This is a genomic window from Hominisplanchenecus murintestinalis, assembly GCF_943193015.1.
GTDB classification, from domain to species: Bacteria; Bacillota; Clostridia; order Lachnospirales; family Lachnospiraceae; genus Hominisplanchenecus_A; species Hominisplanchenecus_A murintestinalis.
This window is the reverse complement of the sequence record NZ_CALPCM010000003.1, coordinates 1-57,671: the sequence shown is the minus strand read 5'-3', so window position 1 is coordinate 57,671 and position 57,671 is coordinate 1. Positions and strand designations below refer to the sequence as shown.

General features: G+C 46.6%; 47 protein-coding genes, 7 tRNA genes, 1 pseudogene, 2 riboswitches and 1 other annotated feature (1 of these 58 running past the window's edge). Of the genes and pseudogenes, 9 read left to right on the top strand and 46 right to left on the bottom strand.

The annotated features are described in order from the left end of the window. The 8 genes from NFR99_RS02145 to NFR99_RS02110 all read right to left on the bottom strand — a co-directional run. Window positions 1–696: the 5' end (the start) of a formate--tetrahydrofolate ligase gene (locus NFR99_RS02145; RefSeq protein ID WP_120482463.1), read on the bottom strand. It extends 990 nt beyond the left edge of the window; the window shows 696 of its 1,686 coding nt (coding positions 1–696); its start codon is at window positions 694–696; its stop codon lies beyond the left edge, outside the window. Window positions 697–801: 105 nt separating this feature from the next. Beyond that, window positions 802–892, bottom strand: a riboswitch (THF riboswitch). A 37-nt stretch (window positions 893–929) separates the two neighbouring features. After that, window positions 930–1,013, bottom strand: a riboswitch (ZMP/ZTP riboswitch). A 50-nt stretch (window positions 1,014–1,063) separates the two neighbouring features. Further along, the gene (locus NFR99_RS02140) at window positions 1,064–1,492 is read right to left on the bottom strand and encodes a flavodoxin (protein WP_120482465.1); all 429 of its coding nucleotides are present in this window, start codon (window positions 1,490–1,492) and stop codon (window positions 1,064–1,066) included. 119 nt (window positions 1,493–1,611) lie between these two features. Beyond that, a complete protein-coding gene (locus tag NFR99_RS02135; RefSeq protein WP_135974446.1) occupies window positions 1,612–2,163 on the bottom strand; it encodes a DUF3793 family protein in 552 nt (183 codons plus the stop codon). A gap of 58 nt (window positions 2,164–2,221) precedes the next feature. Continuing rightward, on the bottom strand, window positions 2,222–2,500 hold the full coding sequence (locus NFR99_RS02130; RefSeq protein WP_135974448.1) for a DUF2325 domain-containing protein: 279 nt from the start codon (window positions 2,498–2,500) through the stop codon (window positions 2,222–2,224). Window positions 2,501–2,644: 144 nt separating this feature from the next. Next, the gene (locus NFR99_RS02125; protein ID WP_120482471.1) at window positions 2,645–2,818 is read right to left on the bottom strand and encodes a FeoB-associated Cys-rich membrane protein; all 174 of its coding nucleotides are present in this window, start codon (window positions 2,816–2,818) and stop codon (window positions 2,645–2,647) included. A gap of 17 nt (window positions 2,819–2,835) precedes the next feature. Beyond that, on the bottom strand, window positions 2,836–5,247 hold the full coding sequence (gene feoB / locus NFR99_RS02120; protein ID WP_135974450.1) for a ferrous iron transporter B: 2,412 nt from the start codon (window positions 5,245–5,247) through the stop codon (window positions 2,836–2,838). Between the two features lie 109 nt (window positions 5,248–5,356). Beyond that, window positions 5,357–5,578 (bottom strand): FeoA family protein, encoded by a 222-nt coding sequence (locus NFR99_RS02115; RefSeq protein WP_135974452.1) that lies wholly within the window; start codon window positions 5,576–5,578, stop codon window positions 5,357–5,359. A gap of 37 nt (window positions 5,579–5,615) precedes the next feature. Further along, the gene (locus NFR99_RS02110; RefSeq protein ID WP_120482477.1) at window positions 5,616–5,828 is read right to left on the bottom strand and encodes a FeoA family protein; all 213 of its coding nucleotides are present in this window, start codon (window positions 5,826–5,828) and stop codon (window positions 5,616–5,618) included. Window positions 5,829–6,097: 269 nt separating this feature from the next. Here NFR99_RS02110 and NFR99_RS02105 point away from each other — a divergent pair, with 269 nt between their 5' ends. Then, entirely contained in the window at window positions 6,098–6,481 is a 384-nt protein-coding gene (locus NFR99_RS02105; RefSeq protein WP_120482480.1) for a metal-dependent transcriptional regulator, read from the top strand. Window positions 6,482–6,605: 124 nt separating this feature from the next. Here the strand turns inward: NFR99_RS02105 and NFR99_RS02100 are convergent. The 4 genes from NFR99_RS02100 to cysD all read right to left on the bottom strand — a co-directional run bounded on the left by NFR99_RS02100 (window position 6,606) and on the right by cysD (window position 10,943). Next, window positions 6,606–6,688, bottom strand: a tRNA-Leu gene (locus NFR99_RS02100). A 234-nt stretch (window positions 6,689–6,922) separates the two neighbouring features. Then, window positions 6,923–8,059, bottom strand: coding sequence for a hypothetical protein (locus tag NFR99_RS02095; RefSeq protein ID WP_120482482.1), 1,137 nt, complete (start codon window positions 8,057–8,059; stop codon window positions 6,923–6,925). A gap of 65 nt (window positions 8,060–8,124) precedes the next feature. Beyond that, complete coding sequence (cysC, locus tag NFR99_RS02090; protein WP_120482484.1) at window positions 8,125–9,960, bottom strand: adenylyl-sulfate kinase; 1,836 nt, start codon at window positions 9,958–9,960, stop codon at window positions 8,125–8,127. Window positions 9,961–9,962: 2 nt separating this feature from the next. Then, window positions 9,963–10,943: a sulfate adenylyltransferase subunit CysD gene (gene cysD / locus NFR99_RS02085; protein WP_120482487.1), complete on the bottom strand. Its 981-nt coding sequence runs from the start codon at window positions 10,941–10,943 to the stop codon at window positions 9,963–9,965. Window positions 10,944–11,166: 223 nt separating this feature from the next. On the opposite strand from cysD, the gene NFR99_RS02080 reads away from it, so the two are divergent. The 3 genes from NFR99_RS02080 to NFR99_RS02070 all read left to right on the top strand — a co-directional run bounded on the left by NFR99_RS02080 (window position 11,167) and on the right by NFR99_RS02070 (window position 12,980). Next, a complete protein-coding gene (locus tag NFR99_RS02080) occupies window positions 11,167–11,364 on the top strand; it encodes a hypothetical protein (RefSeq protein WP_120482489.1) in 198 nt (65 codons plus the stop codon). A 249-nt stretch (window positions 11,365–11,613) separates the two neighbouring features. Beyond that, window positions 11,614–12,279 carry a restriction endonuclease gene (locus NFR99_RS02075; protein ID WP_251352480.1) on the top strand — a complete coding sequence of 222 codons (666 nt, stop codon included), beginning with the start codon at window positions 11,614–11,616 and terminating at the stop codon, window positions 12,277–12,279. A 278-nt stretch (window positions 12,280–12,557) separates the two neighbouring features. Beyond that, the gene (locus NFR99_RS02070) at window positions 12,558–12,980 is read left to right on the top strand and encodes a hypothetical protein (RefSeq protein ID WP_251352478.1); all 423 of its coding nucleotides are present in this window, start codon (window positions 12,558–12,560) and stop codon (window positions 12,978–12,980) included. Window positions 12,981–13,060: 80 nt separating this feature from the next. Here the strand turns inward: NFR99_RS02070 and NFR99_RS02065 are convergent, their stop codons facing one another. Next, a complete protein-coding gene (locus NFR99_RS02065) occupies window positions 13,061–13,267 on the bottom strand; it encodes a hypothetical protein (RefSeq protein WP_251352476.1) in 207 nt (68 codons plus the stop codon). Between the two features lie 636 nt (window positions 13,268–13,903). Between NFR99_RS02065 and NFR99_RS02060 the strand changes: the two are divergent. Continuing rightward, a pseudogene (locus tag NFR99_RS02060) lies at window positions 13,904–15,003 on the top strand (DNA topoisomerase); the annotation flags it as partial. A gap of 62 nt (window positions 15,004–15,065) precedes the next feature. Next, window positions 15,066–15,314, top strand: a complete 249-nt coding sequence (locus NFR99_RS02055) for a site-specific integrase (RefSeq protein ID WP_251352474.1) — start codon at window positions 15,066–15,068, stop codon at window positions 15,312–15,314. 144 nt (window positions 15,315–15,458) lie between these two features. Here NFR99_RS02055 and NFR99_RS02050 read toward each other — a convergent pair. The 15 genes from NFR99_RS02050 to NFR99_RS01980 form a co-directional block, all read right to left on the bottom strand. Next, window positions 15,459–15,531: transfer RNA gene (locus NFR99_RS02050), tRNA-Lys, on the bottom strand. A gap of 82 nt (window positions 15,532–15,613) precedes the next feature. After that, window positions 15,614–15,685 (bottom strand) — tRNA-Gln (locus tag NFR99_RS02045). A 6-nt stretch (window positions 15,686–15,691) separates the two neighbouring features. Further along, a tRNA-His gene (locus NFR99_RS02040) sits at window positions 15,692–15,765 on the bottom strand. Between the two features lie 36 nt (window positions 15,766–15,801). Beyond that, window positions 15,802–15,875, bottom strand: a tRNA-Arg gene (locus NFR99_RS02035). Window positions 15,876–15,878: 3 nt separating this feature from the next. Then, window positions 15,879–15,949: transfer RNA gene (locus tag NFR99_RS02030), tRNA-Gly, on the bottom strand. A 44-nt stretch (window positions 15,950–15,993) separates the two neighbouring features. Continuing rightward, window positions 15,994–16,068, bottom strand: a tRNA-Pro gene (locus NFR99_RS02025). Between the two features lie 91 nt (window positions 16,069–16,159). Beyond that, a complete protein-coding gene (locus NFR99_RS02020) occupies window positions 16,160–16,639 on the bottom strand; it encodes a metallophosphoesterase family protein (protein ID WP_120486388.1) in 480 nt (159 codons plus the stop codon). Further along, on the bottom strand, window positions 16,636–17,250 hold the full coding sequence (locus NFR99_RS02015; RefSeq protein WP_251352472.1) for an XTP/dITP diphosphatase: 615 nt from the start codon (window positions 17,248–17,250) through the stop codon (window positions 16,636–16,638). The genes NFR99_RS02020 and NFR99_RS02015 overlap by 4 nt, the downstream gene beginning before the upstream one ends. A gap of 54 nt (window positions 17,251–17,304) precedes the next feature. After that, window positions 17,305–18,663, bottom strand: a complete 1,359-nt coding sequence (locus NFR99_RS02010; protein ID WP_251352470.1) for a lectin like domain-containing protein — start codon at window positions 18,661–18,663, stop codon at window positions 17,305–17,307. Continuing rightward, window positions 18,656–19,825 (bottom strand): THUMP domain-containing class I SAM-dependent RNA methyltransferase, encoded by a 1,170-nt coding sequence (locus NFR99_RS02005; RefSeq protein WP_251352541.1) that lies wholly within the window; start codon window positions 19,823–19,825, stop codon window positions 18,656–18,658. Before NFR99_RS02005 ends, NFR99_RS02010 begins: the two co-directional genes overlap by 8 nt. After that, on the bottom strand, window positions 19,825–20,367 hold the full coding sequence (yfcE, locus tag NFR99_RS02000) for a phosphodiesterase (RefSeq protein WP_120486391.1): 543 nt from the start codon (window positions 20,365–20,367) through the stop codon (window positions 19,825–19,827). Before yfcE ends, NFR99_RS02005 begins: the two co-directional genes overlap by 1 nt. Window positions 20,368–20,427: 60 nt before the next feature. Further along, window positions 20,428–20,724, bottom strand: a complete 297-nt coding sequence (locus NFR99_RS01995; protein WP_243126888.1) for a rhodanese-like domain-containing protein — start codon at window positions 20,722–20,724, stop codon at window positions 20,428–20,430. A gap of 139 nt (window positions 20,725–20,863) precedes the next feature. Next, window positions 20,864–21,037, bottom strand: coding sequence for a hypothetical protein (locus NFR99_RS01990; RefSeq protein WP_158605003.1), 174 nt, complete (start codon window positions 21,035–21,037; stop codon window positions 20,864–20,866). A 307-nt stretch (window positions 21,038–21,344) separates the two neighbouring features. Beyond that, window positions 21,345–21,986 (bottom strand): phosphoribosyltransferase, encoded by a 642-nt coding sequence (locus NFR99_RS01985; RefSeq protein ID WP_120486392.1) that lies wholly within the window; start codon window positions 21,984–21,986, stop codon window positions 21,345–21,347. A gap of 99 nt (window positions 21,987–22,085) precedes the next feature. Continuing rightward, a complete protein-coding gene (locus NFR99_RS01980; RefSeq protein WP_251352468.1) occupies window positions 22,086–24,965 on the bottom strand; it encodes a leucine-rich repeat domain-containing protein in 2,880 nt (959 codons plus the stop codon). Window positions 24,966–25,301: 336 nt separating this feature from the next. On the opposite strand from NFR99_RS01980, the gene NFR99_RS01975 reads away from it, so the two are divergent. Continuing rightward, entirely contained in the window at window positions 25,302–25,904 is a 603-nt protein-coding gene (locus tag NFR99_RS01975; protein ID WP_251352466.1) for a hypothetical protein, read from the top strand. Between the two features lie 82 nt (window positions 25,905–25,986). Here the strand turns inward: NFR99_RS01975 and rseP are convergent, their stop codons facing one another. From rseP to NFR99_RS01915, 12 genes are all read right to left on the bottom strand, one after another. Continuing rightward, window positions 25,987–27,018: an RIP metalloprotease RseP gene (gene rseP, locus NFR99_RS01970; protein ID WP_120486395.1), complete on the bottom strand. Its 1,032-nt coding sequence runs from the start codon at window positions 27,016–27,018 to the stop codon at window positions 25,987–25,989. Window position 27,019: 1 nt separating this feature from the next. Beyond that, window positions 27,020–28,162: a 1-deoxy-D-xylulose-5-phosphate reductoisomerase gene (locus NFR99_RS01965; protein WP_120486396.1), complete on the bottom strand. Its 1,143-nt coding sequence runs from the start codon at window positions 28,160–28,162 to the stop codon at window positions 27,020–27,022. A gap of 40 nt (window positions 28,163–28,202) precedes the next feature. After that, window positions 28,203–29,012, bottom strand: coding sequence for a phosphatidate cytidylyltransferase (locus NFR99_RS01960; RefSeq protein ID WP_120486397.1), 810 nt, complete (start codon window positions 29,010–29,012; stop codon window positions 28,203–28,205). After that, entirely contained in the window at window positions 29,005–29,721 is a 717-nt protein-coding gene (locus NFR99_RS01955) for an isoprenyl transferase (RefSeq protein ID WP_251352464.1), read from the bottom strand. Before NFR99_RS01955 ends, NFR99_RS01960 begins: the two co-directional genes overlap by 8 nt. A gap of 85 nt (window positions 29,722–29,806) precedes the next feature. Next, window positions 29,807–30,361, bottom strand: coding sequence for a ribosome recycling factor (frr, locus tag NFR99_RS01950; RefSeq protein ID WP_120486399.1), 555 nt, complete (start codon window positions 30,359–30,361; stop codon window positions 29,807–29,809). A 36-nt stretch (window positions 30,362–30,397) separates the two neighbouring features. Further along, the gene (gene pyrH / locus NFR99_RS01945; protein WP_120486400.1) at window positions 30,398–31,093 is read right to left on the bottom strand and encodes a UMP kinase; all 696 of its coding nucleotides are present in this window, start codon (window positions 31,091–31,093) and stop codon (window positions 30,398–30,400) included. Between the two features lie 101 nt (window positions 31,094–31,194). Then, window positions 31,195–35,430 (bottom strand): leucine-rich repeat protein, encoded by a 4,236-nt coding sequence (locus NFR99_RS01940; RefSeq protein ID WP_251352462.1) that lies wholly within the window; start codon window positions 35,428–35,430, stop codon window positions 31,195–31,197. Between the two features lie 173 nt (window positions 35,431–35,603). Beyond that, window positions 35,604–37,169: a permease family protein gene (locus NFR99_RS01935; RefSeq protein ID WP_251352460.1), complete on the bottom strand. Its 1,566-nt coding sequence runs from the start codon at window positions 37,167–37,169 to the stop codon at window positions 35,604–35,606. Between the two features lie 19 nt (window positions 37,170–37,188). Next, window positions 37,189–38,925, bottom strand: a complete 1,737-nt coding sequence (gene ade / locus NFR99_RS01930; RefSeq protein WP_251352458.1) for an adenine deaminase — start codon at window positions 38,923–38,925, stop codon at window positions 37,189–37,191. 16 nt (window positions 38,926–38,941) lie between these two features. Then, window positions 38,942–40,723 (bottom strand): adenine deaminase, encoded by a 1,782-nt coding sequence (locus tag NFR99_RS01925; protein ID WP_251352456.1) that lies wholly within the window; start codon window positions 40,721–40,723, stop codon window positions 38,942–38,944. 189 nt (window positions 40,724–40,912) lie between these two features. Continuing rightward, window positions 40,913–41,866 (bottom strand): serine O-acetyltransferase EpsC, encoded by a 954-nt coding sequence (gene epsC, locus NFR99_RS01920; protein ID WP_120483973.1) that lies wholly within the window; start codon window positions 41,864–41,866, stop codon window positions 40,913–40,915. A gap of 144 nt (window positions 41,867–42,010) precedes the next feature. After that, complete coding sequence (locus NFR99_RS01915; protein ID WP_251352442.1) at window positions 42,011–44,656, bottom strand: valine--tRNA ligase; 2,646 nt, start codon at window positions 44,654–44,656, stop codon at window positions 42,011–42,013. A 41-nt stretch (window positions 44,657–44,697) separates the two neighbouring features. Then, window positions 44,698–44,913: a binding site (T-box leader), on the bottom strand. 208 nt (window positions 44,914–45,121) lie between these two features. Between NFR99_RS01915 and NFR99_RS01910 the strand changes: the two genes are divergently transcribed. Both NFR99_RS01910 and galT read left to right on the top strand, forming a co-directional pair. Beyond that, window positions 45,122–46,285: a galactokinase gene (locus NFR99_RS01910; RefSeq protein ID WP_251352434.1), complete on the top strand. Its 1,164-nt coding sequence runs from the start codon at window positions 45,122–45,124 to the stop codon at window positions 46,283–46,285. A gap of 12 nt (window positions 46,286–46,297) precedes the next feature. Continuing rightward, window positions 46,298–47,788 (top strand): UDP-glucose--hexose-1-phosphate uridylyltransferase, encoded by a 1,491-nt coding sequence (gene galT / locus NFR99_RS01905; RefSeq protein ID WP_251352432.1) that lies wholly within the window; start codon window positions 46,298–46,300, stop codon window positions 47,786–47,788. A 47-nt stretch (window positions 47,789–47,835) separates the two neighbouring features. Here the strand turns inward: galT and sigG are convergent, their stop codons facing one another. The 6 genes from sigG to NFR99_RS01875 all read right to left on the bottom strand — a co-directional run bounded on the left by sigG (window position 47,836) and on the right by NFR99_RS01875 (window position 57,467). Then, window positions 47,836–48,612 carry an RNA polymerase sporulation sigma factor SigG gene (gene sigG, locus NFR99_RS01900; RefSeq protein WP_120483970.1) on the bottom strand — a complete coding sequence of 259 codons (777 nt, stop codon included), beginning with the start codon at window positions 48,610–48,612 and terminating at the stop codon, window positions 47,836–47,838. A 135-nt stretch (window positions 48,613–48,747) separates the two neighbouring features. Further along, entirely contained in the window at window positions 48,748–49,218 is a 471-nt protein-coding gene (locus tag NFR99_RS01895; protein WP_120483969.1) for a pyridoxamine 5'-phosphate oxidase family protein, read from the bottom strand. Between the two features lie 108 nt (window positions 49,219–49,326). Beyond that, a complete protein-coding gene (locus NFR99_RS01890; RefSeq protein WP_120483968.1) occupies window positions 49,327–49,995 on the bottom strand; it encodes a phosphatase PAP2 family protein in 669 nt (222 codons plus the stop codon). Window positions 49,996–50,127: 132 nt separating this feature from the next. Further along, window positions 50,128–55,656 (bottom strand): Ig-like domain-containing protein, encoded by a 5,529-nt coding sequence (locus NFR99_RS01885; RefSeq protein WP_251352430.1) that lies wholly within the window; start codon window positions 55,654–55,656, stop codon window positions 50,128–50,130. A gap of 94 nt (window positions 55,657–55,750) precedes the next feature. Then, entirely contained in the window at window positions 55,751–56,530 is a 780-nt protein-coding gene (locus NFR99_RS01880; protein ID WP_251352428.1) for a TIR domain-containing protein, read from the bottom strand. Window positions 56,531–56,558: 28 nt separating this feature from the next. After that, window positions 56,559–57,467 (bottom strand): hypothetical protein, encoded by a 909-nt coding sequence (locus NFR99_RS01875; RefSeq protein ID WP_251352426.1) that lies wholly within the window; start codon window positions 57,465–57,467, stop codon window positions 56,559–56,561. Between the last annotated feature and the right edge of the window lie 204 nt (window positions 57,468–57,671).

Below are 57,671 nucleotides of genomic sequence, written 5' to 3'. Positions count from 1 at the left end.
CGGTTTGCCATATGTGTATCCGATAATGATTCTGGAAAGCCTCTTTTTCAAATCTGTAATATCGCTTGCCAGACAAAGAACTGCCATAATTTCAGATGCTACCGTGATATCGTAACCATCTTCCCTTGGCGTACCGTTTGTCCTGCCGCCCAGTCCGTCCACTACATTACGCAGCTGGCGGTCATTCATATCCACACATCTTCTCCAGGTAATTTTTCTCGGGTCAATGTTCAGGTCATTTCCCTGGAAAATATGGTTATCAATCATAGCTGCCAGCAGGTTATTTGCTGCGCCGATTGCATGGAAATCACCGGTAAAATGAAGATTAATATCCTCCATTGGAACTACCTGTGCATAACCGCCGCCTGCTGCGCCGCCTTTCACGCCAAATACAGGTCCCAGGGACGGCTCACGGAGCGCTACCATAACATTCTTTCCAAGTTTCTGCATACCGTCTGCCAGACCCACGGTCGTTGTTGTCTTGCCCTCTCCTGCAGGCGTCGGATTAATTGCCGTAACCAGGATCAGCTTGCCGTCAGCCTTGTCAGACTCTTTCAGCAGATTATAGTCGATTTTTGCTTTGTACTTTCCGTACTGCTCCAAATACTTCTCATCGATGCCGGCTTTTGCAGCGATTTCAGTAATTGGAGACATCGTTGTCTCCTGTGCGATTTCGATGTCTGATTTGTAACCCATGATAAAAATCTCCTTTCATTTTCCGCATTCCCAGCGGGATTTTACTGTTTTTGGGCAAAAAAATGCCGCGCAAAGTTAATGGACAAAAATATCCACAGTTTACGCAGTAGCGGAAGCAACATTATAACGCGGCGAACCTTCGTTCACAGAAAGTCTCCCTCTTCTGTGACACTTTACGTATAACGTCTACTCTACCAGGTTCTGATACATAAAAAGCAGCACTCTAAAATCTCGAATGCTGCCCAGACGGTCGACCCACATATAATTTTGATTTCCTTGTGGTACTCCACAACTATCCGTCAGTAATCAAAACCTTTTCTTTATGCTTCTTAATATACACCTGAAAGGCGGATTTGTCAAGGAATTATTACTGCCCCGCCAGCACTTCCCCCAGCGCCCTGCATGCATCCGCCGCTTCATCGTCCGGAGCCTCATTGCAGATTACACTCTCGCATACAAGTACCGCTCCCGCTTCCCGGCAGGTTTCCTCCCAGTCCCGCATCCATTCTCCATCGCCCCATCCGTATGAGCCAAAGAGAGCCACTTTCTTTCCTCCAAGTTTTTCACGGCAGGATGAAAACATAGGCTCAAATTCTGTATCCTCCAGCTCCTCGCATCCCATAGAAGGACAGCCAAATGCGATGGCATCTTGCTCCTCTATCATGGAGGCATCAAAGCTGTCCGGCGTATATAGCGCCGCATCCGCGCCCTTTTGCCTCGCTCCTTCCAGAACAGCGTTTGCCATCTCCTCTGTGTTTCCTGTCCCACTCCAATATACAACTGCAATTTTCCCCATACTTCTACCTGTCCTTTCTTTTTATCGTTCTATCGCCGGTTTTCTATAAACCAAATTCCCCGCTGCAAGCAGTCATCCGGCTCGCTGCCCACGGGAATAAATTCCTGAAAATCCCCCCTCTAAACAGCTACTGCAAGCCGCTCCATTCCCTCTCCCCTGACCCAATTACTATAATAAATATCCGTGCATTTTTTATATTTACCAAATAAACGTTTTGCTCCCTCTTCATCTCCATATACTTTCCAATACCCTGTACATTTGCAGTTTCCCGCCCTGTTTTCGATAAAGCCTCTCACATCCTCCGGCGGATACCCTAGGAATAAACCGATTTCATGTGGAAACTCCCTGTTCTCTCTAAGCCGTTCCATCAGACGGACTAAACAGCGTTCCGGCTTCCCTGCATCATATCCATAATCCCCCAACAGAGAAACCGTGTCTCTATTCGAAAAATCCCGCTTTAAATAGCTTGGGCGGTACAGGTAAATCAATACCTTCTGCTCATAATATTTGATCGGCAGCACACGGATTCCCCTGGAGGCCAGCAGACGGTTCAGATGCCTGATCTCTTTTTGCAGCTCCTTCTTTGCCTGATAAGGACAGGTAAAAAGATTCCCTGTTTTCATTCCTGCCAGAGTAGGTGCGCAGTGCTGTATAATCATTTCTTCTGACATATTCTCCTCCATTCAGACACTCAAATCTTTTCTTCTATTTTTCCCTTCCCCAAAATGATTATGCGTGTTCCTTTAAAATCTTTTTTAATGCCGCCATAGAACTGGAATGGGAACGTGCAATTACAGTTTCCTTCCCTTTTGTCCCATCCAAAGCACAACGTACCATCTTATGGCATGTAGTATTTGTAAACAACACCAGCAGGTCTGGATTTCCAATCTTTCTTTTCAACCCATCCTTCATTCTTGTAAAAACTTTTACACTGCATCCATATTCCCGGCACAAATCTTTATATTTCCTTTCCATGCACTCATTCCCTCCGACAATAACAACACTCATACATGACCTCCTTTTGGTTAGCATCAGCTAACCACTAGCAAAAAAGCAGCTCAGCTATCTATTGCTTCTTAATTTGACTTCCCTGCCATTTTCCAGTGCGGGCTTTCTCATTAGAAGATGCCATATATAGCTGAACTGTACTTTTTATATTTCTTTCTTTCCGTGGCAGCACGCACCGCAGCTCCCGCAGTCACATCCACAGGAGGATTTCCCCTGCTTTCTGTCCTTCACCATCTTTACAATGATGAGACACACCGCCAAAACGAGAACGGCGCTGATAAGAATTGTAGCCAAATTTCCCATAATCCAGGATAACATTTTCCCCTCCTTTGCCATCACGCAACAGAACGTGCCTTTTTCGCGCTGAGCGTCTTTGCTTCACTATAGGGACGAAACAGCATAAACAGCATAAATATCACAACTGCCAGAGCTGCTATTACTCCCACTGGATTTCCCTCTCCCATAAAAAGCATTCCAAACTGGTAAACTGCCAGGGAAACTGCATAAGCGAACCCGCATTGGTATCCGACAGCAAACCATGTCCACTTTGCACTATTCATCTCCCGCTTAATAGCGCCGATTGCCGCAAAGCAGGGCGCACACAGAAGATTAAATATCAGGAATGAATATCCGGCAAGCTGAGTCATTCCCTCAAAGTCTAACACGCCAAACACGCCCACAACCTCTTCCTTTGCAACCAGTCCCATAATGGTAGCAATCGCCGCTTTAATACTTCCAAATCCAAGCGGTGCAAAAATCCAGCAGATTGCGCCCCCAATGATACCTAAAATACTACTCTCAAGCTCCATATCCGGATCAAATACAAATGCACCGTCCACAAATCCGAAAACAGAACCTGCCCATATAAGAATAGATGAAAGAAGAATAATTGTTCCTGCTTTTTTGATAAATGAACTTGCCCGCTCCCACATGGAACGTAATACATTTCCTGCTGTCGGCCAGTGATATGCCGGAAGCTCCATAACAAACGGCGCCGGATCGCCTGCAAACATTCTCGTCTTTTTCAGCATGATACCTGAAATAATTACTGCCGCAATTCCCACAAAGTACGCGCTGGGCGCTACCCACCATGCGCCGCCGAACAGAGCTGCCGCAATAAGGGCGATAATCGGAAGCTTTGCCCCGCACGGGATAAATGTAGTCGTCATAATCGTCATCCGTCGGTCACGCTCATTTTCAATCGTTCTGGAAGCCATGACGCCAGGAACGCCGCACCCTGTTCCAATCAGCATCGGGATAAAAGACTTACCTGACAAACCGAACTTGCGGAACACCCTGTCAAGCACAAATGCAATCCTGGACATATAGCCGCACGCTTCCAAAAACGCCAACAGAATAAACAGCACCAGCATCTGAGGAACAAAGCCCAGAACTGCGCCAACGCCACCGACAATACCATCCAGCAGCAATCCTGTCAGCCACTCCGCACAATTCACTGCATCTAAGACATTTTCAACCAAAACCGGAATACTCGGAACCCATACCCCATAAGCAGAGGTATCCGGCACATCGCTGCTTTCCAATGCCTCATCCACCAGTTCGGAAATGTCAAAGCCTTCTTCCGCCAAAGAATCTGCATAAGAACCATATGCCTCCTCAAAAGCGCCAAAGTCTGCTTCTTCTACCGCCCCCTGGACATCTTCTGCACCAATCACTCCAGCTTCTGCCGCACTGTTTACCATATTTTTCAGCTCATCGGTAAACACATACTGTTCTGCATATGTATTCATATCTTCTTCATAATCCGCCGTCCCTATACCAAACAGATGCCAGCCATCGCCAAATACCCCGTCATTCACCCAGTCCGTGGCAAACGTCCCCACTGTTGATACCGCAAGGTAATACACCAAAAACATAACCGCCGCAAAAATTGGCAGCGCCGCAAACCTGTTTGTCACTATTTTGTCAATTTTATCGGAAACAGAGAGTTTTCCTGATGATTTCTTTTTATAACATCCTTTGATCACAGATGCAATATAAAGATAGCGCTCATTGGTGATGATACTCTCTGCATCATCGTCACACTCCTTTTCTGCCGCCTGAATATCCGCTTCGATATGCTCCAAAACACCTTTTTCAATCCCAATCTGCTCCAGAACCTTATCGTCCCGCTCAAAAATCTTAATCGCATACCAGCGCTGCTGTTCTTCCGGCATATGATGTACCGCTGCTTCTTCAATGTGGGCAAGCGCATGCTCCACTGCGCCCGAAAAGGTATGCATCGGAATTGTCCTCCCGCCCTTCGCAGCCTTGACTGCCGTCTCCGCAGCCTCCACAACTCCTGTCCCTTTCAATGCCGAAATCTCAACCACCGGGCATCCCAGTTCCCTGGATAATTCTTTGATATGAATCTTATCCCCGTTCTTTTCTACAATATCCATCATGTTAACAGCTACCACTACCGGGATTCCCAGCTCTGTCAATTGCGTAGTCAAATACAAATTCCTCTCCAGGTTTGTACCGTCCACAATATTCAAAATCGCATTCGGACGCTCTTGAATCAGATAATTCCTGGCGACCACTTCCTCCAGAGTATACGGAGAAAGAGAATAAATTCCCGGTAAATCCGTAATGATAATTCCATCATGTTTTTTCAATTTCCCCTCTTTTTTCTCAACCGTTACGCCCGGCCAGTTTCCCACAAACTGATTGGAACCGGTAAGCGCATTAAACAGAGTGGTTTTCCCACAGTTGGGATTTCCTGCAAGTGCAATTCTCAAATCCATAATTCTCTTCCTTTCTTTATATTATTCTTTCTGTCCCCTGTCTTTTCCTTTGCAAATTAGCCCATGCTAACATTGCCTCTAAAAAATAATGGGAAGCCCCCATGTCCTATTACTCGACCTCTATCATCTCCGCGTCGGCTTTCCGAAGCGAAAGCTCGTATCCCCGTACCGTTACCTCCACCGGATCTCCCAAAGGCGCAACCTTCCGTATGTAGACTTCTACGCCCTTCGTAATCCCCATGTCCATAATCCGCCGTTTTACCGCCCCTTCTCCATGAAGCTTAACAACTTTCACCCTATCTCCAATCTTCACCTGTCTAAGTGTTTTCATAATTCCATATCCTCCTCTAAATATTTACCACTGAGAATCACACCATGATTTTCTGTGCCATCTCTCTGCTGACGGCTACCCGGGATTCCTTCACATTCACGATCACATTCCCGCCCAGCATACTGATAACAGTCACTCTGCTGCCCGCCACAAAGCCTAAATCTTCAAGATGCTTTTTCACCTCCTGTTTCCCTCCAACTCTGCGAATCATATTCTCCTCACCGATATTTGCAAGTGTCAACGGCATCATATCCCATCCTTCCTTTGCATTATATTCTCAAAATTAGCAGTCACTAACACAAAGCTTAACAAAGTAATTAGCATTTGCTAATTCTCTACCATGTTACCCTATGCTAACTCATTTGTCAAGAACTTTTTTTCATCCGCCTCTTGCCTGTTTATACAAAGCCGCTGAAAATCAATTGAAAAAGTCATAGAAACTGTTATAATAATTACAGTTTCACTATGTATACCGAAAAAATGAACCGTATATCCACCAATAGAAAGGAGAATGTTATCATGCAGATACAGGAATCCGGAGAAATGTACCTTGAAACTATTTTAATATTATCAAAAAAAATCAACTCTGTGCGTTCCGTAGACGTTGCCGAATATATGGGCTATACAAAGCCAAGCGTTAGCCGCGCCATCAGTCTGCTGAAAAGCGGAAATTATGTACTGATGGATAAGCACGGCTATCTGTCACTCACCGAGGAAGGCCGTCAGATTGCAGAAAAGATTTACGAGCGTCATACACTCCTCACCCAGTTTCTAATGCAGTTAGGCGTAGACAGGCAGACTGCTTCTACAGATGCCTGCCGGATGGAGCATATTATCAGCGATGCTTCTTTTGAGGCCATTAAAGCTCATGCATTACAAGAAAATAAAAAATCTACCTGTTAAAATTGTTTTCAAAAGCAAAAATGGCGGTATCTCCACGATACCACCATTTTTCTTTTCGCTCTAAAAGATATACTAAAAATCTGAAGTCGTCCCCGGTTGGAACCGGGTTCGGATTATCATTATCTGGTGCGGATAACAGGACTTGAACCTGCACGGTCTCCCACCAGAACCTAAATCTGGCGCGTCTGCCAATTCCGCCATATCCGCTTTTCACTGCTCAGCTATTATACTAGACAACGACACGTTCTGTCAAGACTGATATGATATCTATTTTCGCCATCGTAACAGTTCAGCCTTCGGCTTCACTGTTACGGAATCCAGCCCATTTAAAGTTTGCTGTTCGCAAAGGGCTGGATTCTCTGGCTGAATTTACGCATTCTCACGGACTTTGCAGCAGGTGCAAAGTCCTGGGCTGAACTGTTACTCGCCATCTGCTTTTCGCTAATGCTTAAAGAAATCCCCCACCTTCCGGTATGTGCGAAGAAGGCGGATATTCTTTAGATTCTCCAATTCTTCTTTTGTTTCTTTCAGTTCACTTTTCAAATCGGCAATCCGCTTCTCCTGCACGCTGAACGCCTCTGTCATGATCGCAACAATGTCTCTGGACAGCCTGTCCTCCCGGAATGTCCACTGGGGTGCTTCCTTAACCTCATCATAAAACAGCGGTTCTTCTTTTCGCCCCAGGTACTCTTCTGCCACCTTCCGGTTGCTCTCTTCGAACTGTGCAAGATAAGCTTTCTGTTCTTCGTAGCTGAACATATTTGCCTTTTCATTTTCCCCCAGCTCTGTATAATGCATACTGGCATTTAATACAGGACGGCTCAGGAAATCACGTATTGAAGCGTAGCCCGGCACATTGTTAATCCATCGCTTAATTTCAAGAAAATTTCCTTCTAAACCATGATTTTTGCTCACGCTTTTTTGAAATCCGTCTGTCAAAGTCAATCCAACGCTTTGGAAAAAATCTGAAAATAAGGTGTGTTCCTCTCCTTCAAACCTTCCCCTCTCATACGGACGCACAATGATATTTTCTTTTCCCAGAAACTTTTCCATATGCTTCAGGTTTTCATAATAGTCCAATGGATGATAACTGAAATAATTCCGCTCTATGCACTCTTTAAAAGTCCATCTATTTTTCTGAAACATCTTAATACTCTGGTTCCAAAGGGACTGTATCAGTAAATCCTGCCGTCGGAGATAAACAATCACTTTAACTTCACAGCCCATCTCACGGAACCTGTCCAGCACATCCTGCCAGAAATCCTCCCGATTCCTGCTCCGATACCAAATCTGCTCATCTGAAAGGATGATATTCGGATATTTCTCTATATACTTTTGCAGTTGCTGGTATGCCATATTCCGGACTCTCGCCTCACGCTCCGCTTTATTCTCTTCACTGCGCGACTTGTAGACAAGGAACTGCCCATTCCTGTCTGCATAATACGGCGCAATGCCCAGCTCAAGCATGGGGTAACAATACCCCTGCTTATTCAGCTCATTCTCATTTTCACGCAAAAAAGTCTGCAGCGCTGTAGTCCCTGTCTTCGGCGTACCGATACTGATATAAACTGTTGACATAATCTTCCCTTTCGTGACACCGTTATTTTCCTGCCTCCTGAGAATCTGCTTCCCAAGCCAGCCTTCTATTCACTCTTTAAATATTCTTCCAAGCCTTCCAGGAGGATATCCACACATTCCTCAAGGCTGTGTTTGCTGGTATCTATCACAACCGCCGGATTCTCCGGCGCTTCATACGGGCTGCTGATCCCAGTGAAATGCTGAAGATTGCCCTTTCGTGCTTCTTTATACAGCCCTTTCACATCCCGCTTCTCGCACTCTTCCAGCGGCGTACTCACATAGACTTCAACGAAACTCTCGCCTATAATATCCCTTGCATTCCGCCTGTCCTGCCTGAACGGAGAAATAAAGGATGTCAGTACAATCAAACCGGCATCGTTCATCAGCTTCGCCACTTCTGCAATTCTGCGGATATTTTCAATCCTGTCATTTTCTTCAAATCCCAGATTTTTATTCAGCCCCATGCGCACGTTGTCACCGTCCAGCAACATCGTGTGCCTGCCCATGGAAAATAAACGTTTCTCCAACGCATTAGCAAGAGATGATTTCCCGGCTCCGGACAGCCCGGTCATCCATATGGTAATTGCTTTCTGCCCCAGCTGGCTCTCGCGCAGGTTCCGCGTAATATCCATATTATGCCAGGTCAGGCTCTTCCCTCTCGCCAGCGGCTCCTGCACAATCCCGCACGCAGATGTAGCATTTGTAATCCTGTCTATCAGAATCACTGCCCCAAGCTCCCTGTTATTTTCAAACCTGTCAAATACAATTGTACTGCCCACCGAAATCTCGCAATACGCGATTTCATTTTTATAAATCCTGTCTGCATATACTTCTGCACCGGAATTCACATCAACCTTATACTTCACCTTCATTACAGTCGCCGGAACCTGCTGGGTTCCCAGCTTCAGCCAGAAATTCCGGCCTGCGACCAGACTGCTGTCATCCATCCAAAGGATAGAAGCTGTAAACATCGAACCTGTACAGAGCTGGTACCCCCGCTCTAAAACACAGCCTCTGGACACATCAATTTCCGTATCCAGCCGAATCGTTACTGCATGCCCTTTGCTGCTTTGCTCTACACGCTTATCCCCCTCCAGGATTTCCGCTACCTTCGCTGTTTCACGGCTTGGCATAACTGTAATGGTATCTCCCACTGCGATTTCCCCTGTAGAAATCTGCCCCTGGAATCCCCGGAAGCTGTGATTTGGACGGCATACACGCTGAACAGGCATAGAAAAGCCTGTCTTTCCCTCTTTTTCCCCCACGTCCACATTTTCCAGATAAGTAAGAAGCGGCTCTCCTGTATACCACGGCATATTTTCTGAAGGCTTCGTGATATTATCTCCCTCTGTTGCCGAAACAGGAATAATCTTTAACGACTGATATTCAAACTCTGCCATTAAGACCTTAATATCTCTCTCTATCTTTCGAAACTTCCTCTTATCATGGCACACCAAATCCATCTTATTCACCGCAAACACGAAATGCCGAATGCCCATCAGAGAGCAGATTCTGGAATGCCGCTTCGTCTGAATCAGTACTCCCTGGCTGGCATCCACCAGAATCACCGCAAGAGAAGCAAAAGAAGCCCCTACTGCCATATTCCTTGTATATTCTTCATGTCCCGGCGTATCTGCCACAATAAAGCTCCTGTTATCCGTAGTAAAATAACGGTAAGCCACATCAATCGTAATTCCCTGCTCCCGCTCTGCCATCAACCCGTCCAGCAGCAGAGAATAATCAATATCGCCATCCCTGGAACCCACTTTACTGTCCAATTCCAGCGCCTTCTGCTGGTCGGCAAATAATAATTTTGCATCATAGAGCATATGTCCTATCAGCGTCGACTTTCCGTCATCCACACTTCCGCAGGTTATAAATTTTAACAAATCTTCTCTCATCGTTAAAAATATCCCTCCCGCTTCCTTTTTTCCATGCTGGCAGAGCCTCCGTCTGAGTCAATAATACGGCTCGTCCTCTCTGATTCTACCGCCGCCAGTGTCTCTCCTATAATTTCATCCAAAGTTTCCGCGTCAGACTCCATCCCGCCGGTCAGCGGATAGCAGCCAAGCGTACGGAAACGCACTTTTTTCATCTCTATTTTCTCACCAGGCAGTAATTTCATGCGTTCGTCATCCACCATGATAAGCTGTCCGTCCCGCTCAACCACCGGACGCTCCTTTGCAAAATACAGCGATACAATTGGAATATTCTCCCTGCGGATATACTGCCAGATATCCTTCTCCGTCCAGTTTGAAAGAGGAAAAACGCGGATACTCTCGCCCTGTGCAATCCTGGTATTGAACAGCTTCCACATCTCCGGACGCTGATTCTTCGGATCCCATGCCTGCTCCCTATTTCGGAAAGAAAATATCCTTTCTTTTGCCCTGGATTTCTCTTCATCCCTTCTGCCGCCTCCAAAAGCCGCCGTAAATCCGTATTTCCCCAAAGCCTGCTTGAGCGCCTGTGTTTTCATAATATCTGTATAAGACGCCCCATGCTCAAAAGGATTAATCCCCTGGCGCACACCCTCTTCATTAATATATTCCAGCATCTCTATGCCCAGCTCTTCCGCCCGCCTATCCCGGAACTCTATCATTTCACGGAATTTCCAGGTCGTGTTTACATGTAAAAATGGAAATGGAGGCTTCTCAGGATAAAATGCCTTCATCGCCAGATGCAGCATGACAGAGGAATCCTTTCCTATCGAATACAGCATGACGGGCTTTTCACACTCTGCAGCCACTTCGCGAAGGATATAGATCGCTTCCGCTTCCAATTCATCCAAATGATTCATAAGTTTTCTCCTGTTTTGATTTTCTATGTGGTTATAAAAATAATTACCACTTTTTCTCTTTTTATGTACCACGCAAAATATTTCCATATTTTCCTTATAAGAAAGAATATATATTAGAAATATGATGCGAATATGTTATTTCTTAACATTATCTTAACTAATCCATTCTGTCAATATGTAATCCGGATATTTTTTCTTTTTGTGTAATTATTCTCCAAATGAGCATCCAAAGACTGTACCATTATCTTTTTGTACATACTACATAATAGTTCAAAGAATTGAACAATTATCAGAAAAGGAGATGTTAAAAATGATTTACGTCAACTCAACCGTCACTGAACTCCCTCGATCCTGCAAATCTGCTGCTGAGCGTATGGCAAAAGAACTGGAACGTGAAGATGCCTACGCATCTCTTACAGACTCCTGCGTTCGCCAGATAACAAAACTGGAACAAGCTGTCTCTAAAGAAACAGGAGAGAAAGTTGCCCTCGTTGCATACCGCCTGTAAATACACGAAGAACTTATTATTCACCGTGAAACATTTTGTATTCTAATTTGAAACAGCCTATTGCATTTCCTCTCTTCCTACGCTAAGATATAATTATTCACACTATTTTTCTTCCCCCTGTTTGCTATTATCGGCTCAGGGGGCGCTTTTTATATTATTTTATCCCTCTAATCTAAATACTCCGAAAAGATTGTTGCCCTTGACAAAGCCGGGCTTTTTCATGTATAACTTTGAAACAGGAGAATTTATATGAACGGACACCAATATGAACAGAAATGTGCTAAAAAACTAAAGAGACACGGATTTAGAAAAATAGAAATTACCAGAGAAAGCGGCGACCAGGGAATTGATATCATAGCCTACAGAAAAAGAAAGAAATATGGCATCCAGTGTAAATATTATTCCTATCCCGTTGGGAATCATGCCGTCCAGGAGGCTTTTGCAGGCGCAAAATATTATGATTGTGATATAGCAGCCGTAATGACAAATGCCTCTTTTACGAAATCTGCAAAAACATTAGCCAATAGAACAGAAGTCCTGCTCTGGAGCGATAATAAAATCCCTTTTTCAAGACGCAGCTTTTTCGCCACGAAATACATAGGGCTATTTGCTTTTCTGGCAGGAATTTTTGAATGGAGCGCAATGCTCAAAATAGGCAATACTGCTTATCCATTCCTCCAAAAAACAGAACTACTTTCTTTAATAGCCGGAGGATTTTTAGGGATTTTTGAATATGGAAAATGGACATTGCCATTTTTGTCAGGCATCTTTTATTTCATCAGCGGATTCATAAATTTTCTGTTTCCGTCTATGACAAAAAGAATAGGAACCTATGGTATTATATTCTATCTCATAATCATTCTCATTTCATTTTCGAGAGCTGGTTATCTGTATAAGAAAAACCATAAAAAATAACCGCTAATTTTTATTAAACAACTCCGCTTGCGTTGGAAATATAAGGTTTGCATTTTAGGCGTGTTTAACATAAAATCGTTGCCTTCGCACCCTTCACATAAGGAAGTGAAAGGTACAAGGGCAACGCTGTACCAAATTACGGTATAGTTTTAGTGACTATGCCGTTTTTTCTTTATCTGAATGCTTCTGTTTTAAGGGTTCTTGAAACATATCTTCATATTCTTCAGCAGATGGAGCATCAATAATACCGATACCACTATAATAAATATCAATCGGATATGGAGAATCGCGGCATCCGCACCGAGCGCGGCGACCTTAACCGCGAAATCGAAGTTACAAATCAAAAGTTACGGCAGTTAAAGGCGCGTATCTCCAAACTACAAAACTGGTTAAAGGAAGAAGCCGACATTTATTTCAAGTGTAAGGGAAAGAAGCCGCTGACCGAAGCCGAGCAAATCCTGTTTACAGCGGCGAAAGATTATCTCAAAGGCGTGATGAACGGCAAGACTACAATCCCGACAAAGACATGGAAAGAAGAATGCACCAAGCTGACAGCCGAGAGGAAAACACTCAATCAGCGGTATCTTGCATTGAAAGAGGAAGTGAAAGAAGCAGAGAAAATCAGAAAGAGCGTTTACAGTATCTTGCGGCAGGAACAGCGGGAACAGCAAACCCGCAGAAAACAGGATATGGAGCGATAACAGACAGGGCAGCGGGATAGTCAATGCCTATCACCACCGCCCTGTTTTTGTTTTTTATCAGCCCGACAAATTGAAATCTTTCAACCCATCTTATTAAAAATAACCGTTTGTTCTTTTATCGATATTTTTCCTACTTGATAGCCGTACTCTGTAAGTTCCTTTTTGTATTTTAGAAAAGAGTGGTCTATCGGTATCCCTGTAATATTCTGTATTTCTTCAAAGCTCAATTTAAAAGACTGACTTCCATTATTTTTCACGTATTCCCATAAAGCGCCATATTTGCCCATTGTGTTTTGCTCCTTTTAAATCCCGATTTATCAGTTTGTACTGGGGCGAATTATACCATACCCAATTACGAAAAACAATCCCCGTTCTATGTCCGTTCCGACTATCCAGACCGTCAAGGGGTGAGTAGTATTTTTTCGCAAAGTGCGCGAAAAAATCTCCACTCTTAAACCCTTGACCGTCTGGATTTTTGCCGTTGCCATTTCGCCGCCGAAAACGGGGAACAGGATTTAACAATCCTGCCCCCGCGCCCCGACCTCTCCCAAGGAACAGAATGGAATGTTACGCAATAGGGCTTGAAAAGGCTTGATTTTCAAGGCGTTTCAGACACGAAAACCCACCGGGTAAAGGTTTTTATACTACCCACCCGTGAAAACGGCTTCTAAACGTCCACAGGCGCGTTTTGCGCCCCTTTTCCTGCCCCGTTTCCCGCCGCACTAACAAGGGCTTGCGTCAATAACAGGGATACGGAGGACAGCATAAAATCCCGGCTTGTTGCCGCATTGTTCAAGTTCCGTTTTGATGAACAACCATATACCAAAACAGAATAACCACCGCTACATAGGACGCACACCAAGACAGGAAATCAAGAAAAGGTTTCCCGTTTTTTTGCGCCCATTTTTGACATTTTCAAAAATTGTGACGGGGAAACCGCCGTCTGCACTTCCCTTGTCCGGGAGGAAAAGACCGAGAACCGCCCCGCCTTTACGACCTTACGACCTTGTAGTGGGAAGCAAACAGGCTTTACGGCTATACCGCCAAACAGACCCTTGACTACACCCAATCGCTCTATGAAAAGAAGCTATGCACCTACCCCCGGACAGACAGCCAATTCTTAACAGACGATATGCTCCCCACCGCTGAAAATATCGTGTCCGGGCTTTTTGGCACACTGGATTTTGCAAAGGGCATTGCCCTCTCCCCGGACTATTCCCGCATACTGAACAGCAAGAAAGTTTCCGACCACCACGCAATCATTCCCACCGCCGAAGCGGTAAAAACAGATAAAGGCAGCCTGCCCGAAAGCGAAAGAAATATCCTGCTCCTGCTCTCCATGAAACTGTTGTCCGCAACGGCGCAGCCCTACCGATACGAAGCCGTGACCGCTTCCTTTGACTGCGGCGGCATAACCTTTACGGCAAAGGGAAAGACGGTAAAATGCGAGGGCTTTAAGGAACTGGAACGCTGCTTCCGTGCTGCCTTGAAAACGAAGCCGGAGGACAGGAAAGCCACGAAAGAAAACCCATTGCCGGAGCTGACCGAGGGACAGGAAATCACGGCAAAAGCAGTCATGACGGAGCATGACACCACGCCCCCGACAGCCTATATCGAAGATACTTTATTATCCGCTATGGAACGTGACGGAAACGGGGACATTACCAAGGACGCAGAGCAAAAAGGGTTAGGCACTCCCGCCACCCGTGCAGCGGTACTGGAAAAACTTGTGCAGGCGGGATTTGTGGAACGGAAGAAGAAGCAGCTTATCCCCACAAAAGACGGCAAGAACCTTGTCGCCGTCCTGCCCGACACCCTCACAAGCCCGAAGCCGACCGCTGAATGGGAAAACGCCTTGACGGCGATTGCAAAAGGAGAAGCCGACCCGGACAGCTTCACGCGTGGCATTGAAGCAATGGCGGCGGGGCTTGTGAAAGAATATGCCGCCGTCCCGGAGGAAAAGAAAAAGCTGTTTGCGCCGGAGCGAAAGGAAATCGGCAAGTGTCCCCGGTGTGGCCTCCCGTCTATGCATATTGTCAGGAGTTAAAGCGCGAACAGCTCTTTCGGACTGCTAGGAAAGATTTCATGACAAAAAGCTCTTACGTGAAAATGTGGGATTCGATACGCCAGAAAATGGACGCGCCCGGTCTTACCGCCCACATCTTCCGCCACAACTACTGCACGAACCTATGTTACCAGATACCTGTAATATCCATCAAGAAGATTGCGGAGCTTCTGGGAGACCACGAAAAAATGGTAATTGAGGTTTACAACCATATATTGCTAGAAAAAGAAGATGCAGAAAAAGCAGTTGAACAAGCCTTCGATTTTTGAGACACAATCGAGACATTATGTTTTAAAAACGCCCCTGCGAGACACATTTGAGACATTTACTTTTGGTTACTTTAGGGTACCTCGGGCTACATGAAAAATAGCGGGAAACCGCTTATTTACTGGCTTCCCGCTATTTTCAAGGAGTGAGACATCGGGGATTCGAACCCCGGACAACTTGATTAAAAGTCAAGTGCTCTACCAACTGAGCTAATATCCCATAAAAATTGCTGCGTCTTCGCCGCAGCATATCTTTGTTTGAAAGCCAGGCGGCTGAACATTCGCCAGCCAGCTCCCGCTAACTGGGCTAGCTGGATTCGAACCAGCGAATGCAGCAGTCAAAGTGCTGTGCCTTACCGCTTGGCGATAGCCCAACAAAGGGTGGATAAAGGGATTCGAACCCTTGGCCTCCAGAGCCACAATCTGGCGCGCTAACCAACTGCGCTATACCCACCATATCTATATTCCGGACAGCCTGGAAGCTGTCCAACGAGCCTGAAGGGATTCGAACCCCCGACCCACGGCTTAGAAGGCCGTTGCTCTATCCAACTGAGCTACAGACTCAAAAGCGGGTGATGGGAATCGAACCCACATATCCAGCTTGGAAGGCTGGTGTTCTACCACTGAACTACACCCGCACAGTATACAGCCTCTTATGGCTTTCCTGCGGCTTCTTTATACGTCGGGGTGACAGGATTCGAACCTGCGACCTCCTGGTCCCAAACCAGGCGCTCTAGCCAAGCTGAGCCACACCCCGTTGTAATATCTCCTGCGCCGCTCTCGACGCAAGACATATTATATTATACACATTTCTAATTGTCAACCATTTTTTTCAATTTCTCGCCCATTTACAAAAAGCGCACCTCAAACTGCATTTTCCCTTCTGCATCTGACTCCATCACAATGTAACTGGGCTTCCTGCCTGACTGCCGGGGATAAGACAGGCTTCCCGGATTCAAAAGGAACGTTTCTTCACTCTTTTCCAGAAGGGGTCTGTGGGTATGCCCAAACATTACAAGATCAATCCCCCGGCTCACTGCCATCTTCCGTATCTCATGCAAATCCACGGTAACGTAATAATAATGTCCATGAGTCAAAAGCACCTTGTATCCCCCCAGCATAAGCTCTTCTTCCCGCGGCAAGTCACAAAAGAAGTCATTATTCCCGCTGACGATATGCGTCTCACACCCCGCAATTTCCCGTATGTAATCCTCACTGCCCTCCACATCTCCCAAATGAATCAGGCAGTCTATTGGTTTTTCCTTCTCCAAAACCCTCTCAAGATTCTCATCTCTGCGGTGTGTGTCGCTCACTATCAAAACTTTCATTTTTTCCTTCTCCCTTTATCCGCTGTATCTCTCAGCTTCATTTTTATCTCACGAAGCGCTTTCCCCCGGTGGCTCAGCTCATTCTTCTTTTCCGGCGGAAGTTCCGCTGTCGTGCATCCGTATTCCGGGAGGTAAAAAATCGGATCATATCCAAATCCATTCTCCCCCTTGATTTCATATCCGATCATCCCTTCTATCGTCCCACGCCCGTGAAGTATCCTGCCATCCGGGAACGCCGCTGAAATTACACATACAAAACGCGCTGTCCGCTGCTCCTGCGGCACGCCGTCCAGAAGCTGTATCAGATGGCTGTTCTTTATATCGTAAGAAGTATCCTCTCCCATATAGCGGGCAGAATAAATTCCCGGTTCCCCATTCAGCCAGTCTATTTCCAGCCCGGAATCATCTGCCAGAACTACATCGCCTGTAAGTTCCATAATTGTCCGCGCCTTAATATCTGCGTTTTCTTCGAATGTCTTTCCGTCCTCTACAATCTCTGCCGTAATCCCTGCTTCTTTCATCGAAAGAACCGGTACGCCTAAATCAGCTAAAATCGCGCGGATTTCCTTCATTTTTCCCTCATTACCCGTTGCAAAAATAATTCTTCTCATCTTATCACTCTTTTCTTAAAGATTATACAAGTATAAAATCCCGTACTGCCTTTGTCAATCCATATTTCGTGTATATGCCTTTAGGCATATATTACAAGCATTACTCTCCTCGGTATTCTGCCAAATAATTCCGTTGATGCTCAGGTAGCCTTCCCCATCCTCTATTGTTACGTTCCTGCTGTTTTCATCTGCCTCAAATTCCGTAGCCACAGGATATTCAGATCCCGGCGTATGGATTTTCACAGCCACCGCAAACCGCTCTCCCTCCTCCAGGCTTTCCGGCTCGTCGAAATCTACCGTATAATAACCCGGATTCTGAAAACTTCCGGAAGCCACAGAGTTCTTTAATATAAAAGAAAGGCTGTTTACAAAACCTTTCACCACATATACCGTATATTCCGTATCCTTTCCCGTGGCATAGAACCCCACTGCCGCCAGCTCTTCTGCCTGGCCTGCTGTATACACGTTTGCAAAATAGCAATCCGGGCTGTCATACCCTATCTGCCCTATCCAGCCGCACAAATCTGTCTGATAAATGTGGTGATAATTATTCGTCTCTTCAACCCTGGTATAACCCACGCAAGAGCTCCCAATCAGGACGTCTTCATAAGATACATAGAACACTCCATCCTCTCCAAACTCCCTGCCCCAGCTGTTCTGGCAGATAAAGGCGCCGTCTTTTTTCACATCTACAGAAAACCTCTCCCTGGGGTATGCGTCATCCCATCCAATAATCAGCACATCATGGTTTGCTTCCTTATCCCCATCATAACAATACGCATGTTCAAACTCATTATAATACACAGATGAATGCCCCGAATTTTCCATATCCATATAAAAAGAAGACTGGATAACTCCGCATTGAAAAACCAATTCTTTCACAGACGTAATGTCCTTTTCCCGCAAGAGCTGCATCTCCTGGACATGACATACCGGAGACAGACCGTCTGGTGAGTAACCATCCCCATATGGGTCTTCCTCCTCAGTCACAGGCCCCAGCCACCCCGCCAGATAGGACATAGACATAATATAAGCGCCTCCTTCCTCCACATCCTTTCCATAAGCATTTTTTGCCGCAATATGGTCCGCCGAAAAAATCTGATGCTTCCCTGGCAAAAGAGCAGACTCCAGCGCAGACGAAGACGCCACCGCCCAGCATGTACCAAATTCTCCCTGATTCTTCACAACCGGAGCACGTCCCGCTTTCCCGGCATGAAAATAGCCCGGAAGCTTTTCTTTCTTCTCCTGTGCTGTCTCACTGCTTTCTTCCTGCGGCTCTGTCTCAGCTGCCTTCTCCGTTTCCATTTTATTTTTTATCAGATAAATAACATCCTCTCCATACATCTGATACACAAGATATCCGCACAAGCATAAAATCAGGACAATCACTGTCCCCTGTATTTTCTTAGCCAAATGATTCCCCCTGATTCTTCCTCGGCTTTGGCGGCTTTGCACCCAGGAATTGATAAAAATATGTCTTAATCATCCCATTATAAATCTTACGGTTCTTGTCCGCTTTCCGTCCGATATACTTTTCAGCCTCTTCATAGCTGGTAATCACATATTCTGACCATGAATCAAGTCTCTGGAAGGCTTCCCCGATTTCCCGGTAAAGCCCTGGCAGCTTCGCCTTTTCCTCAATCCGTTCCCCATAAGGCGGATTTGTAACCACAAAGCCATACTTTTTCGGATGATTCAGCATATTCACAGGGCGCTGCTGAAAATGTATCAGATGATCCACGCCTGCCATTTTCGCATTCGCACGCGCTGCTTTCACTACTTCACCATCAATATCATACCCCTGTATGTCTACTTCAATTTGCGTATCCATCCTCTCATTCGCTTCATCCAGAGCATGATACCAGAACTTTTTCGGAACCAGCCCATCCCATTTATCCGCCAGGAATTCCCGGTTCATGCCTGGGGCAATGCCTGCCGCCATCATAGCCGCCTCAATCGGGAACGTACCGCTGCCGCAAAATGGATCCACAAAAATCCTGTTCTTATTCCAAGGCGTGAGCATAATCAGCGCTGCCGCCAATGTTTCCGTAATCGGCGCTTTTGCAGTCATCTGACGGTATCCCCGCTTATGCAGGGATACTCCTGTAGTATCGATACCTATCACTGCCTGGTCTTTCATGAAGGTCACGCGGACAGGATAGCTCTCGCCGCTCTCCTCAAACCAGGAGACTCCATACACCCTTTTGAGCCGTTCTACCATCGCTTTCTTCATAATTGACTGGATATCCGAAGGACTGAACAGTTTGCTTTTAATGGAGGTAGCTTTCGCCACCCAGAACTTTCCGTCACGCGGAATATAATCTTCCCACGGCAGCTCCCGTGTCCGCTCGAACAATTCATCAAATGTTTCCGCATGGATTTCACCCACTTTCAGCAAAACCCTTTCTGCCGTCCGCAGAAACACATTTGCATAGGCAACTGCCTCCATATCTCCCCAGAAAGTTACTTTACCATCCTCTACCCGGCTGATTTCATAACCCAAGTCCAAAATTTCCCTCTTAAGCACCGCCTCCAGTCCAAAATGGCAGGGCGCTATGAGTTCCACCGTATTCATCATATGTTTATCTCCTTTATAATATTCCCGTCAAAGTCCTTTACGCAAAAACTTCCGCCTTCCCAAATCCCATATGTAGGCGGGTTTCCTTCTTTTGGTATAGACACAGAACCCGGATTCAGCAAAACATATCCTTCCCGCCGCTCTGCCCGCGGTACATGGGTATGCCCATGAATCAATACATCTCCATTTTTCAGGGGCGGCAAATGATTTTCATGGTATACATGTCCATGCGTTGCATAAATTGTGCGCTCTCCTTCAACAATTATACAGTAATCCGCCATCACCGGAAAATCCAAAACCATCTGATCCACTTCTGCTTCACAGTTCCCCCTGACAGCACAGATTTCATTTTTCATAGAATTCAAAAGAGAAATAACCTCTTTCGGCGCATATTCCTTCGGCAGTTCATTTCGGGGGCCATGGTACAGCAAATCTCCAAGCAGTATCAGGCGCCCCGCTTTTTCTTTCTTCCACATCTCCAGCATTTTCCTGCAGAAGTATGAAGAACCGTGTATATCCGATGCAAACATCAGTTTCATAATCTTTTCTCCTCGTACCTATCATTTCTTCCTCTATCTTAAAGCCCGCCGGGATAGCTGTCAATCGAAAATTTCCCGGTAGGCATGAATTCCCCCAATCACCGTCTTTACCCGATACCCCCTTGCTGCCAATTCCTTGGCGGCTACCATGCTCACAGCACCCCGTTCGCAGTAGAGAACTAATGTCCTTCCCCTGGGAAGCTCACGGCATTGCCCCAGCCTGCCATATGGAATGTTTACAGCGCCTTTGATATGACAGCGCCGATATTCCTCTGGCATCCGCAAATCTATGATAAACGCTTCGCCATCTTCCACATATCTATCCAGCTCATTTGCCGCTATCATGCCAAAATCCAATCAAATCCACTCCTTCCATTCTCCTCCTTCTATCACAGTATATGTAAAAAAAGAAAAACCGTTCAGAGTATGCCAAGCCCCCAAAACACTATCCTGCAAATAGAAAAGACACCGCCAAGCGGTGCCCTCTCTAAAACCTTTAGTAATTGTTTCTGCTATTTGCATTCTGAGAATTTGTGCTGTTGCTGCTGTTATTTGCGTTCTGGGAATTTGTGCTGTTGCTGCTGTTTGTGCCGTTAGTAGAGTTCGTGCTGTTTGTGCTGTTATTTGCATTATTCTGGGCTTTGTTCTTGGAATTCATATTCTTAGCCATTTCAAACTACCTCCTAAAAATGAAGAATTATTTGTTGCCCTCTTATTATGCCGTAGATTCATCATTTTATACAGAGCGCCCATCTGCCATATATAGCTTTTTTGTCCATTTTATGGCTAAAAACCGCTAAAAACTGTCATAAATTGAAAAATACGATAAATTAATGTTGCATTTTTTTCCAATGTATATTATAATTCTGTTGTAAAAAGAATTTTCCCTTCAAAAATTTTTTTTACAACCCCTTATTAATTATTTATACTCCCCTCGAAACAGCAGGTAGCTCCCCTACCTGCTGTTTCACATTTCTTTAGATTTTTGAATACCCGTGGCTGTTCACCATAGCGTCAAGCAGCACCTTCTTCTGGCAAAGCGGGCATTTTGCCGTCTCATATGTCATATAATCCGGCACATCTTTTTCAGTAAATATAGAATTTACTTCAATCCCTCTCGCAGACTTAATAACACTAAAAATGGAAGAAATCCCCACTGTCTGTCCCCCATAGTACTCAATACACTCTAAAGCGCGGTTCAAAGTCTTTCCTGTTGTCACATTTGCCAATAGCAGAATGACATTCTTCCCCCGAATCATCATCTGCATATTATCCCTGAAAATTAACTGGCCTCCTGTATGGCACTCAGGAGTAGATACATAAATCGTCCGATGCTGATTCATAGACATGACCCCTGCCCGAGTCAATTCATCCGCAAGAAATGCGCCAACTACTTCGCACCCGTCTATACAGACTATTGTATCTACAATTGTCGTATTCTCATACTTCCTCGCCAACACGGAAGCCGCTCCCTTAGCTTCATTCAGACGCGATTTCAAGCCCGTCATATCCATAAAATAATTGATATGCGAGTGTGTTGTAGCAAAATGTCCTTTCATTACCCTCAATACCACATTCTTGTTTACCTGTGAATAAATCTTTACTGCACGTGTTTCCATAAAAGCCCTCCTTCTATGATTTTATCTAACAAATGGAGCTGCCGCTCCGGCAGATTACTTTCTGCCTTCGCAGCAGCCCCATTTTGCTGTTCTTACTGACTATTTCAATTTCAGTTTTTTGCTCATGCCGGCTTTTGTCAGTTTCTTCTTAAATGCTGTAGCTTTCTTTTTATTCTTTTTCAGGCTCTTCGGAATCTTAACGGTCACTTTCTTAGCTGTTCCCTTAAAAGCTTTGCCCTGAATCTTGCTGACCGCTGTTCCTTTAAAGGTAACCTTGGCAAGCTTCTTACATCCGGAGAATGCACTTGCGCCGATAGTCTTAACTGCCTTGCCCACAACAACAGATTTCAGCTTCTTAGCGCTTGCAAATGCGTTCTTGCCAATAGAAGTCACACCAGTGCCGATAGTAACAGAAGTCAGATTCTTTGCTCCCTTAAAAGCATTTGCACCGATTGATACAACTGTGCAATCAATACCATCAATCTTAACTTTGTCAATCTTCGCTGATTTCGCTTTTGCATCGCCCTTGGTAAGCTCTACCGTTTTCTTATCTGCATCCAGAACTTTATATGTTGCGTTACCTACTGTCTTTGTCTCACCCTTTTTCAAACCAGGGGTAGGAACCGGAGGCTTCGGTGTTACACTGCCTGTATCTTCTTTCAGTGCGGCTTTCGCTGCCTGAAGTTTTGCCAGTGCTTCATCCAATGCTTTCTTCGTTGCATTTCCGTCTGCCAGAAGCTTCTCTGCTGCTGCCAACGCGTCCTGATATACTTTCAGGCTCTCTGCCGTATACTTCTTGTTTGCAGAAGCTTTAATTTTATCAACTTCGCCTTTGAATGCCGCTGTTTCTTCTTCGCTGGCCTTGCGCGGTACCAGGCTACTTTTTGCAGCCTGCAGTTTTGCAAGCGCATCTGCGACTTCTTTCTTCGAAGCATTTGCTTTTTCTGACACTGTCTTTGCCTCTTCACGTGCTGCAACAAATGCATCCCAAAGAGCTGTATCATACAAATCTTTCTCTGTATCTTTAACAGAAACTGCTTCATTCACCAAATTCTGCAGCCCTGCTTTCTCTTCCGCACTTGCCGGAACCTCCACCAGAACATCTGCTGCAGTTTCCATATTGGTAATTGCAGTTGTTACTTTGCTCTTTTCAATCAATTCATTTTTAGCATTAATTTTTGCAATAAGATCTGTGGCTTCTTTCAGCTTGTTCTGGAATTCTGTCCAGCTTTCAGCCGTATAATCGCTTTCTACTTTACCGTTTTTCGCTGCATTGAGTGCATTTTCCAGTTCTGTTTTGCTAACCGTTCCTTCATTCTTCAATGTATTATACGCCGTCGTTAAAGCCGTATTCTTAGTCGCCGCCTCATCTGCATCAACATCATCGTCTGGCTCCAGGAAAGTTTTCGCAGCGTTCAATTCTGCAACAAAAGTTTCCCAGTTCTCTTTGTAATACGTAAACTCTGCATTATTCTTCGTTTCAGTTTCAATCGTATCAACCGTTGTCTGAAGTGCAGGCGTTGTACGTGTTATTTCATGTGTATAGTCAAAATCCCTTACACGCAGTGACAGCCCTGCCCCTGCTGTAACGCCAACGCTTCCTGCTGCTAAATCCGCTACGGATACATTATCTTCCGCAGTTACAATATCATATGTGGTAGTTTCTTCACCTTCTGCTGCAACAGGCGTTACACTTGCGATGAGCTTTTCATCCTTTGTGACTTCCAAACTCACCGTATAATCCTGTCTGCCCATAGGTGCAAGAGTAACAGCATTCTTCGCAACAAATGTCGCATCCCTTATCTGATATCCCCATTTTGTGCCGTTGAATCCAACCTTTATACCAGTTGCCGTAGTAGCCTCACCTGCCGGGGTATACTTTGCATCCAGGTAAAATGCCTGTGTTGCCGCAACCGCCTCACCCTGCGCATTTACTGTATGAGGACGCAGGACTGCTGATACAGTGCCTTCTTCAAATCCAGTTGTGCCACTTTCATATACGGTTTTTCCAGACGCACCTCCATCAATTGTAACATAATTTACACCACCGATAGGATTTTCGCTGTCAAATGTACCTTTTGTCGCTTCATTGACCCATTCCCAACCACAGTTGTTAAAAGCCAAAACTCTGTCCTCTCCTGGATCACAATCTGCATTTGTTCTTACATTTACAATATTCAGTTCCGTAATACTACCATCCCATGTTCCTCCTTTAAATCCGAAACATATTTTAGGTCCACTCTCTCCAGCCTCTGTAGCCTTCTGCTCTGCTACTGTCCGCAAAGTTGCTAACGACTCCTGTTGCAGTTCCTTAGTCACCGGAGTCTCATTTTCTGCAGGTACTAATGTTGGTTTTCCGTCTACCTCCGGCCCCTCCTGCAATTTAGTCATTTCAATGTTGATTGTATCACTCGCCGTATATGTTAGCTTTACACGAGTGTATCTCTCTTCGTCTAATAAATGTAATTCGCTAAATTTAGAAGTATAACTCGTATCATCACCAATTCTATACTCATAGTACCAGCCTTCCGGGTCATGCCCTAATGAAGCCCAGTTTTCCGCATCTACATACTTCAGCATAATTGCAAAACGGATATTTGCTATTGTTCCCTGATACGGATAAAGGTCAAATGTCAATTCTCTGGCATCAGCCCCCTCAACCGTCGCAATATTAATAGCATCAGCAATAGCCAATGATGGTGCATCAGACGCTGTAAAATCTCCATTGTTATTATGGTTTCCCGTCGCTTCTGTTGCCTTGAAATGCCAGCTCTGGAAACCTCCCACATTCAACTTACCGTCAAACGCCGACTCACCTTCAGCAGCCGGCCCCCAGCTTGCTTCAGCATTCGCTTCCCAGTCTGTTCTCTTTGTTTCATTTTTAATGGTTGCTGCCTCTGCCACCAGACCACTAGGCAGGACTGATGTTACCGCAACTGCGGCAGCAAGCACTTTTGCTAAAAAAGCTTTTCTTTTCATACATATCCTCCTTTTTCTTCTCCAGTTACCAGAAGCCTGCCGTTAATATGTGCAGACCTCCTTACGTCTTATATTCTATAATTTCTTCTCCCAAAATTCAAGTCTTAAATATGAATTTCCAACATTTCACCGTAATATTTTTTAAGAAATCCTTTTTGTTTCCTCCCCAAAGTTTAACTCTTATATATTATGGGATATTTTATTTTAAAAAGTTATTTCTTTTACTTGCATTTCTCTCTGCTTTGTAGTACTATACTATCATACTTTCCAAAAAAGAAGTATACGCTGCGTAACATATCCCCCTCAAAATGCATATTTTTCATGGAGTGTGATGAAATGACATTAACAAACGAAGATTTGTCGGCAATTGCCCAACTAATGGATACGAAATTATCCGAACTGGATGCGAAATTCGATGTAAAACTCGAAAAAAACATTCAGCCGCTGAGACAAGACATCCGCAGTCTAAAAGAAGAGGTTTCTGAACTTCGGCAGGATGTCTCTGTACTCAAAAAAGAAGTCACTATTCTTAAAGAAGACGTTTCTGCTCTTAAACAAGACGTTTCTGTTCTCAAGCAGGACGTTTCTGCTCTTAAACAAGACGTTTCTGTTCTTAAACAAGACGTTTCTGTTCTCAAGCTGAAAGTTGCCACGCTTGAGAAAGATATTTCTGCTCTTAAACAGGACGTTTCTGTTCTCAAGCATAAAGTCTCTGCTCTTGAAAAAGAGGTTGACAATCTTAAGCAGGGACTTTCCCATATCAGCCTGCACCTTGAAAACGTTACTGACAAACAGCTCCAAATACTGGCAGAAAACTATCTGCCTGCCGCCAAACGTTTTACTGAAGCTGTTTCACAGATTGAAGAGCTGCAAAATGATAACAAGATAATAAAACAGGTACTGGCAAAGCACAGTGAAATATTACAGGGCTTTGCATAGCTTTCCGAAACTATTGTTTCCAAATTTGATAGAGCGCGTTCTCTTGTCAGTGACAGACGGAGAACGCGCTCTATTTATCTGCTTAGAAAAGCTTTCTGATATCATTAAACATTACCACAATCATCAGTACCATCAAAAGCATCAGTCCGACAAAGTGTACCATTCCCTCTTTTTCCGGGTCAATCCGTTTTCTTCGGATTGCCTCAATAATCAAGAACACCAACCGTCCGCCATCCAGAGCCGGAAGCGGCAGAAGATTCATCACACCCAGGTTTGCCGTAAGCAAGATGGAAATATTCAGCATGTTCAGCCAGATATAAAACCCTCCGTCAGCCGCGCTTTCTTTATAAGTATCTCCAATAATAGTCACCACGCCTACCGGCCCGGACATATCATTAATCCCTACCTGCCCTGTAAAGAGCATTTTCAGGCTGGAAATTGTCGTCTGAATCCAGTATTTTACTTCATATGCACTATACTTAAGCGTCTCCCAGGCTCCCACTTTCTCCCGATAAGAAGAAACTGTACTAAGCCCAAAGATATAGCGTCCGCCTTCGTTCTGTTCCGGTGAAAGCGTAACCGTTCGTTCTTCCCCTTCATGTTCATACACAAAGGTTACATCCTCTCCCTGATGAAATGTGACATAATTAGTAACCTCACGGCTGAGACGGATTTTTGTCCCGTTCATCTTAAGGATTGTATCTCCCTTCTGAATCCCCGCCTCCGCTGCCGGAAATCCTTCCGATACCGCCAGAATAACCGGCTTATCTACGCCAATACTTCCTATGATAATCACTGAAAGGACAAACGCCAAAATAAAGTTAAAGATAGGTCCTGCGGCAATAACCGATATCCTGGTCCATACTGACTTGCTGGCAAAAGAACCCTCCTCTGTCGTCGCCTCGTCTTCCCCAAGCATCATACAGGAACCGCCAAAGGGCAGAAGTTTCAGAGAATACCGTGTGCCGCCTTTCACTGTACTGATAAGCCTCGGCCCCATTCCCAGAGAAAATTCCTCCACTGTAACTCCTCCGCGTTTTGCCAGAAGAAAATGCCCCAGTTCATGAATCAGAATAATCAAACTAAAAATAATAAGCGCTAAAATTATACTCATGCTACCACCTGTTTTCTATAAATTCATAAGTCATCTGCTCTGCAGCTAAAATCTCCTCCACGGCAGGATTCTCCACGACATGGTGTTCTTCCATGCATGCCTGGAGAATCTCATAAATATCCAGGAAGCGAATCTGCTTATGTAAAAATCTGCTCACTGCACATTCATTTGCCGCATTAAATACTGTCGGCATAGAACCGCCATCCCGTGCTGCCTGAAATGCCAGCGGCAGCCCTAAAAAAGTCTCTTCATCCGGTTCCTCAAACGTAAGCCGTCCCATGCTGCCGAAGTCCAGCCTCTCACCGCCCAGATACCTCCGCTCCGGATAATACAGCGCATACTGAATCGGCAGCTTCATATCCGGCGTGCCAAGCTGTGCCATCACCGCCCCATCTGTAAATTCTACCATAGAATGAATAACGCTCTGGGGCTGAACCACCACTTCTATCTGTTCCAGCTCTGCGCCAAAAAGCCACTTTGCCTCCATGACCTCCAGCCCTTTGTTTACCAATGTTGCTGAATCAATGGTTATTTTCTGTCCCATTGCCCAGTTTGGATGTTTCAGCGCATCTTCCGGCTGTACATTTTCCAGCTCCTTCCTGGTCTTCCCACGAAATGGCCCGCCGGAAGCTGTTAACAGAATACGGCTGACCTGTTTCCCATTTTCTCCATTCAATGCCTGGAAAACAGCGCTGTGCTCACTGTCCACCGGAAGAATCCGTACATTCTTTTCTTTCGCGAGCGGCATGATGATATGTCCAGCCGTCACCAGGGTTTCCTTATTTGCCAGAGCAATATCTTTCCCCGCCTCTATTGCCGCAATTGTTGGCCTGATTCCTATCATCCCCACGATCGCCGTCACCAGGATGTCTGTTTCCGGCATCACTGAAACTTCTATCAGCCCTTCCATGCCGCTGACAATACGCACATCCAAATCACGCACCCGAACTCTCAAATCTTTTGCGGCTTCTTCACTTGCGAGCGCAGCCAGCTTCGGATGAAATTTTCGAATCTGCCGTTCCAGCAGCTCTACATTACTGCCCGCTGCCAGAGCCGCCACCCTCAAATCACCATTCGCCTCTGCTACTTCCAGCGTCTGGGTGCCGATGGAACCTGTAGATCCCAAGATTGCTATTGTTTTCATATTTGCATCTCTCCTTCGTTTTTCAGGCGACAGCAGCGAATCAGCGAATCAGGAGAACCGCCATCCAGTAAATCACCGGTGCGGTAAATATCACACTGTCAAACCGATCTAAAATACCGCCATGTCCCGGAATCAGTTTTCCGTAATCTTTAATTTCGTGGTTCCGCTTGATGGCGGACGCCGCCAAATCTCCTACCATGGAAATCAACGCCCCCACGGCACAAATCACGGCAAACTCCGCAATATGGCTTCCCCCCTGCATATAACCTCCTATGGCAGCCCCATATACCGCGCCAAGAAGCGCTGCCCCTGCTACACCGCCGACCGCCCCCTCTACTGACTTTTTCGGGCTGAGCTTCGGGGACATTTTATGCTTCCCGATCAACATTCCCACACAGTACGCACAGGTGTCGCATCCCCAGGAACATAAAAAAATCAGCCACACCAAAAACGCGCCGTTTTCCAGATTTCTGGTCTGGTAAATATAAGATAACATCACCCCCACGTAAATAACGCCAAAAAATGCCGCCATCACATGTTCCGCCCTGTATTTGGGATAGGAAAACACATAGACAAACATAAATGCCACCAAAATCAGTATGACATCCATCATAATATATGCATCCAGACCGATATTTAACAAAAAATAATAAGAAATTACCCCCAGATACCCTGTGGCGCTCAGGAGATTCATCTTCTTTTCCTCTACCTTCACTGCCCGATACAGTTCACAGACACCAAGCAGAGAAACTGCCAGCAGCGTTCCATACAGCACATATCCTCCGCTGATAATGGTAAAAAGCGCAACAGCCACCAGCACGATACCGCTTAACAATCTCGTCTTAAACATGCTGTTCCTCCTTCACGCCTCCATACCTGCGCTCCCTGCTGTTGTATTTTTCGATTGCCTTCCAAAGCTCTTCTTTCGTAAAAGCCGGCCACGGAACTTCCGTAAAATAAAATTCCGTGTAAGCAAGCTGCCAAAGCAGATAATTAGATAAGCGCTGCTCTCCGCTGGTGCGGATAAGTAAGTCCGGATCCGGCACTTCCCGGGTATCCAGATAAGAAGCAAACAGTCTTTCATCAATATCCTCCGGCCGTACCTCTCCTTCCATGCAGTCCTGAGTCAGCCTGCGTATCGCGCGGATCATCTCATCCCGGCTTCCATAATTGATAGCAATCTGAAAGTTCAGTCCTGTATTACCCTTTGAACTTTCCTCCAGCTCTTTCAGGCTCCTGCGAAGGTCACTATCCAGCGCTTCCGGGTCGCCCAGAACACGCACTTTCATATTATTTTTTCTCGCCGTATTTTTGCAGGTCTTTGTGTAACTGCGAAACAAATCCATCAGCGCATTCACTTCTTCCTTCGAGCGCTTCCAATTTTCCGTGGAAAACAAATAAACCGTCAGATATTTAATCCCCATATTATATGCGTCGCGGCAGATTGTCTCCAGGTTTTTTGCCCCTCTGACATGCCCGTAATTTCTCGGCATCCCTTTGCTCTTCGCCCATCGGCCATTTCCATCCAGTATGATTGCCACATGCTGCGGAATTACCATAGCGCCCTCCTTTATCCCCCATAACTGCAAAAGGCTGCTGCAAAGTAGTCTTTTCACCCACTGCAATTTGCAACAGCCTATCTCCTTATACTGTTAATATTTCTTTTGATTTCTCTTCGACTGCCTTATCAATCTCTTTGATATACTTATCTGTCATTTTCTGCACTTTATCTTCCAGCTCTTTTATTTCATCCTCAGAAACATCTGAAGTTTTCGCCAGCTTTTTAAAAGAATCGTTCGCATCGCGGCGGATATTTCTGACTGCGACTTTCGCATTCTCGCCTTTCTTCTTAACGTCTTTCACCAGCTCTTTTCTGCGTTCCTCCGTAAGCTCCGGAAATACCAGTCGAATAATCTTCCCATCATTCGAAGGATTAATCCCCAGGTCTGAAGTCATGATTGCCTTTTCAATTGCTTTCACCAGAGAAGCGTCCCACGGCTGAATTTGAATCATCCGCGCTTCCGGAACCGTGATATTTCCTACCTGCTGAAGCGGCGTCGGTGTTCCATAATAATCTACCGTGATTCTGTCCAGCACATGCGGGTTTGCCCGCCCTGCGCGGATTGCTCCAAACTCTGTCAAAAGATTATCATATGATTTTGTCATTTTGGTGTCAAATACCTGAAGTCTTTCATCCATTTTCTTTTCCTCCTGATTCGTAGTTCTCTCTACGTTTTATACGGTTACTTTTGTCCCGTGAAATTCTCCTTTTACGGTATTCACGATACTATTTTCTTCATTCAGCCCAAACACCAGCATTGGCATTTTATTCTCCATGCAGAGTATCGATGCCGCCATGTCCACCACGCCCAGCTTCCTGTCTATGACCTCCTGGATGGAAATCTCATCATATTTCTTCGCGTCCGGATTCTCCTTGGGATCGCTGTCATAAACTCCATCAATGGATTTCGCCAGCAGGATAGCGTCTGCTTCTATTTCAACTGCACGCAGCACAGTAGCCGTATCCGTGGAAAAATACGGATGTCCTGTCCCTCCCGCAAAGAAAGATACGATGCCTTTCTCAAAATACTTATTCACTCTATCTTTCGCGAAAAGCTTCGTAAATGCGCCGCATGTAAAGGGTGTCAATATCTGAGTCAGCATCCCTGCAGAACGGAAAATCTCAGACACATAAATACAATTCATCACTGTAGCCAGCATCCCTATCTGATCCGCTTTCGTACGGTCAATATTCTCACTGGAACGTCCTCTCCAAAAATTCCCCCCGCCGATGACGATCCCCACTTCCATTCCTCCATCAACCAGCTGTTTTACCTGCTTTGCAACTTTCATAACCGTAGGCTCATCAAACCCCATTTTTTTATCAGCTGCAAGAGCTTCCCCACTCAGCTTCAGCAATACTCTTTTCATCCTCGCACCTCTGCTTCCTTTGTTTGCCATTAGTATAACATATATGTCCCAAAACTACAACCAGCTGTTTTCTGATCTCCCCGGCATATAAAGAACCGCTCCTATTTTTTCCTGTACACTGTCCTGCTTCCCGCGCCCGCCGCTTTCATTTTCTTTTTCCATTTTTTCAATTGTTTTGCCGATGTCTTTTTGGGAACAGTAACTTTACATTTTACAGCAATGCCCTTGAAAGCTTTTTTACCGATCTGAGGGAGGGCTTTGCCTTTAAATGTAACCTTTTTCAGTTTCGCACATTTATAAAATGCCGCGCTGCCAATTTTCTTTACATTTCCCCCTATAACCAGACTCTTTATTTTCTTATTCTTTTGAAAAGCCTTCTGATTGATTTCTGTCACCTTAAAAGTAAAACCATCTTTTTTAACAGTATCTGCTATCACAATCCTGGATTTCTTTTTGCTTTCCAGTTTGACTGCCGCAGCCGTACCGTTCTTTGCATCTGATTTTGTAACTTTATACTGAATGCCGCCTGTCACAATCACTGTCCCAACTGCCGGAACAGCAGCAGGCTTCTGAATCCCCGGATTTTGATTACCTTCTGGTGGCTTCTGATTGTCTCCCGGAGGATTCTGGTTACCTCCCGGAGGATTTTGCTCTCCCCCTGACGGCTTTTTCTCTAACTCTTCTCTTGCTTTCTGCAAAGCCCTCAGAGCTTCATCGATCTCTTCCTGTCCTGAACCGCTCGCTAACACCCTTCTTGCTTCTTCCAGGGCGCTTTGGAATTTCTTTACGCTTTCAACCGTATAACCATCAAGGTTCAGCTTCTCTGCTTCTTCAACCGCGCTCTGCAGTCCTTCAGTTTCTCCCGGAACTTTCATCGGATTCACCTGGGCTTTTGCAGTGACCGCCGGCGTCCCCGGTCTGCCTTTCTTATCTACCGGATAAACCCAACATTCTACAGTGCCCTCATATTCTAATTTAAAGCTGGGATTTTCTGTCACCTCTCTGACGCCGTTACTGTAAGTAAAACAAAACAGAGTCTTGCCTTCGTCATCCCCCTCCGGATCACTGTAATCATAGTTTACGGCAGCCGTATCTCCCACTTCATAGCTGTCGCTGTCAAACGCCGCACCTGCAGCTACAGGCGCCTGGTTTTCCAGTTCCATAAAAGAAATGGCTTCCTGAGAACAAAGCTGTTCATAAGAAACATTTCCGGAACCTACACGAAGTCCTGAAAACACTGCTGTTTTCCCTCTATCATTTGTCTCCCAAGCGCTAAATCCGATTTTGTAACTGCTTCCCAGCATATCTGCAGGTATATCACGTACATGCTGCCACTGGCCATCTTCCGTTTTAAAATCTACAGAAACCGTATTCCCATTTTTATAAAAGCCCAGGTATGCGGACGAAAGCTCATTCTGAGCCGCATCTCCTCCTGTTTCCGCAGCAGAACCATTCGTTTCCGCTACTGTCACAATTCCGTCATAATGCGATTTCTTTCCGCCGGAAATGTAATTGTCATCATCTTTATACAAGAAAAATGATACCGTGTCCCACTGCCCACTCTCTTTTGCCGGAAGATTTTCAAGCTTAATCACGGTTCTGAGATTATTTCTGTCCAAACTCTCCGGTATCTGATACAGAAACAGGTTTTTCAGAGTATTATTATTATTATATAAATCACCTGTCTGCATATCAATCGTAATCTTGTCTTCCGTCAGTGTATAATTCTCTGCGTCCTCTCTTGTGATTGTAAAATCAGCGTTTCTATCTCCTGTTATCGATGCGCTGATAATAACGATTTTACGGTCAACACTCAGCCCTGATACGGCTTTTACCAGGACAATTCCATTTTTCCGTGCTGTCAGGGTCCCGTTCTCATCAATACTTGCCGCGTCAGTAGAGCCTCCTGTCAGGAAATCTTCTACAGACCACAGGACTGTCTTACCGGAAGCAACATTAGCAGAAAATGAAATCTCTGCACCTATACGTTCAAGAATCCGGTTATCTTCACCATTGATGGTCACGACATCTTCCGGAGGCAATTCATCTGCACCAACAACAGTCACAGATACTCTGTTCGAATGAATTTCTTCTCCATTCCACACATAGTATGCCCAAACCTCGGCTGTTCCTGCCTTCTTTGCCGTCATCCTTCCATTTTTGTCTACGGAAAGGATTTCCGGCGCACTGCTATTATACCGAACATCTGATACCGGCTCCGAAGCAGGCTGGTTCCTGTCATATGCCACCATAATGTCTTTATCCCTGTTATTCAAATATTCATCCGGCATATTACTGAGCACTGCATATCTCTTCAAACCATCATCGTATGTATTTCCTTCCAGTGTAACATTCTTACATTTCGTAAACTCATAAACATTTTCTGTTGCCGCCGTAAAGCGTTTCCCGTCAGCTTCCGTATCTAAAGTAAGCTTCTCTCCTTCCAGGATTCTGTCTTGCGGTGAACTGATTTCAAGAGAAACCTCCGGATTGGTACGAAGAATTACATTGTTCGTTATTGTCAGGTTTTCTACACTCTCCGCTTTCACGACAGTATCACAGTCCATATGGAAAATATTCCCGTCAATCGTAATGTTTTTGTGAATTGGATTCTCTGCTGAAGGCAAACCGCCGCCTTTTGTAACCGGATGGACATAAACCGCCGGTGCATAGTCCCATGATGTTCTCCCGATACTCTTAATGTAGAATTCGTTATTCCGGATGGTCATATCCCGGATTGGCCCGGATTCATACCAGTCATTGGAGTCATTGGAAAGAAAAATCGTCGCCATTGACATATTTTTAAAAGTATTTCCTTCAATCAAGACAGGATTTCTGGTCGTACACAAAATCCCCCTGGTAGGCACCTGCCGGAATGTGCAGTTACGGATGGTTACCTTAGGCGCATAAGTGACATTTTCAGCCACATACTTCGGTTCGTTCCCGATTTTATCACTTAAATTAGAAGGCAGAGTCTCCTCAAAAGTTACCTGCATAGTCCTGAGGTCATTACCGCTTTCTCCCGGATTGACTACCGAAGCTACCGTGTACAATGTTTCATTATCTGTAGATTCCAGTGTATCCCTGGTGAAAAATGCTACCTTATCTCCCGGATGGAACTGCGGAAACCCTCCCTGTTGGTTATGAATATATTTCAATACCAGCTCTTTATCACTTACGCGCTGCTCCACACGCGTAAAAGTTCCGTGCAGGTTAATCGGATCGTCATGTGTATTTGCAAAATTACAGTCCTCAATCACCAGCTCTCCGGCTGCTCCGGACGCGTGAATTCCGTCCGCAAAACTTACTACAATATGCCCGGAATCTTCCCTCGGTACAAGATTGCATTCATAATAATAGACATCTTTACTCATCTGAATCAGCCAGCCAAATCCATGCATATAATGGACATTTACCTTTCTGGCAGTGACATTCTCACTCTCCCATGTAAATGCCCCCGCTGTCTGGCGATGCGCATTTGCCGCTAACTGAAGCACAGCCCCTTCCTTTTGCAGTTCTTCCATCCGCGCTGTTTTTGATGTATATACAATTCGGATATAAGTATCGCCTGTATTATCTGTATCCTCCATCGCCTGGATACTGGAAACATTGGTAAACGGCCCCGCATCTGTATAATAATTCCTCGACATTTCGCCATTCGGCTGATACGCCACAATTCCATAAGACGGATTGTGGAAACCTGTCTGTGTCCAATAATATTGGTTTGTATATGGGCTGCGCTCACTCTGCCAGGTAATCGTATTTCCGGTAATTTCATGCGGGAAGCACGCCGGTATCCGATAGTCTGTATACGGTTTCCCGTCGCTCGCCGTCCCTGTTCCTGTAACTGTCATTTCTGATATGGTAGGTACGCCAAAATCCCAGGAAAAGTCCTCCAAAGTAACGTTTCTTGAATGTACTACCGCCAACGCCATCATATTTCCATGTAACATGAACAGCGAGCCATTTCCTTTCAATGTAAAATTTTCCTGCCCTTCAATTAGCAGTCCAATCCATTTCGTAGGATTTTCAATACTGTTCGTGTTAGACGTATGATATTCTCTCTGCTGAACCTTGTCTTTATAAATATGATATTCCCCTTCCGGAAATTCAACTGTAACGTGAGACGCACCATTTGCAGTGGCCTCCTTAGCCGCTTCAAATGCCTGCCACACGGCTTCTGCACTGTCGTTCTGCCCTGTGGGATCTGCCCCATAATCCACCGGGTTAATCGTCACGGCTCCCGTCTCTTCTGCATGCACTGCTAAACTTCCCAAAGCAAATGCTCCCAAAAGAATGCACATAACAATTATCCCAAAATAATGTTTTCTTTTCATTGTGTTTCTCCTTTCTTCCTTAAATTAATGCTTTATGGATATATTTCTATACAATTCTAACATATTTTCCGCTTAATTTTCAACATTTTTATTAAAAACACTCAAAAAAACCGCAGCCATATCCTGGCTGCGGTCTGCGATTTCTTTTCTATCTCTATTTTGCATCCAAATAATTAAATATAATCAAATTTATCCGGGCCTTTGAACCAGGAATCCCGTCCAAGGTGGAGTATGAACGCAAGCACAGCAATGGAAAGATAACCAAGCGCATATGGAGACAGCGGATAGAGACCAAGCGCCGCACTGTGGATAAACCCAAGCGCCGCCAATACATAGCCTGCCACTCCTGTAACCGCCACTTTATCCAGCTTCTTGTCAATAACAAAAACCGTCATCGTTCCAAGCAGGATGCCGATTAGAATAGCACCTGCTTTTGTAGCGGCTACGCCGTTCCACATAACGCCCGCATCAAGCAGCTGCTGCGAAACATCCGCCGTAAAGTCATTGATTCCCGTCGAAAGCACCTCTGTATAATGGCCGGCCAGCCCCGCGGCGCCGGTTACCTGTGTGTACAGGTAGTCCGCAACAGACGGCACCATAGCAATACCAACCGCCGCATAATGCTTTTTCTCACAGACGTCAAACGCCTGCGCTACCATAACAACCGCGCACCACAGGAAGGTAATCGCGCACACTGCCGGAGGAACAATGCTGTTCAGGAAGGTAAATAGTCCAAAAATACCAGCGATTCCAAATACCACGCCGGACACAATAGAATAGCCGATTCCGGCATTTGCTTTCTTCAGCCCTGCATGGCCAAGCCACACCGTATTGGGGATGATACCTCCAAATAATGCCGAAATCATAGTGCAGATACCATCTGCAAACTGCGCCTCACGCACATTGTAATTATCCCCGGCAGCATTTGACGCCTCTACATTATCCATCGTCTCGATAAAGTTATAAATTTCCACCGGAATAATAATCGTCAGATATGGTACGACAACTGCAAAACCATTTATCAAATACTGAATACTCGTCGCCGGGTTCGGACAATAGAACCCAATTCTGCTGAAATCCACGGTAGTACGTCCCAGACAGAACGCATAAATAATACCGCCCACAATCGCCACTACCAGCGGCGGAATCTTCTTCGGGAAAAGATACCCCCCGAAAACACCGACAACTGCGATAAACAGCACCGGAAGCCCTACCATCGGATCACTCAGGATATCAAACACACCCTGGGTAGCCATCCAGATAAATCCGATTCCCGCTACAGTGCCAAGAAGCGCAGCTCTCGGAATCCGCTTTTTCATCCAGGGGCCAATAAATCCGCCGAAAAATTCAACAAAACCGCCGATAAAGCATGCCGCCATCGCCGCAGACCACGCCAGTTTTGGATCTTCCAGCGCATAACTCAGAGGCATAACCACGCCATACAGAATGACAAACATAGCGGGAGTGGACACACCTGAAGGAAGCGCTGTAACATCCGCACGCCCCTCTTTCCTTGATAACTTATATCCCATCCACGCATAATAGAAACATCCAAGCATCAAGCCGATAGACATACCCGGCACTACAAAGCCGAATACAATGTCATCCGGCCATCCAAGAACCCCCGTCAGCGTTGCAATGACAATCAAATAGTTGACAATGTTATTTGTTACCGCATAAGACACGCCGCCGATATCGCCGCGCCTGAAAAACGGCACCAGTGCTTTCTCTTTGTTCATTTTTTCTCTCTCCTTTGTGTTAGTTCTCTATCTCGACCGGGATAAACGAAAAGCTTGTCACGTCAAAAAGCCCCATATCCGTGAGCTTAATCTCTGGAATAACGGCCAGCGACATAAAGCAGAGCGTCATCACAGGCTCAACCGTGCTGTCAATTCTAAGCTGCGTATAAGCCGCCTCATGCAGCGCCGCCAGCTTTTCTGCCACCCACTCGCCCGACTGATCGCTCATCAGCCCGGCAATCGGCATCGGCATACTCTCCACGACTTCTCCATTTTTCACCAGAACGATTCCCCCGCTCTGTTTCTCCAGATATTTTACCGCAGACTCCATCTCATCATCATTTACACCTACGACGATAATATTATGGGAATCATGCGCAACGGAAAGTGCAATGGCTCCCTCTTTGATTCCATAACCTTTCAGAAAACCGCAAGCCACATTCCCCGTACCTTTGTGACGCTCCACTACAGCTACCTTGACCAGATCCACATCCTCCGACCAGATAAATTCCCCATGCTCATCCAGTGTAATCTCTGCCTCTGACTTCTTTGTCACAACGCCGCCCGGCATAATTTCAATCACATTCACACGATTGCTTTTCAGATGCATCCGGAACTTCTCTTTTGAAAAATCTTTCAAATGGATACTCCCCATAACGCCGGAAATATCGTGACGTTTCACATCCGGCAGATATGTTCCGTTTTCTGCCGTCAGCACGCCCTTTACCCACACTCTGTCTACATGGAACTTCGTCAGATCATCCAGAAGCACAATGTCCGCGCGGTACCCCGGGGCAATCGCCCCCCTGTCATACAGGCGGAAGCACTCAGCGGCATTCAGAGTCGCCATGCGAAGCGCGGTCACCGCGTCCAGCCCCTCCTCCACACAAATCTGCAGGTGGTTGTCCAGATGCCCCTCCTGCAAAATCGTCTTTGGCTGGCGGTCGTCCGAGCAGAGCAGGCATCTGCGGCTGTTTTCCGGCGTAACGCCTTTTAACAGCGTCCGCAAATCATGGCAGGCAGATCCCTGGCGCAGCAGCACGTACATACCGCAGGCAATCCGCTCCTGCATATCTTCTACCGCAGCGCACTCGTGATCCCCCTGAATGCGGGCAGCCGCATAACCGTTCAGAGCCAGCCCGGACAGTCCCGGTGAATGCCCGTCAATCAGCTTGCCTTCTTTTTTCGCCAGCAACAGCTTGTCCAGTACAGAATCATCCGTGGAGAGCACGCCTGGGAAATTCATAAACTCACCAAGCCCAAGAATCTTCTCTCTCTTTATCGGCTCACCCATCTGCGGCGCTTCCACCGTCGCCCCTGCATTCTCAAACGGTGTCGCCGGCACACAGGACGGAAGCATATACTGAATGTCAAGCGCCGTATTTTCAGCCGCCTCCATCATATAGTCCAGCCCTTCGATTCCGCAGACATTTACAATCTCATGCGGGTCGGCGATAATCGTCGTCCCACCGTGTGGAACCAGAAGCCTTCCCAGCTCCTCCGGGCAGAGGTAGGAAGACTCGATATGGATATGGCTGTCGATAAAGCCCGGAACCGCATAACGTCCCTCCGCATCAATCTCCGTCTCCCCGTGATATTCTCCTACGCCCGCAATCTGCCCGCCGCAGAGCGCGATATCGCCCTCTGTAAATTTTCCTGAAAACACATCCAGCACCTTGCAGTTTTTAATAACTGTCTCTGCCGGAATTTCCCCGGAAGCAGTCTGAATCAATTTTCTAAGCATTTCTTTTTCCATCGTCTCTCTCCTCTGCTTACGCCTCTTTCAAATCTAATACCGGGTCAAAGGTAGTCAGCGCCAGATAATCTACCGGGCCCACATCCGTAATCGCATAATCCGGAATCGCCGTAATCGGCAGGAAGAACATATACATCATCGGATTCGGCAAATCGGAACCAAGCGCACGCGCCGCAGCGTCAATCCGTTTCTCCTGCTCTGCCACCTCTTCCGGCTCACAGTCACTTACAATACCGCCGATTGGCAGAGGAAGGAACTCCACAATTTCACCGTCTGCAACCACAACCTGGCCGCCGCCCTGCTCGATAAGGTAGTTTGCTGCAATCGACATATCTTCCGCATTTACTCCCATAACAACCAGATTGTTGTCATCCGGCGCTGCTGAAGACGCCATTGCACCTTTCTTTAGCTTCCAGCCGGAACAGAACGCCAGAGACTTATTTCCGTTTCTGCCAAAGCGCTCCAACACGGAAACCATTGCTACATCCTGCTCCACATCCGGCAGGACGATACCGTTTTCAACCTTTAGCACCACATCTCTCCGCTTGCGGACGAAAGGCCCTTTGACATCCATCGCCAGCACGGTAGCTTCACCGCTTGAGATGGATACTTTATATTCAAAATCAGCTTTCGTTGTCATTTTGCACTTGAGCGCGCCTTTGAGTACTGAGCTTCTTTCCGGCGCTTTCAGCTCATAGGACAGACGCTCATTTTCCGCAACCATCTTTCCGTTTGTCATGACCTTCTCAATCTTAAATTCATTCAAATCGTCAACAAACAAAATATCCGCAATACGTCCCGGACAGATCGAGCCGACCAGATGGTCGATGCGGTATGCCTCGGCGCTGTTAATGGTTGCCATCTGAATCGCTGTCATCGGCTCCACGCCAGCTTTCATTGCCAAACGCACAACATTATCAAGATGTCCTTTGCTCAGAATGTCCGTCGCTGTGACATCATCCGTACAGAAGCTTACACGGCGGGCAAACGCCGGATTTACCTCCGTAACCGCACGGATATTTTCTTCCAGGAAATGTGTCACACAAGACTCACGAATCAGCATATGCATCCCCTTACGCATCTTCTCTACAACCTCTTCATGGTCATAGCTCTCATGGTCAAGACGCACGCCCGCGCACAGATAGCCATTCAAGTCGTTCCCTCTCGCCATCGGAGCACATCCAAATACCGGAAGGCGGTTCTTAAATGCTTCAGAGATGGCGCCAAGCGTATCTTCATCCTCTTCCTGGATAAATTCACGCACTGTCTCCCATACGCCAAAACACTCTGGCCATTTCTGTACCTCGGCATGTACTTCTTTATTGAAGTTAAATGCAATCGTAGACTGGGGAATCGTATACGGCGTCTTGTACGGCGCGCCCCAAAAAACCTTGAGCGGACTTTTTTTCACCTCGTCCATCACCTCACGCAGCCCTTCCAGACCGGAAACAGAAATATACTCATCAAGTCCGGAAATCATGCTGGTCGTCCCGTGAGGCACGACAGCCTTCGCATAGCTGGTAATGCTGAGCTTGCTGCATTCGCTGTGGATATGCCCGTCAATCATGCCCGGCACCAGATACCTGCCGCCCGCATCGATAATCTCCGTTTCCGGCCCGATATACGCCTCCACATCGCCGACAGCCGCAATCATATCATTGTAAACTGCCACATCCGCCGGATAAATCTCGCTTGACATGACATTGACAAGCTGCCCGCCGCGAATCACCTTATGCGCCGGGACCAGTCCCCTGCCCGCACGGATTCTCTCTTTTAAATCAGATACACTTCTCTCCATGAGTACTTCTCCTTTTCATTATATAGTTATAGCTTTGGGTAAAAGAAAGATATACCTCAGACGCAGGAAATCCTGCTCATGGCAGATCGGGTTTCCCGTCCCAAGATATATCTTTATAGAATTTCGATCATACAGCCGATATTCAATTACTTGAATACAGCTTATACTTTCGATATAAAATTGTCAAGCTTAATCCCGCTCTTTCCGGTTAAAAAATCCTTCCTGCCCCAGTTCTGCCGTCCTGGAACGGTCTTTAAACTGCAGTTCAGGATTCTTGATGCTCACTCTGGTATGGGGCGGCACTGATGCCGTTACAAACGCGTTACTTCCTATTACGGCGCCCTCGCCAATCACGGTTTCTCCGCCCAGAATAGACGCCCCGGAATAAACCGTCACATTGTCCTGAATCGTCGGGTGGCGCTTCATGCCTCGCAGCCCCTGGCCTCCCCTGGTGGAAAGCGCGCCCAGCGTTACGCCCTGATACAGCTTTACATTCTTCCCTATCGTCGTCGTTTCCCCGACTACCACTCCGGTGCCGTGGTCGATGAAAAAATATTCCCCGATAGTTGCCCCCGGGTGGATATCAATTCCCGTCAGGCCGTGGGCATGTTCCGTCATCATACGCGGAATCAGCGGAACTCCCATCTGATAAAGCTCATGGGCAATCCTGTTGACAGAAACCGCATAGACGCCCGGATAGGAAAAGATTACTTCATCTGTATTAAATGCCGCCGGGTCGCCGTCATATGCGGCCTGAACATCTGTAGCCAGCACCTCCCTTACCTTGGGCAGCTTATACAGAAACCGGGTAACAATGCACTCTGCCTGCGCATACGCCTCGTCCGCGTCTTCTGTCTGATATTTTGAGTCATGATACAATGCTTTCATCACCTGCTTCGTCAGGTTGTAGCGCACACTTTCCAGGATTTCGCCCACATGGTACTCGATAGAGCTGCTTTTCAGCTTTCTCATCTCGAAGTACCCGGGATAGATGAGCCAGCGCAGCATATCCAGGATTTCCAGAATTACATCCCGGTTAATCTGGTTTTCCGAATCGATATTGCAGATAATCGGGTGTTCCTCATAGCTGCCGAGCAGCCCCTCTACCATTTCGCTTATTTTCTGCTGTGATGTTTTACTCATACACACTCCTTCCAACGCTCCGCTTATGCTGATTATCCTATTTTATGATGTTGGGGTCAAAAGCCTTTGTCCCAAAGTCATGCTTTTTCATGCGGACCTGAAACGCATGACCTTTTGACCCTAGTATCATCTTATATTCTTTCTCTATGTCAGCTGTGCAAGTCTTTCTTTTACCTGAACCATCATCTCGCTATACTTTTTAAGTTTTTCTTTCTCTTCTTCAATCTTTGCCGCCGGAGCCTTGCTTACAAACTTTTCATTGCCCAGCATTCCGTTGACGCGCGCAAGTTCCTTCGTCAGACGTGTCTCCTCTTTTTTCAGGCGCTCAATCTCTTTTTCAATATCTACCAGCTCAGCAAAAGGCATATAAATCACTGCCTTCGGAATCACAGCTGACACAGCGTCATCAGCGATTCCTGCCTTATCTTCCTGTACAGACACTTCATTCGCATATCCCAGGGTAGCAAAAAATACTTTTCCGTTTTCAAAAATCTTCCTGATTTCTTCCGATTCGGAAACGACAAACACGTTCGCCTTCTTGCTGGGAGGCACATTCATTTCCGCACGCACATTCCGGATGCCTCGTACTGCCGCTTTAATCGTTTCTACCGCAAATTCATCCGACGCAAAGTCCCATGCCTCTGTAAATTCCGGCCATGCAGAAACCATAATGGATTCCTCCTCCGTCTGGAGAGTACAGAAAATTTCCTCTGTTACGAAAGGCATATATGGATGCAGGAGCTTCAGTGCATTTACCAGTACAGTTTTCAATGTCCAGAGCGCTGCCGCCTTCGTCGTATCCTCATCATTGTAAAGCCTGGGTTTCACCATCTCAATATACCAGTCGCAGAATTCCTCCCATATAAAATCATACACCTTCTGCACGGCGATTCCCAGCTCATATTTATCCATATTTTCCGTAACGTCTTTTGCCAGGGTATTCACCTTCGAAAGAATCCATTTATCCGCCCCGGTCAAAAGCTGCGCGTCCATTTCTTTCGGAACCTCCGCTTTTTCCAGGTTCATCATAATGAAACGCGACGCATTCCATACCTTGTTTGCAAAGTTTCGGCTGGACTCTACGCGCTCCATATAAAAACGCATATCATTTCCCGGCGCATTTCCGGTAATCAGTGTAAGCCGCAGCGCATCTGCGCCATATTTATCTATGATTTCCAGCGGGTCAATGCCGTTGCCCAGAGATTTGCTCATTTTCCTTCCCTGCGAGTCGCGGACAAGCCCATGAATCAGCACATGGTGGAACGGCGATTCCCCTGTCTGCTCCAGCGAAGAAAATACCATGCGGATTACCCAGAAGAAAATGATATCATATCCTGTCACCAGCACATCTGTCGGGAAGAAATAGTCCAAATCCTCCGTTTTTTCCGGCCATCCCAAAGTAGAAAACGGCCACAGCGCTGAGGAAAACCAAGTATCCAGCGTATCCTCATCCTGTGTCAGATGCGTACACCCACATTTCGGGCATTTCTCCGGCATTCCCTTTGCCACTACGATTTCCCCGCATTCATCACAGTAATACGCCGGAATCCTGTGCCCCCACCAGAGCTGCCTGGAAATGCACCAGTCGCGGATATTTTCCAGCCAGTGCAGGTAAATCTTATCAAAGCGCTCCGGCACGAAATTCAGCGTGTGGTTCTTTAACGCCTCAATCGCCGGTTTTGCCATCTCTTCCATCTTCACGAACCACTGCTGCTTTACCATCGGCTCCACGGTCGTCTTGCAGCGGTCATGCGTTCCTACATTGTGGGTATGCGGTTCTACCTTCACCAGCAGGCCCAGTTCCTCCAAATCGCGCACAATCGCTTTGCGCGCTTCATAACGTCCCATGCCCGCATACTTGCCGCCCAGCTCATTGATGCTCGCATCGTCATTCATCACATTGATTTCCGGCAGGCTGTGCCGTTTTCCCACTTCAAAATCATTGGGGTCATGGGCAGGTGTAATCTTTACGCAGCCTGTCCCGAACTCTTTATCCACATAGGCATCTGCCACCACCGGAATCTCCCGGTCTGTCAGCGGCAGCTTCAGCATCTTGCCCACCAAATCCTGATATCTCTCATCCTCCGGGTTGACTGCCACGGCAGTATCTCCCAGCAATGTCTCTGGACGAGTGGTAGCAATTTCTACAAACCGCCCTTCTTCCCCCACGATCGGATAATTAATGTGCCAGAAATGCCCGTCCTGATCCACATGCTCTACCTCGGCGTCCGAAATTGAAGTCTGGCACACCGGGCACCAGTTAATGATCCGGGAACCCTTGTAAATATAGCCTTTCTCATACAGCTTGATAAATACTTCCTCTACTGCTTTCGAGCAGCCCTCGTCCATCGTAAAACGCTCCCTATCCCAGTCTGCGGAGGAACCCAGCTTTTTCAACTGATTGATAATCTTTCCGCCGTACTCCTCCTTCCATGCCCAGGCATGTTTCAGGAACTCTTCACGTCCGATTTCATCCTTGTCAATCCCCTGTTCTTTCAGCTTTTCAATTACTTTGACCTCTGTAGCGATTGCCGCGTGGTCAGTTCCCGGCTGCCACAGCGCGTTATATCCCTGCATCCTCTTATAGCGGATTAAAATATCCTGCATCGTATTATCCAGCGCATGTCCCATATGAAGCTGCCCGGTTACATTCGGCGGGGGCATCACAATCGTAAAAGGCTTTCTGCTGCGGTCTGCCTCCGCATGAAAATATTTTTTGTCCATCCATTTCTGATAAATCCGGTCTTCCATTCCTTTTGGCTCATAAGTTTTTGCCAGTTCTCTGCTCATAGCTTCCTCCTTACATTTAAAAACGCCCTCTGCAGCTTTCTGCAAAGGGCGAGTTATCGCGGTACCACCTTTTTTCACATCTGCCAGGGCAGACACCTCTTCTCCTTAACGCGGACTTACGGGAGAGCTTACTGATACATTCAGCCCTCCGGCTCCAAAGCTACCTTCCATACATCCTTCCCTGGATATCCTCTCAGTCAGCGGAATATCCTTCCTGTCGGGGGTATATATGTACTCCTCTTCTTCCCAGCCTTTGTATATAAACTATTGTACTTCTATCATAGACGCTCCGCCCGGATTTGTCAACCGGGGGCATTTAGATATCTGACTCCGCAATCTTACAAATTTATGCAAAAGTAACATTATTTCTGTTCACACCCCTTTTAAATGTGTTATAATGCTTACAGAAATGTTTTCTATTTTCTGAATTATTCTAAAATCATTTAAAAGTAAAGGAGACGCGACATGAAAGAACAGATATTGGGGAAATTCAAAGAACTTTTTGGCAGTGAGGGCGATATCCGTACTTATTTCGCTCCGGGGCGCGTAAACCTGATTGGCGAGCACACGGATTACAACGGAGGCCATGTATTTCCGTGCGCGCTGACTATCGGCACTTATGCAGCGGCAAGGAAACGCGACGATAACCTCCTGCGTTTCTACTCCATGAACTTCGAACGCCAGGGCGTCATTGAATCCAGCCTCACCGATATGAACCCAGGTAAAGAATCGATCTGGACTGCATATCCGAAGGGTGTGATGTGGGCATTTACGCAGCGCGGCATGGATATCCCGAACGGCATGGATATCGTTATTTACGGAAATATCCCGAACGGCTCCGGTCTGTCCTCTTCCGCATCCCTGGAGGTGCTTACAGGTTACATATTAAAAGACATGTTTGGGTTCGATGTCACAAATCAGGATCTGGCTCTGATTGGACAGTATTCCGAAAACAATTATAACAGCGTAAACTGCGGCATCATGGATCAGTTCGCCATTGCCATGGGTAAAAAAGACCATGCTATTTTCCTTGATACCAGCAATTTGGAATTCCAATATGCCCCCATTCATCTGGAAGGCTCGAAAATCGTCATTGCCTGCAGCAATAAAAAGCGCGGTTTGGGGGACTCAAAATACAATGAAAGACGCGCAGAATGTGAGACTGCCCTCGCAGAGCTTCAGAAAGCAGTAAAAATTGATAATCTGGGACAGCTCACAGAAGAACAATTTGAAGAGCATAAAAGCGCCATCGCAGATGAAGTGCGCGTAAGGCGTGCGAAACATGCCGTATATGAAAACCAGAGGACGCTCCGCGCCGTGGAAGCGCTGAAGAAAAATGACATCCGCCTTTTCGGAGAGCTGATGAACGCTTCCCATGTTTCCCTGAGGGACGACTACGAGGTAACAGGCATCGAGCTTGACACACTGGTAGAGGAATCCTGGAAACAGCCCGGCGTCATCGGTTCCCGTATGACCGGAGCAGGCTTCGGCGGCTGTACCGTCAGCATCGTAGAAGACGGCGCCATCGAAAACTTCAAAAAAAATGTAGGAGAAGCCTATAAGGAAAAAATCGGCTATGCCGCTGACTTTTATGTAGTAGAAATCGGCGACGGCCCTGCGAGAATATAAGGAGGAAACACCATGATTTTCAATAGTATAAAAAAACTAGTAACTTACGGTCTGGAAACCGGCCTGATTACTGAAGAGGACAGGATTTTCACTACAAATGAACTTTTAGAGCTTCTGAACCTGGACGAGTACGAAGAACCGGAAGAAACCTATACAGATGTGGAACTGGAATCTACCCTGGCAGAAATCCTGGATTATGCCTGTGAAAACGGACTTCTGGAAGACAGCATCGTATACCGCGATTTGTTTGACACACGGATTATGGGGCTGCTCACTCCAAGACCCCACGAAGTCATCCGTGCGTTCCAGGAACTGTACGCGAAATCCCCAAAGGAAGCTACAGACGCCTACTATAAATTCAGCCAGGATACAGACTATATCCGCCGTTACCGCATCGCACGAGACAGGAAATGGGTGACCTCTACGCCATACGGCGATTTAGATATCACCATCAACCTTTCCAAACCGGAGAAAGACCCGAAAGCAATTGCTGCCGCAAAGGCTGCTAAACAGAGTGGATATCCTAAATGCCAGCTTTGTATGGAGAATATCGGCTATCGGGGACGCACCAACCACCCGGCGCGCCAGAACCACCGCGTCATGCCGATTACCGTAAACGGAAAACCCTGGGGATTCCAGTACTCTCCTTATGTATATTACAATGAGCACTGCATCGTATTCAATTCCCAGCATACCCCGATGAAAATTGAGCGCGACACATTTGCCAAGCTGCTGGATTTCGTACGCCAGTTCCCCCACTATTTCGTCGGCTCCAATGCTGACCTCCCGATTGTGGGCGGTTCTATCCTGAGCCACGACCATTTCCAGGGCGGAAACTACGAATTCGCTATGGCAAAGGCTCCGATAGAAGCTTCCTTTACGATAAAAGGCTATGAGGACGTCACTGCCGGAATCGTAAAATGGCCCATGTCCGTCATCCGTCTGCAGCACGCAGAACCTGACCGCCTGGTTGATTTGGCAGACCATATCCTGGAGCTTTGGAGAGGGTATACAGACAAAGATGCCTTCATCTTTGCCGAGACGGATGGGGAACCGCACAACACGATTACGCCGATTGCCAGAAAAAGGGGAGAAATTTTCGAACTTGACCTTGTTTTGCGGAACAATATTACCACCGAAGAGCATCCCCTTGGAGTTTACCATCCTCATGCAGAGCTTCATCATATCAAGAAAGAAAATATCGGCTTGATTGAAGTCATGGGCTTGGCTGTGCTTCCCGCAAGGCTGAAACCGGAACTGGAACTGCTCGCTGAATATATGGTTTCCGGTAAAGATATCCGTTCAAACGAAACTTTGGAAAAACACGCAGACTGGGTTGAAGAATTCCTTCCGAAATACGGGACAATTACTCAGGAAAATGTTATGGATATCATTCAGGAAGAGGTTGGAATCGTCTTTATGAAAGTCTTAGAATGTGCCGGCGTCTATAAATGCGACGAAAAAGGGCGGAAAGACTTCCGGAAGTTTATTGATTTGCTTTAATCCTCTAAAAAGGGCGGCTGTGATTTGCAGCCGCCCTTTTCATTTCTTCATGTCAGATATGCTTTCATAATTTTGAGTGCATTCTTCTCCAAACGGCTCACCTGCGCCTGGGAAATATGAATTTCATTTGCCACTTCCATCTGCGTTTTCCCCTCATAAAACCGCATCTCAATAATCATCCTCTCCCTCTCGCCAAGTCTCTGGATTGCCTCATTTAAAGAAATAGACTCTACCCAGTTTTCCTCCTTATTCTTCCTGTCGCTAATCTGATCCATCACGTAAAGCGTATCCCCGCCTTCCGTATACACCGGGTCATAAAGGCTCACCGGAGTCTGTATAGCGTCCATCGCATATACAATATCCTCCTTGGAAATCCCGATTTCCGACGCAATCTCATTGATTGTCGGTTCCTTTAGATTCTTTTTTACATAATTTTCTTTCGCATAAATTGCCTTATATGCCGTATCACGCAGCGAACGGCTCACCCGTATGCTGTTGTTATCCCTCAAATATCTCCTGATTTCCCCAATAATCATAGGAACTGCATAGGTAGAAAATTTTACATTCAACGTAGAATCAAAATTATCAATCGCTTTGATCAGACCGATACATCCAATCTGAAAAAGGTCGTCTGCATTTTCATTGCTGCTCCCAAAACGCTTGATAACGCTGAGCACCAACCGCAGGTTCCCTTTAATATAAAGCTCGCGTGCTTCCATATCACCCTCTTGAATCCGCGCAAAAAGAGCTTCCTTTTCCTCATTGCTTAAAAGCGGAAGCTTCGATGTATTTACGCCGCATATTTCAACCTTATTAAGAGCCATAATGTTCATCCTCCTATTACCTGGTATAGTAAAATGTTTCACATTATGCCTCTCTCGTATTCAATTCCCGGCGAAATTTAATAAAGTTTTAGACCTTGACAAATCAGAAGCTTTAAAGGATGCCCGCAAAACGTTCTAGCTGATTCTGCCCTTTCCCGAAATATATTCAGGTACAATCTTAATTACCTTAAATTTTGCAAATGCACGTTCCGCATACGCGCGCCCTTCTTCCAGGAAATCAGGACTGTACTTTTCCATCAGAGCTAAAATCCCCTGCATCTTTTCCTCACCATCCTCCAGTATCTCTGCTTTTCCAAACACAATCGCCGATTTGTACTTTGTACTGAACTTCTCTGGCAGCACTTCCGTCTCCCCTACGACTGTAAAGCATACCTGGGACACATCAGAAATATTATCCAGCTTATGCCCCTCCCTGGCGCAGTGAAGATACACCTTTCCGTCTGCAAAAGCATAACTCATAGGCACCCCGTAAGGCTCCCCATCCTTGCTCACGGTGGAAAGCACACCAAACTCCCCTCTCTCCAGAAGTTCTCTTGTCATTTCATCTGTCAACGCCCTGGCGCTGTTTCTTATCTCCCGTTTCATCCTGCTCCTCCTCATGTATTCACGTACTTTTACAGCCCGGCATTTATCCGGGCTGCAAATTCCTTTATTTGTATAAGCAACTGCAGAAAGCTGCGCCTATGCCATTTCCTATTTCAAAACCTCAACACGTTCCGTCACACTTCTTCTGCCGATTGCATATCCTGGCCTATAGATAAACCGCACGCACAGCAGGTTCAGGCATACGGCTGAAATCACATCAAGCACCGTATGCTGCTTTAAGAAAACCGTAGCGCATACAATCAGAAGCGCAAGCACATTCGAACCACGAACCACCCAGGTATGCTTTTTCAGCGCCTCACTGTCCGCTGCTGCCACAGCCACCGCAATGGAATTAAACACATGAATACTGGGGAATATATTCGTCGGCGTATCAATCCTATACAGGAACCTGACCATATCCACAAAAATATTCTCATGCTCAAAATGATACGGGCGCAACGCGTGGCCATTCGGCCATACCAGAGAAATCGCCAGGAACAGCGTCATGCCGATTCCCAGAGACGCAATCAGGCGAAAATACTCCTGCCTGCTCTTGCCTATCAGTCCAAAATATATGACAGCCGCCGCTACATACCCAAACCACAGCACATACGGAATAATAAAGTATTCACAGAATGGAATCATGTCATCCAGCCGCGTATGAAGAATATGTACCTGTGCACCAGAACGGCTTTCTACATGCTGAAACACCAGCAGATAAAAGACCAGGTATATCGGAACTATTATGAAATGCCCGTACTTTCTTATCACTTTCATAAAATCATCTCCCCTGTATGATACATGCTTATTATGTCGGGAGCTATTATAGCACTCTGTTTTTTTAGAATCAATATAGTTTCGATTTATTTAAGAAATTTCACCAGCCATTCAGGAATCCGGCAGGATTTTCTACTTCCTTATCTGCACTTTCCTGCCCTGCCCTTTCTTTTTCAGCAGCCTTTTGTAGGCTTTCAGTTTCGCTTTCGGTACTTTGATGCGTGCTTTCACATGTATTCCTTTAAAAACGTTTTTCCCAACTTTCTTTAGGACTTTCGATTTTATTATCAGCTTTTTTAGGGATTTACATCCATAGAAAACTTTTTCTCCGATTATCTTCACATTCTTACCGACAATCACGCTTTTCAGCTTCTTGTTTCCTTTCAGCGCCGACTTTGCAATGCCTGTAACAGAAAATGTTTTTCCGCCCGCCGTTACAGAATCCGGTACTATTACGGCAATTTTTTTCTTTGCGCATCCTATGTATTCCGCTTCGCCGGGTGAGAGTCCGGTGATTCTGCAGATTGCCGAAGTCCGGCTGTCTGTAAGGATGCTGCCTTCTTTCAGGCGGCTATCCGGCTTCTGGTCGTCTGACGGATTCGGTTTTGCAGGCTGGTTTTTGTCCGGGGCTTCCGTCTGGTTTCCGCCGGGATTCTGCGGCTGATCTTTATCCGGGTTCTCGGGCTGCGTCTTGTCCGGCTCCGCAGCTACGTGGACGGTACAGGACGCGCTGACTTCACTCCCGTCCACGCTTTCCGCCGTAATCACGGTATCCCCCGGAGATACCGCCGTGACCATTCCGTTCTTCACGTTTGCAATCTCTTCATGTTCCGATTTCCATGAAACGCTTCTGTCCCCGGCATTTCCCGGAAATACAGACGCTGTCAGCTGAAAAGTTTCGCCGACGTTCAGAGTATATTCGCTTTCATTCAGTGTGATGCCCTGAACCTTCACCGCCGGAATCCTGTTGAAAGACGCCTGGATGGTATGGTTTTCCGATACTTCCTCAAAAGTATACTCTGCCACGCTTCCCACGCTCTTTCCATCCACCTGCACATCTCCGATGGTATATCCCTCTTCTGCCCGGATAGAAAATGCCTGGCTCCTGCCCTGCCGGACGGAGACTTCCCCCTCCGGCGTGATGCTTCCGCCCACATCCGCCGATGCGGTAATCGTATATTCCGGCGCTGCTTCCTCACTCCAGAGCGCGGTAAATTCTACATCCCGGTAAGGCATCCGATAGGAAGCTCCTTCCTGATACGTATTTTCCCCATCGCTCCATCCTGCAAAAAACAGCCCGGCTTTCCGGTAAGTATTTTCCGGCAGGGTAATCAAAGCCCCGGCTTCTCTGATAAGTGACGCCGGGCGTTTCCCGGAGGTATTTTCCCCTCCCGAAAAAGCCGCCGTATATTTCTGGTTCTCTGCCTGAAGTACCGTCGCCTGGCAGAGCGCCGTACGGTTCCCGTCCTCGCTGCGGACGGTTATCAATGCCGTGCCTACGGAAACGCCGCGCACATTGCCGTCGGCATCTACCTCTGCCACTGTCCTGTCGGAACTTTCCCAGGCAACTCTCTTATCGGCGGCATTTTCCGGAAGGACGGATGCTGTCAGCTTCTTGGACTCTCCCGCGCGGACGCGTATCACTGTCTCCTCCAGGCACACGCCTGCCACAGTCTCGCCCGCCGATACCTGTACCCGGCAGGACGCTTCCTTTTCTTCTATCCGCGCCGTCACGACTGCCGCCCCCGCTGCTACAGCAGTAAGCGCCCCATCCTCTGCACGGACGACCGCTTCATCGCTGCTATGCCAGGTCACAGCTTTCTCCGCCAGCGCGGTATCACGGAAACAGCTAATCTCCAGCGTTTCCGTATCGCCTGTCGTCATGCGCAGCTCCTGCTTATTCAAAAGGAACGGCACATCCTCCGCTGACTGCACCAGGTACTGCTCCGCATTATTCGCATAATTCAACTCTTCCGTCTCTGATTCTACCGAAATGTACAGTACATTTCCGCTGATATCGGGATGCATCCGCAGGTAAACTTCGGGAATCAGGAGTTCAAATTCCGCGCTGCCCTGCCCGGCGACTGTCCCCAACTGTACGCTTCCTATCACACTTCCGTCTTTCCCGGACTCGTAAACCGTCACTACCGTCTCTTCCGCGTCCTCATACCCTTGATTCCTTATCTGCCCTTTCAGGCACGTCCCGGCGTCGCCGCTGCTCAGACGCAGTTCCATGACCGCCAGATCCGCATAGCCGATTTCCGTCTCCGCACGGTTATCCCCGCGCTTCGTCTCATTTTCCGTCCAGGCATTCAGGACGATTCTGTGGCGGGAAAGTTCCAATGGGAGCCGGTACGGATAGCTGATATCCGCCGTCTCCCCCGGCGCCAGTTCACATGGCACGCTGCCAGACTGAACCTGTCTGCCCGCTTCATCCAAGATTTCCACCTGTACTTCCGAAACTGCCTGCATCCCATGATTTGTCACGGCAACGTCGAGCGGGAGCACGCCGCCGGGGCTGACCAGGGCTTCCTCGTATGAGATACCGCCCACAGACAGATCTTCGCTTTCCCCAAAGTCCGTCACGCACAGGGAAGCCGCGCCGTAGATGCTCTCCGCATCCTCCTGGATTTCTACAAAGTTTACTGCCGCCGACAACTTCCCGGACTCGTCCGCCGCGAGGGAATAGTCCCTGATATACTTTCCTTCATCTGTCAGCGTCACGCCCTCCGACCATGTTCCCGTCTCCCCGTCAAACAGGTATGCCCGCAGCTCGCTGCGGAATCCGTCATACGCCGTGGTAACAATAGCTTTCGACGCGCCGTCGTCCAGCACAGTAAAGTCGCCCATCTCCTCCGCAAACAGTTCCTCCCGGAAGCGCGCCGCGATATCATATGCCGTCAGCCCATCCTCCGAATTGAAATACAGTACCCCATTTTCCAGCTCCGCATGGCTGCCTTCAAACTGCTTCGTCCTGCCGCCCTGCACCAGATAGACAGAAGACGTCTCGTCTTCACCCGCCTCGTACGCCAGTATTGGCTCGCCATTGCTATAAGCCAGGTTCAGGTTCGCCGCAGAGTCCAGCCCCGAAGCCAGCGTCCGCTCCTGCCATCCGCCGTCTATGTATTCTTTCATCTTTATCGTATTCGTCCCCGCCGACTGGAAAGGGTCGTTCTCGGAGTTCTCCACCCAGGCAATCCCAATCCTGCCGTCCTGCGCCGCCACGCACTGGAGCATCTCATAAGCATTGTTTTCTGACGTAAGCTGCACCGCGTCGCCAAACGCCCCGTTTTCCCAGACGGCAAGGTATAAATCCACGCCCGAAAGCAGCTCCGGAAGCGTGGCGTCCCCCGGCATCTCCCCTGCCTTCTGCCATACTACCCAGGCTTTCTCCCCGTCCGAATAAACCGCCGGATAGTCGTTCGCTCCGCCCGTTCCGGCAAGCTCCTGCGGGCTGCTCCAGGTCTGCCCGTCATAGACCGAATACATAAGGGAGGTTTTATTAATTCCGTCTTTCGTGCCCAGATCGTCAATCCACACCAGAAGCTTCTTCCCATCCTTCAGCCCTGCAAGCTGCGGCGCGTTGTATGGGTACAGGTTTTCCCTCTCAAACGTGCGGCTGTCCGCGACGGCGCGGGACTTCACCGCCTTACCATCCGACAAATAGTCCCTCGCAGACAGGCTGGCATTCTCCCAGTCAAACTCCGCCACATCCGCGCCGCCAAAAATGCTCCTGGACTTCGCCTGCCGGGGATAAAGCTGCACGTTCGCAAACTGCTCCGGGCCATAGCTCGGTCCGTCAAACCCAAACACCTTGCTTTCCATATAGACATAGGCGGACAATCCCACCTTCAGCGCCTCGGACAGAGTGGCCGCCGGAAGCTTCACATTCAAATCCAGCTTCCCCTGCAGCCCAATCTCCGCATACGTCTTCAGCTTATTGCTCCCCACGCCCGCGCCAATGCTGGCGTCCAGCCCGACGCCCGCGCTCATGGACGGTGAATAATTCATCACGCCGTTTCTCACCAGCTTAACCGTCCCGTTAAAATCCGCATGAAGCCCAAAGGTAATATACACAGCCGGGAACGGCGGTAAATGATACGTCTGCTCCGTGCCCAGAGCCGCCTCCAGAATCACCCCGCCCTCCGCGAACTTCATCTCCCCGGACGCATAGTTAAACTCTATATAGCCAGCCACGGACGCGCTCGCCGAGACGCCGATCGAGCCGTCCACCTTTTTCAGCTTCCCGCGCAGCTTGCTGAACTTATTCCAGAGCGCAGTACTGTCCACCTTCTTCCCGGTAACCCCGGTGTAAAGCTCCTTCACCTGCCTGTAAGACTCGCTCCAGTACGCCGACGAATTTTCCCCCGCTTCTATCTTCGCCGAACCGTCGAACTTGTCAAACCCTATCAGCACCTGCACCTGTTTCTTGTCCGTGTCCACCTTCGCCTGTACATTCTCTCCGATTTTCAAGTTCAGCGAACCATCCACCGAAAACAGGCTGAACTGCTTCCCCGCAATCGTCACGGACGGGCCTTCAATCTTTTCTGAGGGCAGGGACACATTGTTGATGAGCTTGCTTAGGTTCATCTTCTGTACGATTTCCTCCGCCGTAGCGTCCTTCGGGACGAGCGGGGATGTACCGGTAATCTCAGCGTCTACGGAATTAGACTCCCCCGCAGAGGAGACTGTACCCGCGTAGGAGTAGAGATTAGATGAAAGATCCAGATTCAAAGCCACGCGCACACCGTAATAACTGGGGTAGAGATTGCTAAGAATGGTACTACTGACCTGGCCGTCAGAATCCACATTCATTGCACTGTCCGAACTACTGCCCGGCGAGCGCAGCCACCAGTAGTTGCCAAAACTTCTCCTTTCTACATACATACTTTTGTTACATTTACGCGCTTCATCATGAATATCAGCTTTTCTTGCAAAACCATATGCTGCCGCTTTATCCCCCCTGCATACTTCAAATTCCGAAAGAAAAAAAAGTTTATCACAAGTGTTATTTCCTCCGCTTGTTCCATAACTGCTTTTTTCATTTATAACATTCGTATTGCAAATCGCTGACTGCTCCGCTACTGTAAATGCCACATCTATAAAATTGTTCTGACTATAGTTACCACCTTCAGCGTTACTGACAGAACTATATCCATTCAGCCAGCTCCGTACCGTACTTTTTTCCCATGTAATGGCTCTGTCTGTTCTATTATATAAGATAGAATCCAATATAATATCTGACAAAAGTAATGCCCTGTTCCCATCTATCTCTAACACGCGCCATTTAATCGGCTCATATCTCCAATAGTCATAATTTGTACTCTCACCTGTTCGTTTATACTTCACTCCATCCAATACTATATCATTTTTTGTATCCCATCCTTTTGTATGCTCCAAGGCATACCAGAGCGGCTGCTCTGCCACAGAGTCTACGCGGTTCTGTGGATAATTCCCAAACCACACACAGTCCCAAGTCACAACTCCCCCAGACACCATAGATGCGTCTGCTACCATCCGTGGATTAGACAGGGCTGCCTCCGCCTTCACTCTCCGGGCAGGACTTACCTGCGACGTCGCCGTCACTGCCAAAGCCACCGCCAGAGACAGAGACAGCAGACGCCTGGGCAGCATCCATCTTTTCCCTCGTTTTTCTCTCATACTCTTTCCTCTCCTTCTCTGTGTGTTTGTACTAAACCAAATGAATTTTTGTAGGAATTTAAAAACTTTTCGCCAACGAAGATACAGATAGCGCTTATTCCATTGCGCTAAGCCAATCTTTTAATTTAAATTTCACTTGAGTATCTCCCAAATCTCCATCAATATATGTAATTCCTTTTAAATCAGAGGCTAAATGCAATTTCCCTTTACAAACAAAACACACGTTCTCTTTGCCTAACGCGCCCATGAACAGCCCATACTCAAACAATACGTTATCCCTGACAGTATCCGACGATTCCAACGCTGATTTGTCATTCCATATTTTATCATCTGCGTGAAAAACGAAAACCGCCGCCTGTACTCTTTTGGTTATTGCCAGCAAGGCGTCTACCGTACTTGTTCCGGGAACAAAGATACCTTTCCCTGAAGCATTCCATAACAAAGGTTCTGCATTAAGCTCTTCTAATTTTAACGCAATTTCCTCCATGTAATCTTTTGCTTCCGATGAACTTCCCATAAAGATTTCCATAGTTTTTTTCTCCTGCCTTTCCTCATTCTTCTTAGATATTGAAACAACTTTTCCCTTTATATCCGGTAATACTTTAAAATCTACTTTCTCATCTCCCAATGCCAACAGTTCTTCTTTGTCTATTTCATAAAAAATATCTGCTCTTTCTTTTACATCGTTTACAGAAAACTCTTTGCCGCACATTTCGCAATGAAATTTCTTATCATGAATTAATTTGTTTTCATATATTGTACATATTTCCTTGCAGCCACACTTTAATCTGTATTTGAACACAAAAACCCTTTGCGTGTGCAAATCCTTGACCAGGTCATAAGCCTCTTTCTCAGATATCCCCAGCCATTTCATAATTTTATTCGGATATATATTTCCAAGACTATTGACCGATTGCGATCTTACTATGTCCTGCAATCTGCTGATTAAGTTTTGTCTCATATTTTTCATATATTTCTAAAGCTGCGTTCATATCAGCTTCATTAAATCGAATACCGTATTTTATTAAAATCTCTAAATATTCCGTATTAGAAGCGTCAAATTTCAGATTTAGATTTCCTTTCTTCCGATCCATTGTTATCCATAAAGTTTCTATTTCTCCAGACTCCTCCATCCTATTCTTCAACGACATAAATGTCTTTGTACAAAAAATAGGGGTTGACGTATTCTCTCCGCTTAACGAAGTAAGGACTTTTTCTTCATCATTAAACTTCACTCTTGCTACAACTGCTTCTAATCCCATTTCCCAAATTTCATTAAAGTCTCTGTCAAAAAAATAATCGCTGACCGCCAGCCTTTCAAGCACATTCTTTATCTCAGACTCAAAATCCATTACCCCATCCGGCAGGACATGTTTTCCTTTTCCAGAAACAGTTACATTTTTCAGTGGTAATCGTTCCAGAATTTCTCCAACAAATTTTTTGATACTCCCGCCCTGGTTTTCAATTTCATTGTAGGAAGGAACATGAGAATAAGCCTCATATATAAGACATTTACTCATAAAAAAGAGAACTTCTCTGTGTTCTGACATACGGCTTCTTGTAACAACTTTAAATTCAATTCCCATTAGTTTTCTAATAAGAAGCATAAGATTTTCTGCTTTATGCTCCTCATGTGCAATTTGCTGCCTTGTCCACGCCTTAATCAGCATAATCCTTTTGCCAAAGTCAATCTCTACCGGAATGTAAGCTACAGAATCTTTATAGCCCTTGTCACCGTTTATTTGTATATAACATGCAAAGAGTATTCGTATTCTTACTAACTCCCCTTTCCAGTTTTCTTCCGAACGCACCGATGCAATCTTTCTCGGTTCTTCTGAATTTGGAAGTGAACCTAAAATATTACAAAAATTTACAGAATCAATTCCATATCCTTCTTCTAGCCGCTGCTCCCAATCAGCCGGGTATTTATACTTTTTTACTCAAACTTCCCACATTAAAAATGGGATTTGCTCCCTGAAAAATCAATACTTTAGCTCACAAAATAGCGCTCAGGC

Bases quoted from the DNA above. Each gene is read 5' to 3' on its own strand.
- NFR99_RS02140 (WP_120482465.1), bottom strand. From the start codon at position 1,492: ATGGGGAAAATTGCAGTTGTATATTGGAGTGGGACAGGAAACACAGAG.
- NFR99_RS02135 (WP_135974446.1), bottom strand. From the start codon at position 2,163: ATGTCAGAAGAAATGATTATACAGCACTGCGCACCTACTCTGGCAGGA.
- NFR99_RS02130 (WP_135974448.1), bottom strand. From the start codon at position 2,500: ATGAGTGTTGTTATTGTCGGAGGGAATGAGTGCATGGAAAGGAAATAT.
- NFR99_RS02125 (WP_120482471.1), bottom strand. From the start codon at position 2,818: ATGTTATCCTGGATTATGGGAAATTTGGCTACAATTCTTATCAGCGCC.
- feoB (WP_135974450.1), bottom strand. From the start codon at position 5,247: ATGGATTTGAGAATTGCACTTGCAGGAAATCCCAACTGTGGGAAAACC.
- NFR99_RS02115 (WP_135974452.1), bottom strand. From the start codon at position 5,578: ATGAAAACACTTAGACAGGTGAAGATTGGAGATAGGGTGAAAGTTGTT.
- NFR99_RS02110 (WP_120482477.1), bottom strand. From the start codon at position 5,828: ATGATGCCGTTGACACTTGCAAATATCGGTGAGGAGAATATGATTCGC.
- NFR99_RS02105 (WP_120482480.1), top strand. From the start codon at position 6,098: ATGCAGATACAGGAATCCGGAGAAATGTACCTTGAAACTATTTTAATA.
- NFR99_RS02095 (WP_120482482.1), bottom strand. From the start codon at position 8,059: ATGTCAACAGTTTATATCAGTATCGGTACGCCGAAGACAGGGACTACA.
- cysC (WP_120482484.1), bottom strand. From the start codon at position 9,960: ATGAGAGAAGATTTGTTAAAATTTATAACCTGCGGAAGTGTGGATGAC.
- cysD (WP_120482487.1), bottom strand. From the start codon at position 10,943: ATGGAAATATTTTGCGTGGTACATAAAAAGAGAAAAAGTGGTAATTAT.
- NFR99_RS02080 (WP_120482489.1), top strand. From the start codon at position 11,167: ATGATTTACGTCAACTCAACCGTCACTGAACTCCCTCGATCCTGCAAA.
- NFR99_RS02075 (WP_251352480.1), top strand. From the start codon at position 11,614: ATGAACGGACACCAATATGAACAGAAATGTGCTAAAAAACTAAAGAGA.
- NFR99_RS02070 (WP_251352478.1), top strand. From the start codon at position 12,558: ATGGAGAATCGCGGCATCCGCACCGAGCGCGGCGACCTTAACCGCGAA.
- NFR99_RS02065 (WP_251352476.1), bottom strand. From the start codon at position 13,267: ATGGGCAAATATGGCGCTTTATGGGAATACGTGAAAAATAATGGAAGT.
- NFR99_RS02055 (WP_251352474.1), top strand. From the start codon at position 15,066: ATGACAAAAAGCTCTTACGTGAAAATGTGGGATTCGATACGCCAGAAA.
- NFR99_RS02020 (WP_120486388.1), bottom strand. From the start codon at position 16,639: ATGAAAGTTTTGATAGTGAGCGACACACACCGCAGAGATGAGAATCTT.
- NFR99_RS02015 (WP_251352472.1), bottom strand. From the start codon at position 17,250: ATGAGAAGAATTATTTTTGCAACGGGTAATGAGGGAAAAATGAAGGAA.
- NFR99_RS02005 (WP_251352541.1), bottom strand. From the start codon at position 19,825: ATGAATACGGTGGAACTCATAGCGCCCTGCCATTTTGGACTGGAGGCG.
- yfcE (WP_120486391.1), bottom strand. From the start codon at position 20,367: ATGAAACTGATGTTTGCATCGGATATACACGGTTCTTCATACTTCTGC.
- NFR99_RS01990 (WP_158605003.1), bottom strand. From the start codon at position 21,037: ATGGCTAAGAATATGAATTCCAAGAACAAAGCCCAGAATAATGCAAAT.
- NFR99_RS01985 (WP_120486392.1), bottom strand. From the start codon at position 21,986: ATGGAAACACGTGCAGTAAAGATTTATTCACAGGTAAACAAGAATGTG.
- NFR99_RS01980 (WP_251352468.1), bottom strand. From the start codon at position 24,965: ATGAAAAGAAAAGCTTTTTTAGCAAAAGTGCTTGCTGCCGCAGTTGCG.
- NFR99_RS01975 (WP_251352466.1), top strand. From the start codon at position 25,302: ATGACATTAACAAACGAAGATTTGTCGGCAATTGCCCAACTAATGGAT.
- rseP (WP_120486395.1), bottom strand. From the start codon at position 27,018: ATGAGTATAATTTTAGCGCTTATTATTTTTAGTTTGATTATTCTGATT.
- NFR99_RS01965 (WP_120486396.1), bottom strand. From the start codon at position 28,162: ATGAAAACAATAGCAATCTTGGGATCTACAGGTTCCATCGGCACCCAG.
- NFR99_RS01960 (WP_120486397.1), bottom strand. From the start codon at position 29,012: ATGTTTAAGACGAGATTGTTAAGCGGTATCGTGCTGGTGGCTGTTGCG.
- NFR99_RS01955 (WP_251352464.1), bottom strand. From the start codon at position 29,721: ATGGTAATTCCGCAGCATGTGGCAATCATACTGGATGGAAATGGCCGA.
- frr (WP_120486399.1), bottom strand. From the start codon at position 30,361: ATGGATGAAAGACTTCAGGTATTTGACACCAAAATGACAAAATCATAT.
- pyrH (WP_120486400.1), bottom strand. From the start codon at position 31,093: ATGAAAAGAGTATTGCTGAAGCTGAGTGGGGAAGCTCTTGCAGCTGAT.
- NFR99_RS01940 (WP_251352462.1), bottom strand. From the start codon at position 35,430: ATGAAAAGAAAACATTATTTTGGGATAATTGTTATGTGCATTCTTTTG.
- NFR99_RS01935 (WP_251352460.1), bottom strand. From the start codon at position 37,169: ATGAACAAAGAGAAAGCACTGGTGCCGTTTTTCAGGCGCGGCGATATC.
- ade (WP_251352458.1), bottom strand. From the start codon at position 38,925: ATGGAAAAAGAAATGCTTAGAAAATTGATTCAGACTGCTTCCGGGGAA.
- NFR99_RS01925 (WP_251352456.1), bottom strand. From the start codon at position 40,723: ATGGAGAGAAGTGTATCTGATTTAAAAGAGAGAATCCGTGCGGGCAGG.
- epsC (WP_120483973.1), bottom strand. From the start codon at position 41,866: ATGAGTAAAACATCACAGCAGAAAATAAGCGAAATGGTAGAGGGGCTG.
- NFR99_RS01915 (WP_251352442.1), bottom strand. From the start codon at position 44,656: ATGAGCAGAGAACTGGCAAAAACTTATGAGCCAAAAGGAATGGAAGAC.
- NFR99_RS01910 (WP_251352434.1), top strand. From the start codon at position 45,122: ATGAAAGAACAGATATTGGGGAAATTCAAAGAACTTTTTGGCAGTGAG.
- galT (WP_251352432.1), top strand. From the start codon at position 46,298: ATGATTTTCAATAGTATAAAAAAACTAGTAACTTACGGTCTGGAAACC.
- sigG (WP_120483970.1), bottom strand. From the start codon at position 48,612: ATGGCTCTTAATAAGGTTGAAATATGCGGCGTAAATACATCGAAGCTT.
- NFR99_RS01895 (WP_120483969.1), bottom strand. From the start codon at position 49,218: ATGAAACGGGAGATAAGAAACAGCGCCAGGGCGTTGACAGATGAAATG.
- NFR99_RS01890 (WP_120483968.1), bottom strand. From the start codon at position 49,995: ATGAAAGTGATAAGAAAGTACGGGCATTTCATAATAGTTCCGATATAC.
- NFR99_RS01885 (WP_251352430.1), bottom strand. From the start codon at position 55,656: ATGAGAGAAAAACGAGGGAAAAGATGGATGCTGCCCAGGCGTCTGCTG.
- NFR99_RS01880 (WP_251352428.1), bottom strand. From the start codon at position 56,530: ATGAAATGGCTGGGGATATCTGAGAAAGAGGCTTATGACCTGGTCAAG.